Source organism: Pseudoalteromonas aquimarina (genome assembly GCF_049257255.1).
GTDB lineage: Bacteria > Pseudomonadota > Gammaproteobacteria > Enterobacterales > Alteromonadaceae > Pseudoalteromonas.
Genome location: NZ_JBMMUG010000011.1, coordinates 1 through 44252, shown reverse-complemented (window position 1 = coordinate 44252; position 44252 = coordinate 1). Strand labels below are relative to the sequence as shown.

Here is a 44252-nt window from a genome sequence, read left to right as displayed (position 1 = left end):
ACCGTATACTTTTGCAAGTACGTTAGTGATTGCTGCAGTTAGAGTTGTTTTACCGTGGTCAACGTGGCCGATTGTACCTACGTTTACGTGCGGTTTCGAACGTTCAAACTTTTCTTTTGCCATGACGGAACCTATAAAGTTATATAACTAAAATTACATGTAAAGTGTCTACAAAAAGCGCAGACGTATTCAAATAATTGAATAAGTTTATGACAAATTAAAGGAAGTGGAAAATATTTAAGAAAGGTTGTGACTCGGTACTGGTGCTGATAGGCAGATTTGAACTGCCGACCTCACCCTTACCAAGGGTGCGCTCTACCGACTGAGCTATATCAGCACACCAGAAACTGGAGCGGGCAGCGGGAATCGAACCCGCATCATCAGCTTGGAAGGCTGAGGTAATAGCCATTATACGATGCCCGCTTTCGGAACCTGTTCTTAACTACCTCTAACCGTCAAGAGTAAGTGGTGGAGGGGGACGGATTCGAACCATCGAAGGCAATGCCGTCAGATTTACAGTCTGATCCCTTTGGCCGCTCGGGAACCCCTCCACAAATTCTTTTAAAGCTAGACTTTCATATAGTGAAAGTAAAATGGTGCCGACTATCCGAGTCGAACGGATGACCTACTGATTACAAGTCAGTTGCTCTACCAGCTGAGCTAAGTCGGCACATATACTGCTTAAGTACGGGGCGAGATTCTAAGGCAAGGTTTTAGGATATGCAACCATTAATTTTAAAAAAAATGAAAGTATCTGTTCAAACGTCCAAGTTTTAGACAAATCGCTGCAGATTTATGCTGTTATCCTGTGTTTTTTAGTAAGCGACTAACCCTTGCAGCACTAAATCTTCGATAAATTCACTGTTTTCGAGATGCTGTGCAAGTAATTTTCCGTAACCACCGGTACATAAAACTTGGATATTTTCACCAAATAATGCCCTTGCCTGTTGGATTAAACCTAAATTGGCAGCTAAACAACCATAACTGAGAGCCTCTGGTGTATTGCTACCAAGGTTGTTTTCAAACATTACAGTCTCATTGGCAAACACTTTTTCTGCACGCACAACGATTGATTCCATCATCAAATCGATACCCGGTATGATCCAACCCCCTTTATGGGTTTTACCATCAATTAGTACGTCTACCGTCGTTGCTGTTCCTGCGTCAATAATAATAGATGATTGGTTTGGGTATAAATGAGCTGCTGCTAAAACCACTAACCAGCGGTCAATACCAAGGTTTTTAAATTCACTATAAGCACACGTAACACCATTTTGTTGTGCACTGACTTTTGCGAATTTAACTTCGATTCCTTTTTCATTTGCTTTACTCACTAAGCTATCCAGTAATGGATTTGCTCGCACACTGGCGACTAATACTTGCGCGATCCCTTGCCAATTTAACTGTTGTTGTTCAACAAAAGTAATCTTATCGTCATTATATAGTGCGAGTTTTAATGCAGTATTACCTACGTCAACTAATAACTTCATTATTGATTAACCTTACGTACTGAAATTTCGCCGCCATAATATGTTTTCTCAATACCATCTTGGCGTAATACTAACCCACCCTGTTTATCTATACCTACGCATATGCCTTGCCACGTTTTTTGCCCTGTATTTAAAGTGATAAGTTGTTCTGCAAATGCATTTACTTTATTCCACTCAGAATACATTTCACTTAACCCTGTAGCTTGATATTGCGCTAAACGCTGCTCTAAATAATAAGTGAGCGCTGCCGCCAGCTCATTTTTATTTACTTCAAGCCCTAAACGCTTTAAATCCACCCAAGCTTGGTCAATATGCTCACTGGCACTTTCTGGCATTGCGATATTTAATCCAATTCCTATCACTAAGTGACAAGGCCCTTCTGGTTGACCATCAAGCTCAACAAGAACACCCGCTAACTTTTGGTTATTCACCAGAATATCATTTGGCCATTTTAAACTGACTTCGACGTTATATAGCGCCTTAATACAATCAAACACAGCTAACCCAACAGCAACACTCACACCCATTGCCGCTTGCAAACCATCATCGAGCAACCAGTAGTAGCTGTAATAAAGGTTCGCGCCAAAAGGAGATTGCCAAACACGGCCTCGTCTACCGCGACCCGCATTTTGCATTTCAGCTACAACAACAGCACCCGAAGTAAGAACTTGCTTACTTGCAATGCGCTGCATAAGCTCAGTATTTGTTGAATCGATACTGGCAAAGGTTTCAAAATTACCAACTTGCCCAGATAATTTTTGATACTCAGCTTGCAGTTCGGGTTTAGATATCAAAGCAATCTCTTGTTTTAAGCAATAGCCTTTATTATTTACTTTATAAATATCTAACCCGAGTTCACATAGAGATTTAATATGCTTTGCAACTGCAGCCCGACTAATACCCAGTTGTTCACCCAAAAGCTGACCTGAAATAAACTCACCATTTTTCAACGCTTGAAGAATAGCTAATTTGGACCCAGTTATTTGTGACATGTTGGCGCCTCAACTTTGGTTTCACCACTTTTTGCAATTAGCCTTACTTCATGTTCAAGGGCAACACCAAATTTTGCCAACACTGCCTTTTGAATATGTGTAATCATTGCGAGTAAATCTTTGTTAACTGCACCATCGCTATTAATTAAAACCAGCGCCTGTTTTTCACTCACTTCTACACCGCCTATTTTATAGCCTTTCAGATTTGCTTGTTCAATCAACCAGCCAGCCGCTAATTTGATTTGTTTGTCTGAAACGAAATAGCTTGGCATTGACGGATATTTCTCTAACAGTGATTGAGCTAACCCATTTGACACAATTGGGTTCTTAAAAAAGCTACCGCTATTTGGTTGTAGTTTAGGGTCAGGTAATTTACTTGAACGAATAGCAATTACTTCATCCATTACTTGTTGTGCAGTGGGTGCTTGCAAAAACTGTAACGGCCCATAACTTAAATTAGCTTGCCACTCTTTTTGAAGTTCAAATTCGACCGATGTAATTATAAACTTGCCAAGCAGAGCATGTTTAAAAATAGAATCTCGATAAGCAAACTCACACTCTTCATTGGTTAAGACCTGATGCTCACCCGTGACAATATTAAAACCACTGACTTTAGTAATGACATCTTTTACTTCAACGCCATAAGCGCCAATATTCTGTACTGGCGCCGCGCCAACCGTACCAGGAATTAGTGCCAAGTTTTCAAGGCCATACATACCTTGCTTTACACAGAAACTTACAAAGCTATGCCAGTTTTCTCCCGCTGAAGCTTCAATAATATAACTAGCATCTGTTTCATTTACTGAAATACCTTTATTTGCTATTTGAATAATTTGCCCTTGGAAATCATCAACAAATACGGTGTTACTCCCTTCACCTAAAATAATAAAAGGGATGTGCCAATCAACCTGATTTAACTCGTTTAACTGTTCAATACGAATCAAACTAGTGGCAAATGCAGGTAATGCAAAGGTGTGATGCTGCAGTAAAGAAATCAAAATAGGTGCTCAAATTACCTAACTATAAAATTACGCACATATTAACGCATTCTTTTACTCAACGCATAGAAGTGCGTATTATTGACAATAATTGTATACAACCCGTTTTTAGGAATATTAGATGAAGTTATCTGCTATCGCAGCACTCGTAGCAATGAGTTTATCAACCAACTCTCACGCCGCTGTAGATGAACACACTTTCAGTAATTTAGATCAAGTGCTTTCAACACACATTCACCTAGATCTTGAGATTGATTTCGAACAAAAGCAACTTCAAGGTTTTGCTGAGCATACGCTAGACTGGCGCACTAACAATGCTAAAACGCTTATTTTAGACACCCGTGATCTTGTTATTGATAAAGTGCTTTACAAAGACAAAGATGGCAACTGGCGTAAAGCAAGTTGGCAACTTGCAAAAGATGATGGCGTTAGAGGAGCCAAACTTACCATCAACTTTGCTAACCAAGCAGAGAAAGTGCGCGTTTATTACAACAGCTTGCCACAAGCATCAGGTTTGCAATGGCTAACACCAGAACAAACAGCCACAAAAACCCAACCATTTATGTACAGCCAATCGCAAGCCATTCATGCGCGAAGCTGGATCCCAGTGCAAGACACGCCAGCAATGCGTGTAACTTACTCAGCACGTATTCAAACACCAAAAGATGTACGCGCAGTTATGAGTGCAGACAACACGGATGCATTTATTAAAGATGGTGATTACCAATTCACGATGCCACAAGCAATTCCACCATACCTGATTGCAATTGGCGCGGGTAATTTAGAATATAAAGAAATGTCGCATCAAACAGCGATTTTTGCAGAACCTACCATTCTGGATGCATCTGTAGCGGAATTCAATGACACCCAAACCATGATTGAAAAAACCAATGCAATTTATGGTGAGTATGCGTGGGGTCGTTACGACTTATTAATGTTGCCGCCTAGTTTCCCATTTGGTGGTATGGAAAACCCACGCCTTTCATTTATTACACCAACAGTTGTTGCCGGTGATAAAAGCCTCGTAAACCTTATTGCGCATGAACTTGCTCACTCATGGTCTGGCAATCTTGTAACTAACGCGACATGGGAAGACTTATGGTTAAACGAAGGTTTCACGTCATACGTTGAAAACCGTATTATGGAAGAAGTGTTTGGTCGTGATCGCGCAGTAATGGAACAAGCACTTGATACTGCTGCCTTACATGGACAAATGCCTAACCTTGAACAAGGCGATACACGCTTAAACCTAAAGTTAAATGGCCGCGATCCAGATGATGCATTTAGCAAGGTGCCTTACATTAAGGGCATGCTTTTCTTAATTTATCTTGAAGAGAAATTTGGCCGTGAACGTTTTGACGAGTTTGTGCGCTCATACTTTAAAGAATATTCGTTCAAATCACTAACCACAGCTGAATTTGAAACATATCTAGCAGACAATTTACTTAACAAGTACCCAGGTATTGTTTCAGTTGAGAAAGCTAAAGAATGGATCCATCAACCAGGCTTGCCTGAAGATGCCCCAAATCCAACCTCTAATGCCTTTACTAAAGTGGATGCTGCAGCAAAAGCATGGTTAACAACAGGTGAAATATCGGCTTTGCCAACTACCAATTGGACCGTTCATGAATGGTTGCACTTTATTAATAATCTACCGCGTGACTTAGCGCTTGATAAAATGTCACAACTAGATAAGGCATTTGATTTAACGCATTCGACCAATGATGAATTAAGCTTTGCATGGTTTATGTTGGCTGTAGGTAATGGTTATGAGCCTATTTACGGACCACTTGAAGATCACCTTGTAGGTATTGGTCGTCGCAAATTGATTGTACCACTCTACAAAGCACTGATTGCAAATGGTAAAAAAGAATGGGCTAATGAGGTGTATCAAAAAGCAAAACCTGGTTACCACCCACTTGCACAAGGTACTGTTGATAACTTATTTAAATAAGGTTTGTTAACGACTTTATAATAGGCAGTGTTAGCTGCCTTTTTTATTACTTAAAAATGCATTTTTTTCAGCTTCACTTGCCTGAGACCACCAAAATTCAAGCATATTGAGTGCACTAGGTTGTTGGCTAGCAGGTGCAGCTGGTGCAACAGCATTAATTTCTGATATTACTGGCGTGACTACTTCAGGTTGAGTATTACTTGTTGCTGCCACAGCAGCTGGCACTGGTGAAACATTTGTTGCTAGTACAACTTTTGTATTAACAGCATTCAAACGTTTTGGTTTTTCAGTACTTCCCAACTTTTCAAAATCAGCATAGGGTTGTTTGCTGTATTTCTTCGCAGCTGAAATATCATCAGCGCGTTGTATCGACAATTTATAATCACGGTTCGCATCATCAATGTCCACAATTAACCAAAACGGTTTTGATTCGACTGTTTCATGTTCATCATAATCAACTTCATAAATGTCTTTATATTTGAGTTTTATTTTATGAACACCTGCAGGTAAATTGATTTCGCTAACACTCGAGAAAAATGAATGTTCAACCTTCTGCTCATTCACTTGAAGTGGTATCAATTCTTCTACAAATTTAACAGTTGCTGCATAAGACAGCATTGGCAGTAGTAAAGTTATACCCAGTAGTTTTTTCATTGTTATTCCAAAAACCCTTGCAGATAAATTCCATCAATCTAAACTGGCATAATTAACACAAAATTACTACTAGGATGTTAGTATGAGCGAAGAAACGCTATTTACGAAAATCATTAATAGAGAAATCCCAGCTGATATTGTCTACGAAGATGATATTAGTCTTGCCTTTAAAGATATTAATCCTCAAGCGCCATTTCATGTGCTGATTATTCCAAAAAAGCCCATTGCCACTATCAACGATATAAACCTAGAAGACCGTGAAGTTGTTGGCCATTTATATTACGTAGCTAAACAACTTGCAACTGAACATGGCTTTGCCGACGATGGATATCGTGTGGTAATGAATTGTAATGAAAACGCGGGACAAACCGTATTCCATATTCATTTACATATGCTTGCTGGCAAAGTTCTCGGCTGGCCTCCTTACACAGACAAAGCCAAGACCTAGATAAAAGTATTACACATTGTAAAAAAACAATACAAAAGTTTAAATAATATGTTAAGCTTCAACAATCATTTTTGTTGAAGCTTTTTTTGTTGAGTTAGCAATGAACAACACGGCATTTATCATTTTAAACACAAATCCAACTAACAATTCTGGATTAGAAGTACTAAAACCATTATTAACCACACAAGGCCTTAATGTTCTTCACGGTTTTGATGGTAAAGAAGTGCCAAGCAATACCCGTTTATTATTTATTGAATCTAATGGTGATAATGTTTGGCAACGTTTGCAAACCCACATTTCTGAACTAAACACTGACTGTGACATCATCCTTTTCAATATTAGCGATAATACTGAGCTGGCGAACCGTGCGTTATTATCAGGCATTCGTGGTGTGTTTTATGAAACAGACAATGCTGACGTTTTAATGAAAGGTATTCGCTTACTGCTAGATAACCAGTTATGGTTCCGCCGTGATGTAATGTGTAGTGCATTAAACCGCTTGCTACAGTTTAATAAAGAAGCAATTAACCAAATTACTGATGCTGAATTAGAGCCAGTAAAACTCACTAAACGTGAGCGTGCAATCATCAGCCTAATGAGTAAAGGCGCAAAGAATAAAGAGATTGCTGATGAATTAAATATTAGCCCGCATACAGTTAAAACACATTTATACAGTGCGTTTAGAAAAACCAACTGTCGAAATCGCATTGAATTACTTTCTTGGGCGCAATACAACATGCCTAATGAATTAAGGTAACGTTTTAGTTTCCCCTTTTTAGCCGGGTTTTTACCCGGTTTTTTATTGCCTGAAATTTAGGGTTCAGGGTTCAGGGTTCAGGGTTCAGGGTTCAGGGTTCAGGGTTCAGGGTTCAGGGTTCAGGGTTCAGGGTTCAGGGTTCAGGGTTCAGGGTTCAGGGTTCAGGGTTCAGGGTTCAGGGTTCAGCAAATATTTTGTGTGGTGTTACCTGCATTCTCAACATTCAATTTTGTTTAACCTGAACTAGGGGTAAGAAGTTAACTAAAAATTTGTAATATATATTTTGTTTTTTTAAACCTTCTAGCTTGATAGTTTTTCTTAGAGCAAGGCAAATTTGTGCGTCAATAGCGAGCCTATTGCAAACAAATTTAACGCAGCTATAAGTAAAAGTAGCTGCTAGAAAGTAATTTGTTATCCCGAGATCAGGTTATTCAGGCAATAAAAAAGCCGAGCAATTGCTCGGCTTTTTAATTCTTTAAATCTTACTCTGCAGACTGCGCGTCTTCTTGAACTTCTTCAGTCGCTGGGCGATCTAGTAGTTCAATGTAAGCCATTGGCGCGTTGTCACCTGCACGGAAGCCACACTTAAGAATACGAGTGTAACCACCTGGACGATCCGCGAAACGAGGACCAATCTCAGTGAACAATTTACCAACTACTTCTTTATCACGCGTGCGAGCAAACGCTAAACGACGGTTTGCAACGCTATCAGTCTTAGCCAGTGTGATTAAAGGCTCAATTACACGACGTAACTCTTTCGCTTTAGGCAAAGTTGTTTTGATGATTTCGTGCTTCACCAAAGAACCAGCCATGTTGCTGAACATCGCTTTACGATGACTGCTGTTACGGTTTAATTGACGACCACTCTTACGATGGCGCATGACCCTATCCTTCTAACTAAACTTATCGTTGATTATTCAGCTAAGCTTGCTGGCGGCCAGTTTTCTAGGCGCATACCTAGAGATAGACCACGTGATGCAAGCACGTCTTTAATTTCTGTAAGTGACTTCTTACCAAGGTTTGGCGTTTTAAGAAGTTCAACTTCAGTACGCTGAACAAGATCACCGATATATTGAATTTGCTCGGCTTTCAGACAGTTCGCAGAACGTACAGTAAGCTCTAAATCATCAACTGGACGAAGTAGAATCGGATCAAACTCCGGCTTCTCTTCTTTCGCTTCTGGCTCAGCCACATCACGTAAATCTACGAATGCGTCTAATTGCTCAGCTAGAATTGTAGATGCACGACGGATTGCCTCTTCAGGATCAATCGTACCATTTGTTTCCATATCGATAATAAGCTTATCTAAATCTGTACGTTGCTCAACACGTGCTGATTCAACCGAGTACGCAATACGCTCAACCGGGCTAAATGATGCATCTAGCAACAAACGACCGATTGGGCGCTCATCGTCTTCAGAGGAAATACGGCTCGACGCTGGAACGTAGCCACGGCCACGTTGAACGCGAATACGCATGCTGATTTCACTGCTATCAGTTGTCAGGTGACAAATCACGTGATCTGGGTTAGCAATTTCAACACTATCATCGTGTTGAATATCAGCAGCGGTTACAGGGCCAACGCCTGATTTAGTCAGGGTTAGAAATACTTCATCTTTCTCGTGTAAAGAAACTGCTAAGCCTTTAAGGTTTAGTAGAATTTCGATGATGTCTTCTTGAACACCTTCCTTCGCACTGTATTCGTGTAGTACGCCGTCGATCTCTACTTCAGTCACTGCACAACCTGGCATTGAAGAAAGTAAAATACGACGAAGTGCATTACCTAAAGTGTGACCAAAGCCACGCTCTAGTGGTTCTAAAATTACTTTAGAACGCGATGGACTTACAGCGTCGATATCGACTAATTTTGGCTTTAGGAATTCGGTAACAGAACCCTGCATGTGTATCCTCTCTTATCTTTTAACTTTACTTCGAGTAAAGTTCGACGATTAGCTGTTCATTAATTTCTGCAGACAGATCAGAACGCTCAGGTAAACGCTTAAATGTACCTTCTAGCTTCTTAGTGTCTACTTCAACCCAAGTTGGCTTCTCGCGTTGCTCAGCTAGTTCTACAGCTGCAGTAATACGAGCTTGCTTCTTAGCCTTCTCACGAACTTCAACTACATCTTCAGCTGAAACTGTGAATGAAGGAATGTTTACAACTTTACCATTAACAACGATCGCTTTGTGGCTTACTAGCTGACGAGCTTCAGCACGTGTGCTAGCGAAACCCATGCGGTAAACTACGTTGTCTAAACGTTGTTCTAGAAGCTGAAGAAGGTTTTCACCTGTGTTGCCTTTAAGACGAGCAGCTTCTTTGTAGTAGTTACGGAATTGCTTTTCTAGTACACCGTAGATACGACGAACTTTTTGCTTTTCACGTAATTGTAAACCGTAGTCAGATAGGCGACCTTTACGAGCGCCGTGTTGACCTGGTGCTGTTTCAAGCTTACATTTAGAGTCGATTGCTCTAACGCCGCTCTTAAGGAACAGGTCAGTACCTTCACGACGACTTAGCTTGAGCTTAGGGCCCAAATATCTTGCCATGTTATTTCTCCTAACCTATTGTTATACGCGACGTTTCTTCGGTGGACGACAACCATTGTGTGGAATTGGCGTCACGTCAGTAATGTTTGTAATACGGTAACCTAGTGCGTTAAGTGCACGAACTGAAGATTCACGACCTGGACCTGGGCCCTTGATGAATACTTCTAGGTTCTTTAAACCATATTCCTGAGCAGCAGTACCTGCGCGCTCAGCAGCAACCTGTGCAGCGAATGGCGTAGATTTACGTGAACCACGGAAACCTGAACCACCTGCAGTTGCCCAAGATAACGCATTACCTTGACGGTCAGTAATAGTAACAATAGTGTTGTTGAAAGAAGCATGAACATGAGCCATACCATCAGCAACTTGCTTTTTAACCTTCTTACGACGGATTGGTGCTTTAGCCATAACTTACCCCACCTTATTTCTTGATAGGCTTGCGAGGACCCTTACGAGTACGCGCGTTAGTCTTAGTACGCTGGCCACGAAGTGGAAGCGAACGACGGTGACGTAGGCCACGGAAACAACCAAGGTCCATAAGACGCTTGATATTTAGAGTAACTTCACGACGAAGATCACCTTCAACAGTGTACTTACCAACTTCTTCACGTAATTGGTCAAGAACTTCATCATTTAGTTCACCGATTTTTGTGGTCTCGGCGATACCAGTCGCTGCTAAGATAGCCTTAGAGCGAGTCTTACCTACACCATAGATGCTTGTTAAAGCGATAACAGCATGCTTATGGTCAGGAACGTTAATGCCTGCGATACGGGCCACTAACATATCTCCTATAAATGAATCTGATAATCATCATGCTGGAAAGCCCGTATAGGATACCCAACCGATATCAGATTTCTACCAATGAAACAGGCCGAGCTTTCGCTCAGCCTGCATGACTTAATTAGCCTTGCCTTTGCTTATGCTTAGGATCGCTGCAAATTACACGTACAACACCTGCACGCTTAATAACTTTACAGCTACGGCAAATTTTCTTAACGGAAGCACGTACTTTCATAACTTAACTCCGTAGTCAACCCTTAGCGGCCGTAGCCTTTAAGGTTTGCTTTTTTCAGCACAGACTCATACTGATGAGACATCAGATGCGTTTGTACTTGTGCCATAAAGTCCATGATAACAACAACGATAATCAAAATTGATGTACCGCCGAAATAGAATGGCGTTTGCCATGCCATTGTCATGAACTCGGGCACTAGACAAATAAAGGTAATGTACAATGCGCCAGCTAAAGTTAGGCGTGTCATTACTTTATCAATGTATTTAGATGTCTGCTCACCTGGGCGAATGCCTGGGATAAATGCCCCTGATTTTTTCAGGTTGTCTGCTGTTTCACGCGGGTTAAATACCAACGCAGTGTAAAAGAAGCAGAAAAAGATGATCGCAGCTGCTAAAACCATCGCATACAGCGGCTGTCCAGGAGACAATGCTAATGAGATAGTCTGTAATGTATCAGCAACTGGGCCTTCACCTTGACCGAACCAGCTCGCAATTGTACCAGGGAACAGAATAATACTACTAGCAAAGATTGGTGGAATAACCCCTGCCATATTAACTTTAAGTGGTAAATGTGAACTTTGCGCTGCAAACACCTGACGGCCCTGCTGACGTTTAGCGTAGTTTACAACGATACGACGTTGTCCACGCTCAAAGAAAACTACCAAATAAGTTACAGCAAAAACGATTACCGCAATCAATAGTAATACTAGAGCATTCAAATCACCTTGGCGCGCCATTTCGGCAGTCGAACCAATAGCAGACGGCAAGTTAGCTACAATACCCACAAAAATCAGAACTGAAATACCGTTACCGATACCGCGCTCTGTAATTTGCTCACCCAACCACATTAGGAACATTGTACCTGTTACCAAGCTCACTACAGCAGTGAAATAGAATGCGAAGCCAGGGTTAACCACTAAGCCTTGCATCATATTTGGTAAACTAGTTGCAATACCAATTGATTGGAATGTAGCTAGCACAAGCGTTGCATAACGAGTGTGTTGGCTGATTTTCTTACGACCTTGCTCACCTTCTTTCTTCAATTCCATGTAAGTTGGATGCATATGTGTCATCAACTGCATGATAATCGAAGCGGTGATGTAAGGCATAATACCTAACGCCAACACTGATGCACGCTCAAGTGCACCACCACTGAACATGTTAAACATTTCAACAATGGTGCCCTTTTGTTGCTCGAAGAACTGGGCCAATACTGCGGCGTCAATACCAGGGATCGGCACGAACGAGCCTAAACGGTAAATAATGATAGCACCTAATACAAATAGTAATCGGCGCTTCAGCTCCGCTAAGCCGCTTTGTGCACTTTGCATATCTAGACCTGGTTTAGCCATAGTACTTCCTTATTATTCTTCTATCTTGCCTCCGGCAGCTTCAATCGCTTCACGAGCACCTTTAGTCACTTTAAGACCTTTAACGGTAACCGCGCGAGAAACTTCGCCAGATTTAACTACTTTAACGAACTGAATGTTCTTTTTAACAATACCAGCTGCTTGTAGTGTGCTTAGTTCTACCACATCGCCTTCAACTTTAGCGATTTCGAACAGATTTACTTCTGCAGATACTAATGATTTGCGTGAAGTGAAACCGAACTTAGGTAGACGACGTTGCATAGGCATTTGACCGCCTTCAAAACCAACGCGTACTTTACCGCCAGAACGTGACTTTTGACCTTTGTGACCACGACCACCAGTCTTACCTAGACCAGAACCGATACCACGACCAACACGTTTGCCAGCTTTTTTTGCACCTACTGCAGGAGAAAGTGTATTCAATTGCATCGAATTAACCCTCAACCTTAACCATGTAAGACACTTGGTTGATCATACCACGTACACAAGGAGTATCTTCTAACTCCACTGTGTGGTTGATACGACGTAAACCAAGACCACGTAAAGTTGCTTTATGCTTCGGTAAACGACCGATAGAGCTCTTTACTTGAGTTACTTTTACTGTATTTGCCATCGTGTCTTACCCCAGGATGTTATCAACGCTTAAACCACGCTTCGCAGCAACAGCTTCAGGTGACTTCATGTTGTCAAGAGCTTTAATAGTTGCGCGAACTACGTTGATTGGGTTTGTAGAACCATATGCTTTAGAAAGTACGTTATGTACACCTACTACTTCTAGTACTGCACGCATCGCACCACCGGCGATGATACCTGTACCTTCAGCAGCTGGCTGCATGTATACTTTAGAACCAGCGTGACGACCCTTGATAGGGTGCTGTAACGTGTTTCCGTTTAATTCTACGTTTACCATGTTACGACGTGCTTTTTCCATTGCCTTTTGAATAGCAGCAGGAACTTCACGTGCTTTACCGTAACCAAAACCTACTTTACCAGCGCCGTCACCAACTACAGTTAGTGCTGTGAAGCTAAAGATACGACCACCTTTAACTACTTTTGAAACGCGGTTTACTGCAACTAGCTTTTCAGCTAATTCAGGTTGCTTTACTTCTACGTTAGCCATTCTCTGCTCCTAGAATTGTAAACCGGCTTCACGCGCTGCATCAGCAAGCGCCTTAACACGGCCGTGATATTTAAAACCACTGCGATCAAAAGATAATTTAGCGATACCTTTCTCAACTGCACGCTCAGCAACTGCTTTACCAACTGCTTGCGCAGCTGCAACGTTGCTAGTGCCTTCGATTGAACCACTAATCGCTTTTTCTACAGTAGAAGCAGCAGCTACCACAGCACCATCAGCACTTACTACTTGCGCGTAAATGTGACGTGGAGTGCGGTGGATAACTAGACGTGTAACGCCTTGTTCAATAAAGTTTCTACGAGTGCGTTTTGCACGACGTAGACGAGCTGTTTTCTTATCCATCGTTCTACCTTACTTCTTCTTGGCTTCTTTACGACGCACGTGTTCATCAGCATAACGTACACCTTTACCTTTATACGGCTCTGGCTCACGGTATGCGCGAATGTTAGCAGCAACTTGGCCAACTAACTGCTTATCTGCGCCTTTAACCACAATTTCAGTTTGGCTAGGTGTTTCAACAGTGATACCTTCAGGAACTTCAAAGTTCACTGGGTGTGAGAAACCAAGAGTTAGGTCTAATACTTTACCCTTAGCTGCTGCACGGTAACCAACACCAACTAGCTGAAGTTTTTTCTCGTAACCTTCGCCTGCACCAACAACCATGTTGTTGATTAGCGCACGAGCAGTACCTGCTTGTGCCCAGCCGTCTACAAAACCTTCACGAGGAAGAGTTTTGATTACGTTTTCTTCAAGCGTTACTTCAACAGCATCGTTGATAGTGCGAGTTAACTCACCGCTCTTACCTTTAACTTTGATGTCCTGACCAGCTAGTGTAACTTCTACACCGGCAGGAACATTAATAGGTGCCTTTGCTACGCGAGACATAGTTCCCCTCCGATTAAGCTACAAAGCCGATGATTTCACCACCGATACCAGCACCACGTGCAGCACGGTCAGTCATCAAGCCTTTAGAAGTTGAAACGATAGCAATACCTAAACCGCCCATTACCTTTGGTAAATCGTCACGTTTCTTATAGATACGTAGACCAGGACGGCTAACGCGCTGTAGAGATTCGATTACAGCTTTGCCTTCGAAATATTTTAATTCTACAGAAAGCTCAGGTTTAACGTCGCCAGCTACTGCGTAGTCTGCGATGTAACCTTCTTCTTTAAGTAGTTTTGCAACAGCAACTTTTAGCTTTGAAGAAGGCATAGATACTGAAACCTTCTTAGCCTGTTGGCCGTTACGAACACGTGTAAACATATCCGCGATTGGATCTTGCAAGCTCATTGTCTTACTCCCGTGATTCTATTACCAAGAAGCCTTTTTAAGGCCAGGAACTTCACCGCGCATAGCAGCTTCGCGTAATTTGATACGGCTTAAGCCGAACTTACGAAGGTAACCATGTGGGCGGCCCGTGATGTTACAACGATTACGTTGACGTGCAGGGCTTGAATCACGCGGAAGGCTTTGAAGCTTTAATACCGCGTCCCAACGATCATCTTCAGACGCATTTACGTCAGAGATGATAGCTTTTAGTGCTGCGCGCTTTTCAGCGTACTGAGCAACTAGTTTAGTGCGCTTTGCTTCGCGCGCTTTCATTGAATTCTTTGCCATAACCCTACCCTTATTTCTTGAATGGGAAGTTAAACGCTGTTAACAACGCACGGCCTTCCTCATCTGTTTTCGCAGAAGTAGTGATTGTGATATCCATACCGCGAACGCGGTCTACTTTATCATAATCAATTTCTGGGAAGATGATTTGCTCACGTACGCCCATAGAATAGTTACCGCGACCGTCAAAAGACTTTGCGCTAACGCCGCGGAAGTCACGAATACGTGGCATCGCGATAGAGACTAAACGCTCTAGGAAATCCCACATACGCTCACCGCGTAGGGTTACTTTACAACCGATCGGATAGCCTTCACGAATCTTAAAGCCAGCAACTGATTTGCGTGCTTTAGTGATAAGTGGCTTCTGACCAGAGATAGCTTCTAGGTCGCTTACCGCGTTCTCTAGAATCTTTTTGTCCGCTAGGGCTTCGCCCACACCCATGTTAAGGGTGATTTTCTCAATTCGAGGGACTTGCATGACAGAGCTATAGTTGAACTCTTTAACTAGTTCAGCTACTACTTTGTCTTTATATACTTCATGCAGTTTCGCCATCGTATACTCCGACTATTAGATAGTTTTACCGGTAGATTTGAAGATACGTACTTTCTTACCATCTTCAATCTTGAAACCTACACGATCCGCTTTACCAGTTTCCTGGTTAAAGATCGCTACGTTTGATACGTCGATTGACGCTTCTTTCTCAACAATACCGCCTGGCTGGTTCAACTGAGGAACTGGCTTTTGGTGCTTTTTGATTAAGTTAACGCCTTCAACAAATACTCGACCAGATTCAGTTACAACTGAAAGCACTTTACCACGCTTACCTTTGTCTTTACCTGCAAGTACGATTACTTCGTCATCACGACGGATTTTTGCTGCCATGATCGACTCCTTATAGTACTTCTGGGGCTAGTGAAACGATCTTCATGAACTTTTCAGTACGAAGTTCACGAGTCACAGGACCAAAGATACGAGTACCAATTGGCTGTAGGTTATCATTTAAGATAACAGCCGCATTGCTATCGAAACGGATTAAAGAGCCGTCTGGACGACGAACGCCTTTTTTAGTACGCACAACTACTGCGTTTTTAACATCACCTTTCTTCACTTTACCGCGAGGAATAGCTTCTTTAACAGAAACTTTGATGATATCGCCAATCGCTGCGTAGCGACGGTGCGAACCGCCAAGGACTTTAATACACTGCACTTTGCGAGCGCCGCTGTTATCTGCAACGTCCAGCTGAGTTTGCATTTGGATCATTTTATATGCTCCGGTGTAGTTAAAATTTGCCGTAAATTCATACAAATTCACGACCTAAACGTTTATTTGTTCACCATTAAGCGTGTCATCGACAGCTCAAGGGCGGGCAATTGTACCAGCAAACATGGATAAGTGGTAGGTTATTTTTTAATTAATTTAGAGCTTAAACCAATGATAAAAAAAGCCTTGCAATAACAAGGAGTTCAAAAAACGTACAACGCTATTTCTGTTTACTGGAATACGAAATGGGGTTCAGAATTTCAAATATCAAGAGTGAAGGCTTTGCAAACTAAAATTATTTGCAAAGCCTTTAGAAAGCGGATTAATTAAAGAGGTTTTTCAATTTATCTTTAATTTTATCCTTTGCTTTATCTTTTGCCGCATCTCCTATGTCAGGTTTAACCTGCACATCGTGCAATGGGCCTTTTAAGCGAATTGGAATTTTAAAGCCGGTGCTTTTATCTTGTGTACCTTGACCTTCTATTGAATCAACAATACCTGTCACTAAGCGATAATTGATTTTAGCTGCTGGTAAATCAATATCACCATTACCGCTAACGCGAATAAGTGGACTTTTAAGCGATAAGTCATTTTGTTTACTTACACCATCAACAAATTGGAAGTTACCTGTAAGTGCAGAGAAGTCGGTTTTTTCTGCATTATCAAACCCCTTTTCTAGCCCTTTCGCATCAAGACCACCACCATTGATGAGTTGTTCAGCACTGCGTACCATTGCTGCAATATTAGCACCTTTAACTGCACCATCCTTAAAACCGAAACCGATACTGCCATGCAGAGCATTTACAAACTCTTTTTGAGATTGGCCTTGGGTATTGAGTGCGATAGTAAGCTCCCCTTTACCCATCAACTTGTCAAAGCCAACAGCATCGGTAAGTAAAGGCTCTGCCTGAATACCTTCAAACGAGAAAGAGGTATTCATTTTATAAGGCGCACGTTTAGCAACCAAAACCACCTGCCCTGTTCCATTACCTTCATAAGCTTTAAATTTATTTAGCCCAAGCTGTGCTGTGCCATTTTTCAATTTTAAAGCCAACTCAGTTTGACCAAGTTTAATTTCTTTAAACTGAAAGCCTGTGGCAACAATACCAATGTCAGCATTAACACTGTTAAGTGCAGATAAATCAATGGCAGTTTCATCCCATACGATAGGTTGTGGTTTAGACTCTGCGGTTTCTGTTCCCGTGTCTTTCGGCACATCAATTGATTCAGGTAAGTAAGGGTTTACATTCAGCATCCCTAAATCAAGTTTGGCTGTAATATTTGGAATATCCGTTAATGTAATATTGGCATTACCTTTTATTGCCAACTCGTCAAGTGTCGCTGTGAGTTCTTTTAAGTTAAATTGCTGACCTGCGAAATGCATTTTGGCCGACACTGCAAATTGATTAAAGGCGTTTTCTTTTGCATCTAATGACTGGTTTTGCCATTTAAGTAGGTCTTTCACTGAATCACCAGAGAGCTCAAGCTGACCACTAAAATCAGTCATTTTTTTTGTAACCAAACCATCAAAATTTAACTTTGCCAAACGTGAATCTAACGCGGTTTTTAATGTAAAATCTTGCCCTAATAGGAGCTTTTCTGGAGTGGCAAGCATCACATCTAATTCAAATTTTTCCGCTAAATAAGTAACTGCACCTTTTAATTCCAGATCTTTTTTAAGCGAAGGTAATTGAATCGCTAGGTCTAAATCCGTTACTTTTTGAGATGTGTTGTTTTGATGATCGATGTAGGTAAAGCTACCACCATACACAGCGACTTCACCTAACTGAATATCAAGCCCTTCAGGTAATCCTTGCGAGCCACCTTGCTTGGAAGGCGTTGCAGATTCGTCCTGAACACCTGTTGCCTTAACCAGCTGCCAATTCACATCACCATTTGGCATTTTTTCAAGAAGGATATTGGGGTTTTTAATAACAAACTTTTCAAGCTTTATATCGCCAGATAAAACCGAAAGATAAGGAATGTGTATTGCGAGTTGCTCCATCGCTGCCATATTTGGCTGTGAGCCCTGCTTAAAGTTTGAAAACGCTACATCATTAAGCTCAAGTGTTAATTTTGGAAATACAGAAAGGCTTTTCTCACCTTTAATTTCAAGGGTGCGCCCTGTTGTTTGTTCAACAGATTGTGTTACTTGTTTAAAAATATAATCGACTGGAATAATAAATGGCAGTGCCACTATTAATGCAACAATACCCAGTAATAGAAATCCGATAACTTTTGCGAACGTTTTCATTGTTTGTCCCTTATTTCACATCTATCGCTACTATAGCTAAGGCCCATTGAAGTTAAAACCTAGCTTGCTAAAAATAATAAGGTTTCTTCAACTAGCACGTTTAACCCTTGAACCATTCTTGGCTCCCACGGCAAGGCAAAGGTGATCCGGAAATAGTTTTCAAAGTCATTATTTGCTAAAAACATCTTTCCCGGTGCAATCGCAACATTGCGTTTGATTAAGCGCTGAAATAGAAGTTCAGAACTTTTTCCTTTAGGCAATTTCAACCAAATACATGGACCACCTTTAACAACCGCTACATTTAAATAGGGATAAAGTGGTTTTAACACCGCATTTGTTAAACAGTACTGCTGCCACATTTGTTTGCGCAACCTTGCCAAAAGTTTACGATATTCCAATGACGTTATCATTTCACACAACATCATTTGGCTAATCATGTCGGGTTTCTCAACTGTAATATGTTTGGCAAACGCACACATATCGACACATTGATGACATACCATGTAACCGAGTGAAAAACTAAAGCTTACGGTATCGGAAAAATCACCAATACTAATTACGGGTGTTTTATGGTGACTTTTTAACAGGTGCAAAATCGATTTTGGACGCTGCCCAGAAAAATAAAGCTCGCCCCTATCGTATTCGATTAAAATCACATTGCGCGATTGCGCCCAAGCTATTAATGCTTGTTTATTTTCATCACTTAGTAATCGACCTGTTGGGTCATTAAAGTTCGGATTAAAAATATACGCATTAAATGGCTCAGAGAGAAATGCTTCATCTAATAAAGCTATCTCTTTTGAATAGTCGACTTGCATTGGCACTGCCACTGTTTCGATTTGCAACTGTTGCAAATTAGCATTAATAAAAAATGAGCTAGGCGCTTCAACTGCAACTTTTTTATGTAGTAAGCCTAGAGAAACCAGAGCTAAATTTAACGCATCGCTGCGACCATGCGTAATTAAGATATTCTCGCCACAGAGTAGTTCGGTATTAAACTCCAAATGCTTAGCCAAAGCATAACGCAGATCTGGTAACCCCAACTCAAAATTGTCCTGCTGCAACCGAAAAGGTCTTTTTGAAGATGCTTTTCGATAAAACTTATTAATAATCGCTTCATTATCCAGCACCGTTGAGGGGCCTGTACACGACAACGGCAAAATAGATTCATCATTAAATGAATATTGAACCGACTCAGCAAGCGATAGTGCATTTAAGTCACGTTTGTTAATCACCTTGTCACCAAAACCAAACAGTAAATCACTATTTTGTTTTGTAACGAAATACCCCGATTTTGCTTTCGCTGTTACTAATCCAGCCAATTCTAATTCAGTTAACACCTTGGTCGCTGTGCTAATCGACACATTATGCTTTTTGCTCAAAGCTCTTACGGATGGCAGCTTGTCCCCACTAACGAACTCACCCGAAGAAATCAGCTGATGATAATAATCGGTCAGTTGGCGATATTTAAAATGTAGCATCTGTACCCTAATAAAATTCAGAAACTGTATCTGTTATGCATTTGTGGCAAAAACTAAGATTTAAAGCAATACAGTATAGGAATAAAAATGAACATATTAATCGAAACACCACGACTACTAATGCGGCAATTCACAATCGAAGATGCTGAACAAGTATTCAAATTTAGCAGTAATGAAGAAGTCACTCTTTATACTGGAGACGCAGGTTGGGTAAACACCCTAAGCGATGCCGAAAATATTATTCGCAATATTTGGCTAAAAGAATATAGCCAGGTTGGTTATGCACGCTTTGCCTTGATCCTAAAAGAAAACAACCAAGTTATTGGATTTTGTGGCTTAAAATACGAACCCGAGTTAAATGCACCTGATATCGGCTACCGCATGTTGCCAGAATATTGGGGCAAAGGCTTGGGCATGGAAGCAAGTCACGCAGCACTTGAGTATGCATTTAACCAACTTGGCCTTTCTTATATTGTTGGCGAAGTAGATGTTGCTAATACCGCTTCACATAAAATACTTACAAACCTTGGTCTTGTAGAGCAGAAACGCTATGAAAAATGGGGTCATCACCTTATTCATCTAAGTATTGATAACTTCCCTGAAATCAAAACTGACAAGATCACCTTAGTTCAACAAACACAAGCGCAAGCCGAGGCTGTTTACCAGTTATTTTCAAATCCAAAAGTGTGTGAGTTTTACGATTTACCCGTTATGAGCGACTTAGCAGAAGCCAAAACACTTATTGAACAAGATGAACTAATACGTAGACAAGGTAACGGGCATCGCTGGCTAATAAAATGCAACACGCGCCAGCAATTTGTTGGTAGCTGCGGTTACAAATATGATTTTTGCACACGCACAGCGAAAATTAGCGTCGAAATCCACCCCGATTTCTGGCAACAAGGTTTCGCATCGTGTGCCATAACCACCATGACAAAATGGATGTTTTCCCATGTTGCCTCATTAAATCGAATTGAAGCTGAGGTATTACCAGAAAACACAGCGTCAACTAAACTATTTAATAAACTTGGCTTTCATTTAGATGGTGTGATGCGTGAAAAAGGCGTTTGGAAAAATAAAACTCATAACCTTCAAGTTTTTAGTAAACTCATTAATAGATTTACTAGCTAAAGTAACTTGATAATATTAAACTTTTAGCGCCTCCAAGAACACCTCTGGAGGCACTATTATAAATTAACCGCAGACGGCACCTTTAAATTTTTCTTCATGCGGCGTAAGGTATTGTGTTTCAACTTCAAGAATTTGATATTCAGGACTGAAAGGCGACATGTCGTTGTAAAGTATCTCAACACTATTACTCAGTACTTTCTTAAATATGTGTTGTGTACTATTTTTAAACCCTGCACCCGCAGCTCCATTCGAACCAAACTGCAACATGTAACCTGAGTTAGTAGTTCTTTGAGCAGCATGAATTGTTCCAAGATTATGACCGTTTCTATATCCCCAAGTATAAGCTAGTATTTGAACTTTATGTTGTTTTATCAGCCCATAGCTAGGAACAGGATAGCCTGTTGAATCAAAACCTAAAATTGGCACACCATCAAGCTCATGGTTATGACTTAAGTCGACTTCACTACACAAACCTATTGAAGTATCTCTAAAAATCGGAGAGTTTGGTTCGACCACTTTCATTGGTTTTTTAATATTTTTGTTCCACTCATCAGCATCATTATAACCGCCATATACAAAACTTCCGCCAAGGATCGTATAAGCTGGCTTACCAACGTACTGTAAGTTAATTGTTTCCTTACCTGGTTCTTCAAATTCAGTTTTGGCTTTATATGTAATAAGACTACCTAATTCACTATAACGGGAATGCCACCAAAGTATATTCCCGCCAGCAACAATTGCATGCCTTCCACTGTCTAAATATGCTTCTAGATTATTAACGGCATTCAAGGTCCAATATTCATTGTGACCTGGAACAATTAAGACTTTGCTAGAATCAATGAAATGTGATGTCTCGAGCTCCTTATCAGTTATGTAGCCTATACTTTTGTATTTTTTTTCTAAGTCATCCCGAGACCATACTAAGAAATCTTCCATAAGCATAAGAACATCCTTAATCCAACTATCTGAATTACGAATTGGTCTGGAAAAGCTTAGTTCAGGTTCTCTTTTATGGATTAATCCAGCGTTATCTTTACAATTATATGAACTTCTTCCCCCTGCACAAGAATAAGCATTCATTGTATTGGTCGGAATGACTATAGTAATTTCCGCTGATTGTTCAGGAAGTACAGTGAACATAAAATCTCGATTTCCATTTAAGAAATATACACCAGACTTCATATTTGAGGGCACTTGATAAGTTACAGAAACTTCGTATCCAAACCCATTTTTCCATGGTTCTGAATTATGAATCGTTTGCGGAGACACAATAGCATCAAATCGATCTATCTCTTTATCCATTATATCTAATATTGTGATATAACCCTCTTTCATTTCATTGCTGTTCAAATGCCAAGATATTTTCTGACCAGGCAGAACACTGTAACCATACCCGCCATTCACAGATGGATATCCATCAATTAAATAACCTTTTAGGGATATATCTTCAGAGGTTTCAGTTGAGATTTGTTTACTATCTTTATCACCACATGCGGTAAGTAAAACAATCGAAAGTATAAATAATAGAGCTTTCATAATAGTCCGTTATATTAAAAAAGCCCAGATTCTACAGAATCACAAAAACACACGCAAGCAATTGATAATTGAACACTTTTTAGCAACAATGGACACCTAACAGATACAAAAAGCTTATTGAGCAAGATGAGCTAATACGCAGACAAAGTAACGGGCATCGCTGGCTAATAAAGTGCAACACGCGCCAGCAAATTATTGGCAGCTGCGGTTACAAATATGATTTTTGTACACGCACAGCAAAAATCAGCATCGAGATCCACCCCAATTTCTGGCAACAAGGTTTCGCATCGTGTGCCATTACCAACATGACAAAATGGATGTTTTCCCATATTGCCTCATTAAATCGAATTGAAGCTGAAGTATTACCAGAAAACACAGCGTCAACTAAACTATTTACTAAACTTGGCTTTCATTTAGATGGTGTGATGCGTGAAAAAGGCGTTTGGAAAAATAAAACTCATAACCTTCAAGTTTTTAGTTTACTCAGGCGTGAAATTTAAGAAGTCAATATTGCATCAAAATTAGATCTCAGTATGATCCACAGCCCGCTCTGCGTAACGCTTTGCAGGATATTGTTAATATTATATTGGGGTCACTTACTAATTATGAAAAAATTGCTTACGTCGCCATCGAAAATGCCACTTTCTGAAGTGGAAGCAAACATCTACCAAAACATTTTAAAACTTATTCCAGATGTTAGCCTTAACTTAATGGCCGTAAAAGTAAGTAACCATCCTGAAGACTTTGCTGGTTGGTGTTATGAGTTAATTGATGTAGTAAGCAAACGCATTAATTTTGATCTACTTGAACCAAACCAGCTGCCAATTTTAAAGAAAATCCAGCAACAACTAGAAGCTGGTATTAGCATAAGCCAAATCAAAACGCTACGTATCACACCTTGGCCTGTAGTGTTTAACTCAATTCAACAAAATAAAGAGCGTATTGTTCTGGATGAACAGCTTGAGTTACTAAACTACATAGCAAGCATTCGTGAAACCTCGCTGGTTGATATGATCGAAGAAGATAAACTGGCATTTGCAGGTAAACACACCACAAAACACGATCCAAGCGTCTATAAATTTGATGTTGAATGGTTTGCGTCAACCAAAACAGCAAAAGCACTGCACAATGTGATTGCCACCAGCTGTACTGACTTGAATGAAGCGCTTAATCATATTCCGCTTGAAGGTGACATCACTTTTGAAAACTACCTAGACTTTGTTCGCGGTTACATCACTGCATTTGCAGCAGTAGATAATGAAAAAGCCACACTTGCACCAGCAACACGTTTGCTAGCTATGCGTCGACCTGATTTTTTCACACCAGTAACCGCTGCTAGCCTTGATATTTTATGCCAAGCATTTGGTTTAGTAAGATTAAACAACCAAGATTTTGACCGTTACTGGCACGACATCGTTATGGCAATTCATAAGCAACCTTGGTTTATCGCCGCAACACCTGAAGCTGAAGAAGAGCAACTTCTTTGGCAATACAAAGCATTAGTACCGTGTTGGTTTGCTTATTATGGTGATGATGCGAAAGAAAACTCAAACTTTTACAAAGCTCTTCATAAACCAAAACGCGCAAGCTCGGATAAATCAACGGGTCGCAAGCGCGGCAAAGAATCAGCAGAAGCATTAGTTGACCGTGCGTTAGCGGCAGAAGATATGCCACAACATATTAAAAATATGCGTGATTCAATTGTTAAAGAAGTAGCTGCTGGTCGTGGCGTTGATGAAACCATCGCACTGATGCGTACCATTTTCGGTTAATCGCAAAACAAGGTGCGCAGTTTTTGTGCACCTTGTGATTTTAACGCACCGTGTTAGTGCATTTTTTTCACATCCTCATCTTGCCAAATTTATAATTTCCTACTAGTACTTTGATATTCTTAAACTTTTCAGTTTAGGCACAAACTTTGTTAATGGATAGTTAACTCAGCGCTACAATATTAGGAATTATTATGAAAAAACAATTACTCACAACTCTCACAGCTACGAGTATCGCCTTTTTCTCAGCAACAAGTTATGCAGAAGTAACAGCAAATGCAGCTGTATCTTCAAACTACTTATGGCGTGGTGTAACGCAAACTAGCGATAACGCACAAGTGTCTGGTGGTATTGATTACAGCCATGAATCTGGGTTTTATGCGGGTACATGGGCATCAAATGTTGATTTTGGTGGTGATAAGCCAGGTTACGAACTCGATTTTTACGCGGGTTTTGCCGGAGAAATGGGTGAATTTGGTTACGATGTGGGTTATGTATATTACGCATACCCAGATGCGGTTGACTCAATCGACTTTGGTGAGCTTTATGGTGCCCTAAGCTGGAATTGGCTAGAAGGTAAAGTAAGTTACCTTAGCAATGCACAGTCTGGCGCAAGCTCAGAAGAAGACTTACTCTACGTAGAGCTAAACGCAACCTTCGAAGTACTTAACGAAACCGAGCTAACATTCCATATTGGTAATTCAATGGGCGACACTGTAACAGAGTGGTTTGGCGAAGATGACAGCTACATTGACTACGGTGCCAGCATTGCAAAAGGCGGCTTCACTTTTGGTGTGGCACAAACAGATTTAGATGCAGATGACGACTTAAAAGTCTATGTTGGCTTTGCCATGGACTTTGAACTCTAAAATTACTCCAACTTGCTACAACTAAGGGTGCTTGACGGCACCTTTATTTCGTTTGTTAAATGTATGCTGACTACTAATAACCAGCACACAATGTCCAAGGCTAAGTTTATGGCACACTGTGACCTGTTGATGCTTGCCAAACGCGATACCATTGCTCTCGACTCAAACGTACTTTGCTCGCCGCAACTGCCGATTGAATACGAGCTAACTTTCCAGTACCTAAGATTACACTCGGTTGACATGGTAACGTTAACAACCACGCGTAAGCTGCTTGGTCTTCACTATCTAACCCAGTTTCTTCGGCAACACTTTGCAGTGCAGATCTAACTCGCTGCGCTTGTTCTGTTTCGGCAAATAAACCGCCACCAGCAAGAGGCGACCATAACATAGGTGATATTTGATGCTGTTGGCATAAGTTAAGCGTACCATCTTCAAGTGCCTCCATGTGTAACGGCGACATTTCAATTTGATTGGTTACTAACTTAAAGTCCAAACGCGACTGCAATAACTCAAACTGTGAAACAGTGAAATTAGATACACCGAAGTTAAGCACTTTGCCTTGTGCTTTTAGCTCACAAAAGGCGTCTGCAACTTCATCCGCATGCATTAAATAATCTGGACGGTGAATCAATAACACATCAAGGCGATCGGTTTTGAAATTACGCAGTGATTGTTCTGCCGAGGCAATAATGTTTGCTTTGCTTGAGTCATAGTGTGCGGTTTTGCCAGCAAAGCCATTTTCAGGCCACGCAGGTTTAATACCACACTTAGTAATGATCTTAAGTTGATCTCTTAAATGAGGTGTTAATGCCTCACCAAAGAGTTTCTCACACTGGTATTGACCATAGATATCCGCATGGTCAACCGTATCTATGCCAAGCGCTAACAGTTGCTCAATGAATTGCGCTAAAGAAGACCCGCGCTGTTGCCACTCATCTAAACGCCAAAAGCCAGCTACAAACGACGGTAATTTAAATTCTTGCATATGATTCCCCTGATTTAGATAAGCTTATTGTAAAGTGTGGCCAAACTTAGCGCATTGCTTCGCATACGTTTTCAGGAAAAAATAATGTTTTTGCATGAAATAAAAACCGCTTTCTAAGCGATTGTGCAATTTGCTAACGTTTCGCCATTAAGAGATACACTCAACTTGTCTTGAATATTAAGCTTACCTACGCCTTCAGGCGTGCCCGTTAAAACAATGTCGCCAGGCTGTAATGAGAAATACCTAACAATTTCAGACAGCAGCTGTTCAATTTTAAATATCATCAAATTAGTATCACCTGCTTGGCGAAGTTCATCATTAATCGAGAGCGAAAATTCACTGTGCGTTAAAGCATTTTCCGCTAGCGGTACAAAGCGCGACACTAGACAGCTTTTGTCGTAGGCTTTTGCGCGCTCCCACGGGTGCCCTTTCGCTTTCAGTTTAGCTTGCTCATCACGTAACGTAAGATCAAGCCCAACACCTAAACCAGCAATACAAGACTTATAATCTGCAATATTGCCCTTATTGAGCGGTTTACCAATTAACAACATTAGCTCCGCTTCATAATGGTGCTCACCTAAGCTATGGTCTAACGCCACTTCCCCTTCTGCATTTACAATACTACTCGCTGGTTTTAAAAAGAGTAACGGCTCTGTAGGTACGTCATTACCGAGTTCTGCTGCATGGGCAACATAATTGCGACCCACACAAACTGCTTTGCCTATAGGGAGTTCAATAACCTCACCGTTATTCCATAAATACATCATTTAAAATTACCTTTTTATAGTGCTTGCTGCTGCGCCTTAAGTTCAGCTAAATAACTTGCTTGCCGCTTTTTATGCCAAGTGAGCATACTAGCTGCTAGGCTCACTGCCTTTTCTTGTAACTCAATGGCTTTGTCAATTTCTTTACTTTCCGCATAAGCCTTGGCTAAGTGGTGATAAGCATATGCATCTTGCGGATAAAGCGCTAATGCTTGGTTAAACACCTTTTTAGCCAATTCAGGCGATGTTTCTAACAAGTGAAACCCTAAAGCATTAATTGACGATTTTGGTGAGACTTCAAAACCGAACTTTTCAGTTGATAGACGCTTATAATGCGCAACAATAGCATCCACACCTTGCTTAGCTATTTTTGATTCAGGTGCCAAGCCGTTATGAATCTCATCAAAGATCTGTTCTATGCCATACGCAGTAGATAATACCGGTAACGACATAAAGTAATGCTCTTTATAATTTTGATATTGCCATTGTAATGATGCGGGTGCGTTTGCACTAATTTCTTATTTTAATTGTGAATATCTATGCTGCTGATGATCTTCTTTTATTGTTTCGCCATGGGTAAACAGTAAATAACGTGGTTTATCATTTAGCTTGGCTAATTTCTTACCATAGCCCTTTAAAATATTGACTTGCTCTGGGGTGAGCTCTGGGCTAATCACAATATGTGCATTAAACAAGTTTGGTTTATTCACTAAGCTTGAAAGCACCACAGAACCATTCACCCTAAAGCCACTAAAAATACGAAAGCCGTTAGTACGGTATTGTTTATCAATTTCTGGCACTAATTGGGCTTCAAAAAAATCGAGTAAAGGCGTTGTTTTGCCTGTAGCGTCAAATAACCGTCCTACTGGGTTACCGTATTCAGGTGTCACAATAATGGTTTCTAACCAAGGCCATTCACCATTATGACTCATCCAATCATGCATACCCGTTAAATAACTTTTGGCATTAGGGTGAAAGTCAAACATCAGCACATAGCGTTTATTTGGTTTTTGCGAATAGCTTTTTGGCAACTGCACATTAAATTCCAGTGGCTGCTCAAACCGCTGGTCTGCAATTGTAAGAATAACTTGCTCTGCTTTAACTAACGTACTTAGCGATGCCAGACCAAGCATCAGATAACATATTAAAAAGCGCATAATCTCCCGTTATTTTCAAAGTAGAAGTTAATCCAAACTACGGGATAACGTTATTCAAGTAAACAAAAAAGCCTTATCAGCAAAACTGATAAGGCTTGGTAAGTACATATGAAATATAAGTATTAAAGCTTCTTAATATTATCCCCGCTATCGCGGTCTATGAGCTTCACAAATGGGTCAACACCGGCGAACTTAGGTAATTCTTTTACTTTCAGTTCGATAATGTTTTCACCTGATTTGATATCATGTTTTTGTAAGTAAAGAACCGTGTTATCCGCTGATAAATCCTCTGGGTCTGCACTGAATAAACCAATATCGACTTTATCACTAAACTCCACCTCAGTTTCTTTACCTTTGCTGTCAGCACGGTTTAGCTTGGCATCAATGGTGAGAGTTACTGTGTATAACCCATTTTCATCTGGCTGATCTGCAACCGCAACTTCCGTGGTTTTTAAATCGTATAAGCTGATGTGTTCAAACAAGTTACTTACAAATTGCTTTTCGCTGTCAGTTGCGTCTTGTGAAATGTATGCCATTAAATCAAGCGTTGTTGGGTAAGGCGTGCTCTGATACTTAAATTCCGCTAAGAAATCTGCCAAAGCTTTATTTAAGCGAGTTTCGCCTAGGCGATCTTTTAGCGACATCATTACCACAGAGCCTTTACGATAGTGAATGTACTGCTGGTTTTCACTGCGCATAAACGGCATTTCTTCAAGTGCTTCGGTAGTACGGCCACGTAAGTAACGGTCTAGCTCGTATTTTAAGAACTTACGGATTTTCTCTGCGCCATATTTCTTCTCCATTACCATTAACGCACTGTATTGCGATAATGCTTCAGAGATAATTGCGCTGCCTTGTACATTTGCCGCACCCACTTGATGCCCCCACCATTGGTGAGCCACTTCGTGTGCTGTAACATAGTAAACAGGGTCAATGTTTTCAGGGTCGCGTAAGTCAGTAATAAAACCAATTTCTTCTGAATACGGCACCGTATTGGCAAAGCTCTGTGCAAATGAGCGGTAACCTGGGAACTCAATAATGCGCATTTGTTTATGCTGATAAGGGCCAAACGCTTCAGTGAAGTAATCAATCGAGTCTTTCACCGATTCAATCATACGATCCACATTCATACCATGCGTTTTATGATAGTAGACCTCGATATCAATCCCGTTATAGTTTTCCTTTTTCGCTTCTAAGCGCGCAGACATAATTGAGTAGAAGTTCACCATTGGCGCATCCATTTGGTAATGGAAAATACGGCGGCCGTTCTCTACTCGCTCTTCGGTTAAATAACCCGGTGCAATTGCAAACTGATCTTCCGACGTTGAAATAGTCGCCTCGAAGTCAATAAAGCCTGTACCTTTACCAAAGAAGCTTTCATTGTAATAACGATCGTCTTCTAATTTATTGGCACGCTCTAATGGCTCTAAACCATGTTTGCGACGCTTATGACGGTCAACAATTTGGTAGCCTTCGTAGTAGCCAAATTGAGGTAATAAATCACCGTTGTTAATAAAGGTACCGTTATTCAGTAACGTAAAGTCCTCATTGCCCGCTCTAAAGCCTTTATGTTCACGCACTACACTTAATTTACCGCTGCGCGTTTCACCTGGCTCAAGTGGCTTATCAAAAGTAAACCATGCAAGGCTGTAGGTTTTATCTAATTCACCTAATGTGCCACCAGCTAACTCTACTGAGTACTGTTCGGTATATCGCGGTTTATGCACCATAAACTTCTCAATAGCCGTATCGCCCACATTGGTAAATTCAATATTGGCGGTCGCTTCGATTTTACGAGCTTCAGGGAAAATATCCGCGTTGATATTTACCTTAGTAATTACCGGAATATTGTCTTCTTTGTGCTGAACATAGGTTTTTTCGTAATTAGCTTGTTCAAGCTCAAAATCATCCTGCTCTTGATACACATGCAATACGCGGGTGTTCTGATAAATATAACTACCACTGGCAATAAAGATAATTAAACCTGCAGCAACCGTCGCTTTACCATAAGTACCTAAATAGTATGGCACCAGCTTGATACGCGCTTTTAATGGTTGCTCAGGGCCACGATGCCAAAGTGCATAGCTAAGTGCACCTAAAACTAAACTTGCACCTAACCAATACAACATAAACCAGTTATGTGCCGTTAAGAAGTGACCATATTGGTTAATGTCTGAATATGGCACACTTGGTGCTTCAGCAAATTGCCACATTGGGTGACTAAAGCCAAAATTAGAAAGTACCAATGTTCCAATGATGTACACCATAAACAAAAGCATACCAACATATTTGTTAGGGCTAATTACTTGAAGGAAGAATGCCATCACCACTGTCATCATCAATGGCACAAGGTTGATATAACCTAAGCGGAATGCATATTGAGATAACTCAAAGTTGGTGTAACCTTTAAGCGCTTGGTTAGCGACTGTTACCACTGTTCCAAAGCTATAAAGCAGTACAAAAACAAGTGCTATTGCAATGAACTTAGATAACCAAAAGGTAATGTTGTTTACAGGCATACTATCAATAATATCGCCCATACCTGAGTTACGTTCGCGCCAAACAACTTCTGCGCTGTAGTAAGCTAAAATCACCAGCATTAATAAACCCGTAGAGCCAGCAACTAATTGCACCATGGTTTGAGTAAGTGGCCAATTAGGTGTACCAAACATACCCTGCGGGTCGAAAAGTGGCGCCATTAACATAAAGCAGGTAATTAAGCCTAAAATCAAAAATGGCGCACTAAAAATCACTTGTTTAACTTCAAAAAGTGTACGTGTTTTAAGGTGAGCAAGGGTATTAATACCTAGGCTATTTTTAATATTAATACGGTTTGTAAGTGCTGATGTGAAACTGTCATTCACGGCTGATTTTTCAGCTTTTTTTGCTTTTACTTTAGTCAGAGTTAAACCACGTTTAAAGCCACCAAACAACGCCAAAATAGCAATCGCTGCTGCCAGCCAAATTGCACGGTTTTGCAGTAGTACACCGCTTAACTCAATTGCAGAATTATTCTTCTCATGCATGGTCCAGTAACGGGTTACTTCAGCAAAAGCACTGTAGCCAAACGGATCAATTAATGCGGCTAACTCGCGATATGCAGGTTCACTGGCAAATTGCACCGCCACGTTATAACCAATAAAGAGTGCCACAGCACTTAAATACACACCCATCATTGAGCGGAAGCGAATAGCAATCGCGTAAAATATACACGCGAGCACTAATAATGTTGGTACTGATAAGTAGAAGAATGCAGTGAAATAATGGCTTAATACCGTAGGCCCTAAGCGTTCAACATCAACCCATCCTGCAGCAGCCCCTAGAGTCGTACCAAGAAAGATGCCCAACGGCACAAACGCAAATACAGTTAATACCACAGCAAATGAGCCGAAAAAACGCCCTAGCTGATAACTAACAGGGTTTATTGGCTTGGAATATAAAATCTCCGCCATTTTAGAGCTTTCATTACGGGTTGCCGTGCTTGCAACAAAGTTCACCACCAAAAAGATGGCAAAAAAGCCCAATATTAGTAGTGTTTGTGCGATAGAGAATGGGCCGTTATAAACCACATTACCGCCACCGCCAATTTGCACATTTTCAGAAACCGTCGCAAAAAACGTCAACAAAAAGAAAATACTACTCGTAACAATAAACGAAGGTTGTCGAGTAAAGTAGCGCCACTCGAAGGCGAGCATTTTTAAAAACATATCTCCTCCTTACGCCGCACTTCGGTGTTGTAGTAGCGTTGAGAAATAAACATCTTCTAAGTTAGCCGGCGCTGCATCAAAACCTTCTGGCTGATTTTCGGCCATTACATGTACAATTGTTTTACCTGCAAATAAGCGCTTCGAAATAAGTGGCATAGACGATTCAATTTCTTGTGCTTCATCAAGCGATACCGATTTTTTCCAAATCTGGCCATTTAGCTGATCGGTAAGCGCAATTGGGTTACCTTCTAGTAAAATTTGACCCGATGCTAACACTGCCATATTCGGGCAAAGCTCAGATACATCTTCAACTATGTGTGTTGATAAAATGATGGCTTTTTCTTCACCTAGGCTTACTAATAAGTTATGAAAGCGGTTGCGCTCTTCAGGATCAAGGCCCGCTGTTGGCTCATCCACAATAATTAAATCAGGGTCGCCGAGTAGTGCTTGTGCAATACCAAAACGCTGGCGCATACCACCAGAAAAACCGCTTACTGCTTTTTTGCGATGCTGGAATAAATTAGTGTGTGCCAGTAAACCTTCAACAGCTTCCTTACGTTCAGCATTATTTTCGATGCCCTTTAAAATCGCCATATGATCAAGTAATTCATAGGCGCTAATACGTGGGTACACACCAAAATCTTGTGGTAGATAACCTAGGCGTTTACGTAAACTTTGCGGATCGTTGAAGACATCAATACCATCAAAGGTAATTTGACCGGCATCTGCTGTTTGAAGTGTTGCGATAGTGCGCATGAGTGATGATTTACCTGCGCCATTCGGCCCTAATAAACCAAACATACCTTTTGGCACTTCGAGATTTACATTATTCAGTGCTTTTACACCGTTGTCGTACGTTTTTGATAACCCTGTTATTGATAACATTTGCGTTCTCTTTTTTGTTTATTGCCAATATTTCATCGGTCAGTCTAAGGAAAGTAAATGCAACATAACCATCTAAAAATGATTAAAGGTTAAAATCGGTGATTAACGGTTTATTAACAAAAATACTGATGTTCAAACTAATCAGCTGCTTTGCTGATAATAATGGTAGTATTTTTTAAAAGGGAAATCGGATACAACTTACTGTTGCAGCTCTGTCCATAATTAACAAAAAAGCCGCCAATCAAAATGATCAGCGGCTTTGCACATAATAGTGGGCGTATTATGTATAAGGGGTAAACTTATGCTACTTGCTGCGTGCCATCAGCATGGCGAATTAAATAATCAAATGCGCCTAAACTTGCTGTTGCTCCACTGCCCATAGCAATAATAATTTGTTTAAATGGTGTGGTTGTCGCATCACCTGCAGCGTATACACCGGGCATTGATGTAGCGCCTTTATCATCAATAACAATCTCTCCAAATGGGGTTAATTCGATACTGCCTTTTAAGAATTCAGTGTTTGGAATTAAACCAATTTGTACAAAAATACCTGCAAGCGAAAGGCTATGCTCGTCGCCAGACACACGATCCGTATAATTTAGGCCAGTTACTCGCGTACCATCACCGATAACTTCGGTAGTTTGCGCATTTTTAATAATCTCAATATTACCTAGGCTGTTGGCCTTTTTGATCAGCACTTCATCAGCACGTAACGTGTCGGCAAACTCCAATACGGTGACATGTTCAACAATATTAGCTAAATCGATAGCTGCCTCTATGCCTGAGTTACCACCGCCAATCACTGCCACTTTTTTGCCTTTAAATAGCGGGCCATCACAGTGCGGACAATATGCAACACCTTTACCACGATATTCTTGCTCGCCTGGAACATTCATTTCACGCCAGCGTGCACCTGTTGCCAAAATCACACTTTTACTCGAAAGTGTCGCACCGCTTTCTAGTGCAACCTCTACGTTGCCAGACTTATTCAAGGTAACGGCTATTTGCTGAGTAATAATATCAACATCATAGTCTTTAACATGCTCTTCAAGCTGCGCCACCAGCTTAGGCCCTTCAGTTTTTTGCACCGAAATAAAGTTTTCAATACCAACAGTATCTGCCACTTGGCCACCAAAGCGCTCAGCCACAATACCCGTTTTTAAGCCCTTACGCGCCGCGTAAATTGCCGCGGAAGCACCTGCTGGCCCGCCACCGACAACAAGTACATCAAATTCATCTTTTTGTGACAGTAACTCTGCTGTTTTTTCTGCTGCGCCATCATCTAGCTTATTGATAATGTCACTGAGTGTAAGTGCACCTTGGCTAAATAGCTCACCATTTAAATACACGCTTGGTACTGCCAAAATGTTGCGCTCTGACACTTCATCTTGGAACAGTGCGCCATCGATCATCGTAACCGTAACATTCGAATTTAAAGCAGCTATTGTATTAAGTGCTTGCACTACTCCCGGACATGTTTGGCAACTCAGCGAAATATACACTTCGAAATTAAGCGTACTTTGCAGCCCTTTAATTTGCTCCACCTCAAGCTCACTAGCTTTGGTAGCAACACCACCCGAGTGTAACAACGCCAAAATTAAGCTAGTAAATTCATGGCCCATAGGCACACCTGCAAAGTTAATTTCGGTGCCTTTTTTAGCTGAACGAATAGAAAGCATTGGCTTGCGCTTTAATGTATTGTCTTGTTTCAATACAAAATGCTCACTTAATGCAACAAGATCATTTGCAAGTGCATTTAGTTCCTGTGATTTCGTACTGTCATCTAAGGCAATAACCAGCTCTACAGGGTCGACAATACTACTAAAATGGCTCTGTAATTGTGTTTTGATATTGTTATCTAAAATACTGTTCATGATGATCATTCCTTAAATGACATTAATCGTTAAAACTTAGTTACTGCCTGCACAGAGCAGGCAGTAAAAGTAAGACAAGTTAGATTTTGCCAACAAGGTCTAATGAAGGTGCTAATGTTTCAGCGCCTGGCTGCCATTTTGCAGGACACACTTCACCATCATGTGATGCTACATATTGCGCAGCTTGAATTTTACGAACCAGCTCAGCTGCATCACGGCCAATACCTAAATCGTGAGTTTCAATAACTTTAATCTCACCTTCAGGGTTAATTACAAATGTACCGCGAAGTGCAAGGCCTTCTTCTTCAATCATTACACCGAAATTACGTGTAATACGGCCAGTAGGGTCACCAATCATTGGGAACTGGATTTTCTTAATTGTATCTGACGTATCGTGCCACGCTTTGTGTGTAAAGTGTGTGTCAGTTGATACTGAGTAAACTTCTACACCCATCTCTTGTAGTTTGCTGTAATGATCCGCTAAGTCGCCAAGTTCTGTAGGGCAAACAAATGTAAAGTCAGCTGGGTAAAAGAATACAACCGCCCATTTACCTAAAACGTCTTTTTCAGAAACTTCAACAAACTCACCATTGTGGTATGCCATTGCGTTGAAAGGTTGGATAGTTGTATTGATTAACGATGTGCTCATAATATTTCTCTCTCTATAATGTAATTAGTCATCGAAAAAATTAATTAATGCTTTCCGATTGGCTTGATATATAGATTAAGAAAATTACTTAAAAAGATAAAACAGATTAATTTGATAACAGCAATCGATTTTAAAGAACGATAAAAAGTGATCCTTTTAATTTCTCAACTTAAGGTCAGCTTGCTCACGATTATCACACTTTATTTTTTGCTCTCCATAAAAGTAAATATTGTTTACCAAGGTATAAGAACCCGATAGCAGACCTGACACAGGGAGAATAATTGGTGATAGAACGATGCCAGAGACGCTATAAAAGCTATTAGTTTCTTTCGCAACATCAACAACTTTTAGTATTTTTTTATCGCTAGAAAGCTCACAGCGCACTTTGGCAATACGGGTTGCTTCTTTATCTGTTACCGGAAAGACAACACAGGCAGAGAGTAAAAATATTAAAGGAATTAGAGTCAAAATACGCACAGCCAAGCTCCTTGGTTAATCGCATAATTTACTATAACTCAAGGTTTATCGATTAACTGTAAAATACTGTTTAGTCTTTAATTTTTATTGGCCGTAAAGCTAAACACTGCTAATTAGAATTTTCTGACTCAGAATTACCATCAATATTATTCAAATAAGCTTCCGCCATATTAGCCTGATGATTAAGTTGGTTTTTACCTACATAAAACTGGCGAGCAGTATCATTATGTTTAATTAAAAACGCTTCACCCAATGAAATACTATCATCCATCAGATTTGAAACCGCTTTATAAGCAGCAATTGCCTTCGCTGTTTCTATAATGGTTTGATCGATAGAGGGTGATGCTCCAATTTCAGGCTGAGTGCTTTCTTTCTCATAAAGAGCTTGCGCACTGGTAGATATGGTGACATTCGCACTTTGTGCAGTTAATGACGTTTCAACCTGCTGAAAAGCAACATTATTCTTATGATTATTAGCTTGATAAGAAACATCGTTTTGACGGGAATACATTGATACTTGCATGATTCACTCACTTTCTTAATTTCGTTAATACAAGCTTAATGTGTTCAGTATTAACCCATACTTAACTTGCGTGTTTTTTATTCATTAGGTGAATCAAGCTTGATTACCCAAAGCACTCGGGATATAACAAAAAATAAAAAGGGGCAAACTATGCAAGATCATCAATCTGTACCACTAACAGATTTTATCGAATACTCTCAGGATGAGATGTTACAAAAGGCACAAACGTTTTTAAACACAAGTAAACGCCGTCATTCTATTCGTTCTTTTTCAGATAAACCCGTGCCAAAAGAAATAATCGAAACCTGTATTAAGGCTGCGGCAACAGCACCAAGTGGTGCAAATCACCAACCATGGCATTTTGTTGCAATTAATAGTTTGGATGTGAAAAAGAAAATCCGAGAAGCAGCCGAAGATTTAGAGCGCTCTTTCTACCAAGGTCGTGCAGGTGAAGAGTGGCTCGATGCACTAAAACCACTTGGCACTGACGACCAAAAGCCCTACTTAGAACACGCGCCTTGGTTAATTGCTATTTTTAGTCAAAAGAAAGGCGGTATCCATGCTGAAGACAAGAACACCAATTACTATGTGCATGAAAGTGTAGGTATTGCCACTGGCTTTTTAATTCAAGCTCTTCATCATAGCGGCCTAGTTACACTCACCCACACGCCAAAACCAATGAGTTTTTTAACCGACATTTGTGGTCGCGATAAAGATAATGAGCGCCCTTATATGCTAATTATCGCAGGTTACCCCGCCGAAAACGCAACGGTGCCTGAACACGCCTTAGTTAAAAAAGACATTACTGAAGTTTCGAGCTTTTTATAATGAAAATACAACCAGGTAAATATCAACATTTCAAAGGTAACTTTTACCAAGTAATTGATACCGTTACCCATAGTGAAACACAAGAGACATTAGTGCTCTATAAACCGCTTTATGGTGAACAAGCCCTTTGGGTAAGGCCAATAGAGATGTTTTTAGAAGAAATAGAGCGCGACGGAAAAGTGTTTAAACGCTTTACCTTAGTGGAATAAAGAGAAAATAAAAAACGCTGCAATTGCAGCGTTTTTTGTTAGTTGGTAAATAAATCGAAAATATTACCTAACGTACTTGTTTTACCGCGATAAAACTCAGTGTAAGTACAGTTCTTACATACTACCGCTGTAAACTTTCTGTTTTGCATATCAAAGATTTTTGACCAGCCACTGCCTGTAGTAGCAATTTCATCTGTGTCATAGCGTTCGCACTGACACTTAGGGCAAGACCAATTCGCCATACACCCTCCTATTTTTTATTTCTTTTTAGCGTCCATTGACCATAGAATACTTTGGTCAGCACCCATTACTGTCGTTGGCATTTGGCCATTCCACTGCTGTGCACGCACATAATCAACAAGTGTCGCATTTGCTTTGATGGCTTCTGCTTTCTTTTGAATAGCTTCTGCTTCTGCTAAACCTTTAAGTTTAATTGCTTCTGCTTGTGCTTCAGCTTCAACTCTAATTGAGTAAGCTTGACCATCCGCTTTTGCTTTTGCAGCATCACGTTGTGCCATTGCAGTATTTACTTCACGCTGCGCTTCTAGCTTTTGACGCTCTAAACGGTGCATTTCTGCTGCCGCTAAGTTTTTCTCAGTTTGTTTTGTTTCAATTGATTGAATGTACTTTTGCGGTAACACTAAATTCTCTAATTGAGCCGAATCTAGTTTTACTGGGTACTCTTTCATTTCTTCAATTAATAACTCTTCAATTTGTGCAATTACTTGCGAACGGTTTTGAATCAACTCTTCAGCCTTATAACGGGCAAGTGCATCTTTCGCCGCAGAGCGTAATTTAGGATCAAGAATACGGCTTTCAAACTGTGTTAAGCCACCATAGCTTTTGAACAAATCAAATGCTTGCTCGCGCATCACAGTCCAGTTAATAGATACTTCAGCAGTAACTGGCATTTGCTCATGAGTTGATGCATTTAGCTTTTCAACATTCTTGCGTGTACGAATTTCAAGTACTTCAACATCATCTACAAATGGTATTTTAGTGTGAAGACCTGGGTTTACTTGTTCTTTCGCTTCACCAAAACGTTTAATAATACCAACGTGACCTTCATCTACTGTGTACATCGCAGAATAAATCAAAGATACACCCACTAAACCAACAATCGCTCCAACAATTGGGCCCTTTTTCTTTGGTACCGCCATAGTTAGATCTGGTAAATCATTCTTTTCATTCAACATACTTGTTACTCCCATGTATTAAGTGACACAAACAGTAACAAATTATTGGCTATTTTGGAGAATTAAATGACAAAAGGCCTAACCCCAACACAAAAGGAGTTAGGCACATTTAAAAGGCTAAAACCGCGATTTCGATGATATTAGTTACTTTTAGAAGTGTTTTTTAAACTTAAATAAAATAGTTTTGTCACTCTCTCTTCTGGTAACCAATTTGAGTAAGTAAGCGCTAAACTAGTAAGCGGTTTAAGTGCCAACACCTGATCTAAACTTTTATTATCTGCCATGGCATTTGTCATAAGTTCTCTCGCTTGCTTTAAAAGGACTAAGTAAGCCTCTAAACCAGCTTTATTGGTGACCGGTCCATGCCCCGGAATAATTTTAGTATTATCATCCACTTTTGAAAGCACATCAGTTACCGCATTGATAACACCGTCTAACGAGCCCCCACTATCGACATCAACAAACGGTAGGCTTTTTAAGTTAAAGAAAATATCACCCAAATGCACTGCGTTTGCCTGTTCATAGAAAATAACAGCATCACCATCAGTATGAGCATTGTGATAATGCCATAACTGTGCATGCTCGTTGTTGAAGTGCAGTGTCATATCTTTACTAAAGCTAATCACTGGAAGGTATTTAGAACCTTCACCATGCTTTTCTTTCAATCGGTTATAAACATTGTGATGTGCAATAACATGGCTACCAGCATTAGCAAAATTTTCATTCCCACCAGTGTGATCACCATGATGATGAGTATTAATCACAAATTCAGGAGATCCTGCTTTAAGCTTACTGATCTGCGCTTTGATATCGTCACTCAATTTAGCAAACTGATCATCGACGATATAAATACCATCTTCGCCAGTACTAATGGCGATATTACCGCCCTGCCCATACAGAACATGCAAATTATCAGATAGTTTCTCTAACTTAAAATCAACATCAGCATATGCCGTTCCGGTAGATAAAACTCCAATATAAAGCAGTATTGATGTGGTTAACTTTTTCATAGCGACCCTTGTTTGTTTTTGTTCTTTTACGAGTTCTAGCAACTTATGGTTTAAAAAAACAGCAAAATATTACTTGACGAAATTGATTACACCTGTAATTCTTTATCAAGTTTTAAATTACAGGTGTAATCAATATGGATATCAGTAATTCTGAATTTGAAGTACTTCAAGCATTATGGCGTGTTCACCCTGCCGATGCACAAACAGTAGTTGATGAACTTAACAAAGAGAAAAGCTGGCATGAAAAAACAGTTAAGACTCTTCTTGGTCGTATGGTGAAAAAAGGGGCGATCGAGTTTGAAAAAAATGGCCGAAGCTATATTTATTCACCCGTACTTGAAGTAGAAGCCTACCAAGTACAAGAAAGCCAAAGCTTAATTGAACGCTTATTTAACGGCCGCATTGCCCCGCTTGTAACTGGATTCGCTAAAAATAAAAATCTCAGCAAACAAGACATTGATGAGTTGAAAAACCTTATCGACAAGTGGGAACAAAAAAATGACTAACTGGTTATTAGAGCAATTATGGCCCACCAGTTTAGCCATCATTTGCACATTACTTTGTAGCAAGCTGCTGCGAAATCATCTAAGCGCTCGGTTTCAATACACACTTTGGTTGCTTGTACCTTTGGTATTGCTATTGAACAATCTGCCAGTTTCAAGTGCCATGTCGTTTGAAACCGAATTGCACCGATACGTTGTGTCAGTTACATCCCAGTCTAAATCTCTGGATGTGTACGGTTTACTTAGCATGATTTGGTTAACAGGCTTTTGCTTAATGAGTTTTTTAGTGTTTTATGAACACCTCTCAATTAGTAAAAAGTTCAATTTTGGTAAGCAGTTTAGCCATAAGGTGAATAATCGATTACCTGTTTATTTCAGTGATGCAGTGAATAGCCCTGTGCTGTTTGGCCTGATACATCAACGATTATTTATTCCACTTGATTTTCATAAGCGTTACGACAGCGAGCAAGCAAAACTTATTTTTCAACATGAATGGGTACATTTTGCGCGCAAAGACAATTGGAGTAACGCCCTCGCAATTACCTTATTACTTATTTTTTGGTTCAACCCTCTGTGTTGGATTGGTTACAGCCAATACAGAAAACAACAAGAAGTCGCATGTGACGCAGCCGTACTCGCCCATGCAAATAGAACACAGCGTATTGCCTATTGTCGCGCATTACTAGCTTGTGTTTCAGATACTAAAAACACGCTTTCTAGCTACAGTTATTACACGGAGAAAAGCACTATGAAACAACGTTTAAATACAATTCAAAAAATGCCTAAAGGGAATATTTTAGTAAATCTTTTGCTATGCCTTGTTCTTTTTGCAGGTCTATCAAGCATTGCGTTTGCTAAATATGGTGAAGGCCATCAAAAACACAATAAAGCTGATGCGCAACCTATTGTGCGTATTGAACCTATTTACCCTAAAGAAGCAGCTGACCAAGGTATTGAAGGCTCTGTTGTATTAGGCTTTACCTTAACAGCAGATGGTCAAACAGATAATGTAAAAGTTATTTCGGCTGAACCAAAAGGGGTATTTGACCGCGAAGCAAAACGCGCATTAAAACAGTGGAAATACACACCAACTAAAAATACAAATAAACAACACTTAGTACAATTAGACTTTGCTTTATCAGAAGAATACAAATCAAAGGATTTAGTTGAGCGTATTAAAGTAAATTCGCACTAATTAGCTTTTTGTAACTATTAACTAAATTAAAGGGCATCATAGCGATGCCCTTTTGTTTTTATTTCGGGTGAAACTCAATACGGTGTAATATTTCCCCGGGCAACAGCGGCGTTTTTGCCTGTTTAATATAATCAGCATATCCAGCACGGTAATAAGGTGATAATGGGTGCCCACTTTGCCCACCTGGCAAAGTTAAAATAGCTGAGTCTTCTGCTCCAGGTTGAACAAATAAACGTTGCGATGCACCAAAGCCTTTTCCTTGTACTGCGGGCATAAAACTGTCACCAAATGCTGGCGCTTTCGGCATATCGAGTAATTTACTTAGTAGTGGTATTTGCTTACTAAATGGGTGTTGAATATTAAGTTCATTCACTTTGCCCCAATTTAACTCGAGTAACGAGCCGTTTTCACTACCGGTGTGTTTTACCAAGAGGTCTTGTTTCATTTCTTTATAAGTAGTTGTCAGTAAATCAGGCCATGATGCAGCTGTCGGTGGTAACCAGTCATCTGTAAAGCTATTAATTAGTTGCCACGCAGCAGGCTCGAGGTCTCGTTTAATTGGCGATAATGAAAGCCCTTCAGTTTGCAATTGAGCCTCTACAGGCGAGAAGAGTTTATCTATAACTGCTGAGCGGTATTTTCTTACCAAGGTATAGCCAACAGAATCTGCACATGCACATTCCCCCCAATTTTCGACAAGTTTTACATCTTGTTGGTATGTGTCTGGTGATAACTTCAGAGTTTTAAGTAGTAACTCCTGCCATGGTTTCAAAAACAGCGCTTTATTATCGAGCTGAATATCATAGAAGTCTTGCTCATTAAATTGCTCTTTTTCAAAAAGGCGTTGTTTAATTTGCTCTGCACGAGCGCCTAACGCATAACCGCCATTACCATAGCGTTTATCTTGCTCAACACTCACGACTCGACTATTCGCTGTCCATAAACGGCCATGCTCAGGGTTAAGCACAAACGGGACATCTTGTGCATCTTGGTTCCAAGCTACATCAAAGCGGTCTGGGGTTATTGCAATCACACTGGGGAGTGTGCGTGCAGGTATTGCACCTGTCGCCTGCCAAGCTGCATTACCTTGAACATCCGTCACTAACATGTTTTGTACAGGTATACCTATGGTTTTCGCGATAGTAAGGGCATCTTCAACATTAGTGGCTTGCTCTAAATTAAGTAACTCCATATCAACAGCGTAATCTTGGTGAGCGACCCATTTAAGCGCATACTTTTTACCACCAATATGTTTAACAGGACCAAACTCGCTGACTTCTAATGCATAATCATAAACTTGTTCTGGTGTTACGATCTTTTCAATAACCGTATTTGTTTTATAGCTACTATCTAACTCAACCCAGTCAACCGTATCAATATAGGCATTGGTGAACCCCCAAGCTACTTTACCATTAGTTCCAACAACAACTGCTGGAGCACCTGGGAGACTCACACCGGTAATTTGATGCTCTTCATCGTTATCACTGTAGTTTAGTTGTGTACGGTACCAAATAATCGGCACAGCTAATCCCAAATGCATATCATCAGCAAGTAATGCTTTTCCTGATGCTGTTAAATTCCCCGTAACAGCCCAATTATTACTGCCAATATCAAGAGGTTCATCAATTTTGTGCGAGGTAAAACTCAACAGTTCACTTTTTATATTCGGGATGTCAGTTTCAATTAAATCAAATTCCGACCCATCGAGCGCGGCTTGAAATTCACTTGGCTGAGTTAAAAATCGAACCATCTCAGCGCCAAATTTCTCATTAATATAGGTAAGAGATAAGTCTCGATTAAAACTATTTTCTTGAAGGTCGAGATACATACTAAAGATCACTAATAAGCTATCTTCAGGTAACCAAAGATTTCGCTTAGCGCCAGTGAGTAAATATTCAAAACTCGAATAAGGCATATGACTTACAGCCAAATTCACACCTTCAGCATAGCTGTTTAGAATATCTTGATGTGCGTTTGGTAATTGTTTTAGGATTTGTTGGCTACGTTTTCTGAATTGATGAAAACGCATTTTTTTATCTAGGTTTAACGCACCTTTACCAAAAAGTTCTGACAACTCTCCGGCAGAGTTTCGTCGTAATAAATCCATTTGGAAGAAGCGATCTTGCCCATGAGCATAACCCAAAGCAAAGGCTGCATCTTCGCGAGATTTAGCTTTAATAACAGCATGCCCTAGAGAGTCTCGTTCTAATGCAACTTCGTTGTCAATAAAAGTGATCGAAGTTTTCCCAGACAGCTCAGGCAAACTAAGTGTAAGCACACCATAAACTGCAGCGGTTGCAATTAAAGCTAATATTAGAAGGAATATTGATAGCTTTTTTATAATTTTTATCATTTAGCTGATCATCCAAATTATTTTTATTTGTGTCTATCATAGTAATACTGAGTATAAGTTGCACCTACCCAATCACTTTTATTCTATTTCAAAATTATTTTGTACAAAAAAGAGTCAAAACAGTTGTATTAAACAAGAAAATATTACTATACTGAATCCGTATACTGATTTTCATCTTTCCATTGTCTGATCTGCAAAAAGCTGGTTTTCTCCTCCAGCTTTTTTCTTGCGTAAAATATCATTAGCATTCAAAGAATAAACCCTCTTAATGACTAATTTATTAAACTTACGATTTCATTTTTAACAACTTCATAAGCGAAATAGTTTAAATTTGAGGATTTAGGATTCAGGATTTAGGATTTAGGATTCAGGATTCAGGATTCAGGATTCAGGATTCAGGATTCAGGATTCAGGATTCAGGATTCAGGATTCAGGATTCAGGATTCAGGATTCAGGATTCAGGATTCAGGATTCAGCAGTATTCTGAAGTATGGCTGCTTATTTCTACAATTGTTAGGCGTTAAAACGCAAAAAACCCGCTCATTGAGCGGGCTTTCTACTTAATTAGGAGCTTGGCGATGTTCTACTTTCACATGGGCGAACCCACACTATCATCGACGCTGTTTCGTTTCACTTCTGAGTTCGGCATGGAGTCAGG

The 44252-nt window shown here is 40.3% G+C and carries 50 protein-coding genes, 4 tRNA genes and 1 rRNA gene; 11 read left to right on the top strand and 44 right to left on the bottom strand.

Features of this window, described 5'->3' with window-relative positions:
• From AAEU29_RS20325 to murB, 8 genes are all read right to left on the bottom strand, one after another.
• Window positions 1–123 (bottom strand): GTP-binding protein (locus AAEU29_RS20325; protein ID WP_249297365.1); only part of this gene is annotated, 123 nt, incomplete at its 3' end.
• Window positions 124–261: 138 nt separating this feature from the next.
• A tRNA-Thr gene (locus tag AAEU29_RS20320) sits at window positions 262–337 on the bottom strand.
• A gap of 11 nt (window positions 338–348) precedes the next feature.
• A tRNA-Gly gene (locus AAEU29_RS20315) sits at window positions 349–423 on the bottom strand.
• A 43-nt stretch (window positions 424–466) separates the two neighbouring features.
• Window positions 467–551 (bottom strand) — tRNA-Tyr (locus AAEU29_RS20310).
• A 43-nt stretch (window positions 552–594) separates the two neighbouring features.
• Window positions 595–670: transfer RNA gene (locus AAEU29_RS20305), tRNA-Thr, on the bottom strand.
• Between the two features lie 145 nt (window positions 671–815).
• Window positions 816–1490 (bottom strand): type III pantothenate kinase, encoded by a 675-nt coding sequence (locus AAEU29_RS20300; protein ID WP_421975002.1) that lies wholly within the window; start codon window positions 1488–1490, stop codon window positions 816–818.
• Window positions 1490–2482: a bifunctional biotin--[acetyl-CoA-carboxylase] ligase/biotin operon repressor BirA gene (gene birA / locus AAEU29_RS20295; protein WP_421975001.1), complete on the bottom strand. Its 993-nt coding sequence runs from the start codon at window positions 2480–2482 to the stop codon at window positions 1490–1492. Before birA ends, AAEU29_RS20300 begins: the two co-directional genes overlap by 1 nt.
• Window positions 2470–3480, bottom strand: a complete 1011-nt coding sequence (gene murB, locus AAEU29_RS20290) for a UDP-N-acetylmuramate dehydrogenase (protein WP_421975000.1) — start codon at window positions 3478–3480, stop codon at window positions 2470–2472. Before murB ends, birA begins: the two co-directional genes overlap by 13 nt.
• A gap of 121 nt (window positions 3481–3601) precedes the next feature.
• Here murB and AAEU29_RS20285 point away from each other — a divergent pair, with 121 nt between their 5' ends.
• Entirely contained in the window at window positions 3602–5434 is a 1833-nt protein-coding gene (locus AAEU29_RS20285) for a M1 family metallopeptidase (RefSeq protein WP_421974999.1), read from the top strand.
• Between the two features lie 30 nt (window positions 5435–5464).
• Here AAEU29_RS20285 and AAEU29_RS20280 read toward each other — a convergent pair whose 3' ends face one another.
• Window positions 5465–6088, bottom strand: coding sequence for a DUF2057 family protein (locus AAEU29_RS20280; protein ID WP_421974998.1), 624 nt, complete (start codon window positions 6086–6088; stop codon window positions 5465–5467).
• An 82-nt stretch (window positions 6089–6170) separates the two neighbouring features.
• Between AAEU29_RS20280 and AAEU29_RS20275 the strand changes: the two genes are divergently transcribed.
• Together AAEU29_RS20275 and AAEU29_RS20270 are read left to right on the top strand one after the other, a co-directional pair.
• Complete coding sequence (locus AAEU29_RS20275; protein WP_421974997.1) at window positions 6171–6536, top strand: histidine triad nucleotide-binding protein; 366 nt, start codon at window positions 6171–6173, stop codon at window positions 6534–6536.
• A 100-nt stretch (window positions 6537–6636) separates the two neighbouring features.
• Entirely contained in the window at window positions 6637–7293 is a 657-nt protein-coding gene (locus tag AAEU29_RS20270) for a helix-turn-helix transcriptional regulator (protein WP_421974996.1), read from the top strand.
• Between the two features lie 482 nt (window positions 7294–7775).
• On the opposite strand, the gene rplQ is transcribed toward AAEU29_RS20270, so the two are convergent.
• The 19 genes from rplQ to AAEU29_RS20175 form a co-directional block, all read right to left on the bottom strand.
• On the bottom strand, window positions 7776–8174 hold the full coding sequence (gene rplQ / locus AAEU29_RS20265; RefSeq protein ID WP_010378290.1) for a 50S ribosomal protein L17: 399 nt from the start codon (window positions 8172–8174) through the stop codon (window positions 7776–7778).
• Window positions 8175–8206: 32 nt separating this feature from the next.
• Window positions 8207–9193 (bottom strand): DNA-directed RNA polymerase subunit alpha, encoded by a 987-nt coding sequence (locus AAEU29_RS20260; RefSeq protein WP_421974995.1) that lies wholly within the window; start codon window positions 9191–9193, stop codon window positions 8207–8209.
• A 25-nt stretch (window positions 9194–9218) separates the two neighbouring features.
• Complete coding sequence (gene rpsD / locus AAEU29_RS20255) at window positions 9219–9839, bottom strand: 30S ribosomal protein S4 (RefSeq protein ID WP_421974994.1); 621 nt, start codon at window positions 9837–9839, stop codon at window positions 9219–9221.
• Window positions 9840–9860: 21 nt separating this feature from the next.
• Window positions 9861–10247 (bottom strand): 30S ribosomal protein S11, encoded by a 387-nt coding sequence (gene rpsK, locus AAEU29_RS20250; protein WP_010562279.1) that lies wholly within the window; start codon window positions 10245–10247, stop codon window positions 9861–9863.
• Between the two features lie 13 nt (window positions 10248–10260).
• Entirely contained in the window at window positions 10261–10617 is a 357-nt protein-coding gene (gene rpsM, locus AAEU29_RS20245; protein ID WP_054981001.1) for a 30S ribosomal protein S13, read from the bottom strand.
• 124 nt (window positions 10618–10741) lie between these two features.
• A complete protein-coding gene (gene rpmJ / locus AAEU29_RS20240) occupies window positions 10742–10855 on the bottom strand; it encodes a 50S ribosomal protein L36 (protein WP_010562277.1) in 114 nt (37 codons plus the stop codon).
• Between the two features lie 22 nt (window positions 10856–10877).
• A complete protein-coding gene (secY, locus tag AAEU29_RS20235; protein WP_421974993.1) occupies window positions 10878–12206 on the bottom strand; it encodes a preprotein translocase subunit SecY in 1329 nt (442 codons plus the stop codon).
• A 12-nt stretch (window positions 12207–12218) separates the two neighbouring features.
• Window positions 12219–12653: a 50S ribosomal protein L15 gene (rplO, locus tag AAEU29_RS20230; protein ID WP_274761968.1), complete on the bottom strand. Its 435-nt coding sequence runs from the start codon at window positions 12651–12653 to the stop codon at window positions 12219–12221.
• A gap of 4 nt (window positions 12654–12657) precedes the next feature.
• Window positions 12658–12837 (bottom strand): 50S ribosomal protein L30, encoded by a 180-nt coding sequence (rpmD, locus tag AAEU29_RS20225; RefSeq protein ID WP_010562274.1) that lies wholly within the window; start codon window positions 12835–12837, stop codon window positions 12658–12660.
• 6 nt (window positions 12838–12843) lie between these two features.
• Window positions 12844–13344: a 30S ribosomal protein S5 gene (gene rpsE / locus AAEU29_RS20220; RefSeq protein WP_038638924.1), complete on the bottom strand. Its 501-nt coding sequence runs from the start codon at window positions 13342–13344 to the stop codon at window positions 12844–12846.
• A gap of 9 nt (window positions 13345–13353) precedes the next feature.
• Window positions 13354–13704, bottom strand: a complete 351-nt coding sequence (rplR, locus tag AAEU29_RS20215) for a 50S ribosomal protein L18 (RefSeq protein ID WP_421974992.1) — start codon at window positions 13702–13704, stop codon at window positions 13354–13356.
• A 9-nt stretch (window positions 13705–13713) separates the two neighbouring features.
• Window positions 13714–14247 (bottom strand): 50S ribosomal protein L6, encoded by a 534-nt coding sequence (gene rplF / locus AAEU29_RS20210; protein WP_100912393.1) that lies wholly within the window; start codon window positions 14245–14247, stop codon window positions 13714–13716.
• A 13-nt stretch (window positions 14248–14260) separates the two neighbouring features.
• The gene (gene rpsH / locus AAEU29_RS20205) at window positions 14261–14653 is read right to left on the bottom strand and encodes a 30S ribosomal protein S8 (protein ID WP_274761965.1); all 393 of its coding nucleotides are present in this window, start codon (window positions 14651–14653) and stop codon (window positions 14261–14263) included.
• Window positions 14654–14674: 21 nt separating this feature from the next.
• Window positions 14675–14980, bottom strand: a complete 306-nt coding sequence (gene rpsN / locus AAEU29_RS20200; protein ID WP_010562269.1) for a 30S ribosomal protein S14 — start codon at window positions 14978–14980, stop codon at window positions 14675–14677.
• Window positions 14981–14990: 10 nt separating this feature from the next.
• Complete coding sequence (gene rplE / locus AAEU29_RS20195; RefSeq protein ID WP_421974991.1) at window positions 14991–15530, bottom strand: 50S ribosomal protein L5; 540 nt, start codon at window positions 15528–15530, stop codon at window positions 14991–14993.
• 15 nt (window positions 15531–15545) lie between these two features.
• Window positions 15546–15860, bottom strand: a complete 315-nt coding sequence (rplX, locus tag AAEU29_RS20190; protein ID WP_421974990.1) for a 50S ribosomal protein L24 — start codon at window positions 15858–15860, stop codon at window positions 15546–15548.
• 10 nt (window positions 15861–15870) lie between these two features.
• Entirely contained in the window at window positions 15871–16239 is a 369-nt protein-coding gene (gene rplN / locus AAEU29_RS20185; RefSeq protein WP_421974989.1) for a 50S ribosomal protein L14, read from the bottom strand.
• A 322-nt stretch (window positions 16240–16561) separates the two neighbouring features.
• Window positions 16562–18493 carry an AsmA family protein gene (locus AAEU29_RS20180; protein WP_421974988.1) on the bottom strand — a complete coding sequence of 644 codons (1932 nt, stop codon included), beginning with the start codon at window positions 18491–18493 and terminating at the stop codon, window positions 16562–16564.
• 59 nt (window positions 18494–18552) lie between these two features.
• Window positions 18553–19974 (bottom strand): aminotransferase-like domain-containing protein, encoded by a 1422-nt coding sequence (locus AAEU29_RS20175; RefSeq protein ID WP_421974987.1) that lies wholly within the window; start codon window positions 19972–19974, stop codon window positions 18553–18555.
• 87 nt (window positions 19975–20061) lie between these two features.
• On the opposite strand from AAEU29_RS20175, the gene AAEU29_RS20170 reads away from it, so the two are divergent.
• Window positions 20062–21105: a GNAT family N-acetyltransferase gene (locus AAEU29_RS20170; protein WP_421974986.1), complete on the top strand. Its 1044-nt coding sequence runs from the start codon at window positions 20062–20064 to the stop codon at window positions 21103–21105.
• Between the two features lie 63 nt (window positions 21106–21168).
• Here the strand turns inward: AAEU29_RS20170 and AAEU29_RS20165 are convergent, their stop codons facing one another.
• On the bottom strand, window positions 21169–22641 hold the full coding sequence (locus AAEU29_RS20165; protein WP_421974985.1) for a N,N-dimethylformamidase beta subunit family domain-containing protein: 1473 nt from the start codon (window positions 22639–22641) through the stop codon (window positions 21169–21171).
• 116 nt (window positions 22642–22757) lie between these two features.
• On the opposite strand from AAEU29_RS20165, the gene AAEU29_RS20160 reads away from it, so the two are divergent.
• The 3 genes from AAEU29_RS20160 (at window position 22758) to AAEU29_RS20150 (ending at window position 25279) form a co-directional block, all read left to right on the top strand.
• Window positions 22758–23141 carry a GNAT family N-acetyltransferase gene (locus AAEU29_RS20160; RefSeq protein WP_421975004.1) on the top strand — a complete coding sequence of 128 codons (384 nt, stop codon included), beginning with the start codon at window positions 22758–22760 and terminating at the stop codon, window positions 23139–23141.
• A gap of 105 nt (window positions 23142–23246) precedes the next feature.
• The gene (locus AAEU29_RS20155; RefSeq protein ID WP_421974984.1) at window positions 23247–24413 is read left to right on the top strand and encodes a hypothetical protein; all 1167 of its coding nucleotides are present in this window, start codon (window positions 23247–23249) and stop codon (window positions 24411–24413) included.
• 191 nt (window positions 24414–24604) lie between these two features.
• Window positions 24605–25279 carry a TorF family putative porin gene (locus AAEU29_RS20150; protein WP_421974983.1) on the top strand — a complete coding sequence of 225 codons (675 nt, stop codon included), beginning with the start codon at window positions 24605–24607 and terminating at the stop codon, window positions 25277–25279.
• A gap of 106 nt (window positions 25280–25385) precedes the next feature.
• Here the strand turns inward: AAEU29_RS20150 and AAEU29_RS20145 are convergent, their stop codons facing one another.
• The 10 genes from AAEU29_RS20145 to AAEU29_RS20100 all read right to left on the bottom strand — a co-directional run bounded on the left by AAEU29_RS20145 (window position 25386) and on the right by AAEU29_RS20100 (window position 36300).
• Window positions 25386–26264, bottom strand: coding sequence for an aldo/keto reductase (locus tag AAEU29_RS20145; RefSeq protein ID WP_421974982.1), 879 nt, complete (start codon window positions 26262–26264; stop codon window positions 25386–25388).
• A 113-nt stretch (window positions 26265–26377) separates the two neighbouring features.
• A complete protein-coding gene (locus AAEU29_RS20140) occupies window positions 26378–27031 on the bottom strand; it encodes a fumarylacetoacetate hydrolase family protein (protein ID WP_421974981.1) in 654 nt (217 codons plus the stop codon).
• 14 nt (window positions 27032–27045) lie between these two features.
• On the bottom strand, window positions 27046–27480 hold the full coding sequence (locus AAEU29_RS20135; protein ID WP_421974980.1) for a tetratricopeptide repeat protein: 435 nt from the start codon (window positions 27478–27480) through the stop codon (window positions 27046–27048).
• Between the two features lie 66 nt (window positions 27481–27546).
• Window positions 27547–28185: an alpha/beta hydrolase-fold protein gene (locus tag AAEU29_RS20130; RefSeq protein ID WP_421974979.1), complete on the bottom strand. Its 639-nt coding sequence runs from the start codon at window positions 28183–28185 to the stop codon at window positions 27547–27549.
• 122 nt (window positions 28186–28307) lie between these two features.
• The gene (locus AAEU29_RS20125; protein WP_421974978.1) at window positions 28308–31892 is read right to left on the bottom strand and encodes an ABC transporter permease/M1 family aminopeptidase; all 3585 of its coding nucleotides are present in this window, start codon (window positions 31890–31892) and stop codon (window positions 28308–28310) included.
• Between the two features lie 9 nt (window positions 31893–31901).
• Window positions 31902–32777 carry an ABC transporter ATP-binding protein gene (locus AAEU29_RS20120; protein WP_421974977.1) on the bottom strand — a complete coding sequence of 292 codons (876 nt, stop codon included), beginning with the start codon at window positions 32775–32777 and terminating at the stop codon, window positions 31902–31904.
• 299 nt (window positions 32778–33076) lie between these two features.
• Window positions 33077–34642 (bottom strand): alkyl hydroperoxide reductase subunit F, encoded by a 1566-nt coding sequence (gene ahpF / locus AAEU29_RS20115; protein ID WP_421975003.1) that lies wholly within the window; start codon window positions 34640–34642, stop codon window positions 33077–33079.
• An 88-nt stretch (window positions 34643–34730) separates the two neighbouring features.
• Entirely contained in the window at window positions 34731–35300 is a 570-nt protein-coding gene (ahpC, locus tag AAEU29_RS20110; RefSeq protein WP_010562252.1) for an alkyl hydroperoxide reductase subunit C, read from the bottom strand.
• Between the two features lie 156 nt (window positions 35301–35456).
• On the bottom strand, window positions 35457–35777 hold the full coding sequence (locus AAEU29_RS20105) for a hypothetical protein (protein WP_421974976.1): 321 nt from the start codon (window positions 35775–35777) through the stop codon (window positions 35457–35459).
• Between the two features lie 109 nt (window positions 35778–35886).
• Window positions 35887–36300, bottom strand: a complete 414-nt coding sequence (locus AAEU29_RS20100) for a hypothetical protein (protein WP_421974975.1) — start codon at window positions 36298–36300, stop codon at window positions 35887–35889.
• Window positions 36301–36450: 150 nt separating this feature from the next.
• Here AAEU29_RS20100 and AAEU29_RS20095 point away from each other — a divergent pair, with 150 nt between their 5' ends.
• Together AAEU29_RS20095 and AAEU29_RS20090 are read left to right on the top strand one after the other, a co-directional pair.
• On the top strand, window positions 36451–37128 hold the full coding sequence (locus tag AAEU29_RS20095) for a nitroreductase family protein (protein WP_421974974.1): 678 nt from the start codon (window positions 36451–36453) through the stop codon (window positions 37126–37128).
• Window positions 37128–37337, top strand: a complete 210-nt coding sequence (locus tag AAEU29_RS20090; RefSeq protein WP_372771010.1) for a DUF1653 domain-containing protein — start codon at window positions 37128–37130, stop codon at window positions 37335–37337. Before AAEU29_RS20095 ends, AAEU29_RS20090 begins: the two co-directional genes overlap by 1 nt.
• Window positions 37338–37375: 38 nt before the next feature.
• On the opposite strand, the gene AAEU29_RS20085 is transcribed toward AAEU29_RS20090, so the two are convergent.
• From AAEU29_RS20085 to AAEU29_RS20075, 3 genes are all read right to left on the bottom strand, one after another.
• On the bottom strand, window positions 37376–37579 hold the full coding sequence (locus tag AAEU29_RS20085) for a zinc ribbon domain-containing protein (protein WP_372771009.1): 204 nt from the start codon (window positions 37577–37579) through the stop codon (window positions 37376–37378).
• A gap of 15 nt (window positions 37580–37594) precedes the next feature.
• Window positions 37595–38533: an SPFH domain-containing protein gene (locus AAEU29_RS20080; protein ID WP_421974973.1), complete on the bottom strand. Its 939-nt coding sequence runs from the start codon at window positions 38531–38533 to the stop codon at window positions 37595–37597.
• Window positions 38534–38673: 140 nt separating this feature from the next.
• A complete protein-coding gene (locus AAEU29_RS20075) occupies window positions 38674–39543 on the bottom strand; it encodes an MBL fold metallo-hydrolase (RefSeq protein WP_421974972.1) in 870 nt (289 codons plus the stop codon).
• A 134-nt stretch (window positions 39544–39677) separates the two neighbouring features.
• Between AAEU29_RS20075 and AAEU29_RS20070 the strand changes: the two genes are divergently transcribed.
• Entirely contained in the window at window positions 39678–40049 is a 372-nt protein-coding gene (locus tag AAEU29_RS20070; RefSeq protein WP_421974971.1) for a BlaI/MecI/CopY family transcriptional regulator, read from the top strand.
• Window positions 40042–41241 carry a M56 family metallopeptidase gene (locus tag AAEU29_RS20065; RefSeq protein ID WP_421974970.1) on the top strand — a complete coding sequence of 400 codons (1200 nt, stop codon included), beginning with the start codon at window positions 40042–40044 and terminating at the stop codon, window positions 41239–41241. Before AAEU29_RS20070 ends, AAEU29_RS20065 begins: the two co-directional genes overlap by 8 nt.
• Window positions 41242–41299: 58 nt before the next feature.
• Here AAEU29_RS20065 and AAEU29_RS20060 read toward each other — a convergent pair whose 3' ends face one another.
• Together AAEU29_RS20060 and rrf are read right to left on the bottom strand one after the other, a co-directional pair.
• Entirely contained in the window at window positions 41300–43594 is a 2295-nt protein-coding gene (locus AAEU29_RS20060; protein WP_421974969.1) for a penicillin acylase family protein, read from the bottom strand.
• 570 nt (window positions 43595–44164) lie between these two features.
• A 5S ribosomal RNA gene (gene rrf / locus AAEU29_RS20055) occupies window positions 44165–44252 on the bottom strand; the annotation flags it as partial.

What these genes read in the sequence shown, in the direction of transcription:
- AAEU29_RS20300 (WP_421975002.1), bottom strand. Translation starts at nt 1,490, where the DNA reads ATGAAGTTATTAGTTGACGTAGGTAATACTGCATTAAAACTCGCACTA.
- birA (WP_421975001.1), bottom strand. Translation starts at nt 2,482, where the DNA reads ATGTCACAAATAACTGGGTCCAAATTAGCTATTCTTCAAGCGTTGAAA.
- AAEU29_RS20285 (WP_421974999.1), top strand. Translation starts at nt 3,602, where the DNA reads ATGAAGTTATCTGCTATCGCAGCACTCGTAGCAATGAGTTTATCAACC.
- AAEU29_RS20280 (WP_421974998.1), bottom strand. Translation starts at nt 6,088, where the DNA reads ATGAAAAAACTACTGGGTATAACTTTACTACTGCCAATGCTGTCTTAT.
- AAEU29_RS20275 (WP_421974997.1), top strand. Translation starts at nt 6,171, where the DNA reads ATGAGCGAAGAAACGCTATTTACGAAAATCATTAATAGAGAAATCCCA.
- AAEU29_RS20270 (WP_421974996.1), top strand. Translation starts at nt 6,637, where the DNA reads ATGAACAACACGGCATTTATCATTTTAAACACAAATCCAACTAACAAT.
- rplQ (WP_010378290.1), bottom strand. Translation starts at nt 8,174, where the DNA reads ATGCGCCATCGTAAGAGTGGTCGTCAATTAAACCGTAACAGCAGTCAT.
- AAEU29_RS20260 (WP_421974995.1), bottom strand. Translation starts at nt 9,193, where the DNA reads ATGCAGGGTTCTGTTACCGAATTCCTAAAGCCAAAATTAGTCGATATC.
- rpsD (WP_421974994.1), bottom strand. Translation starts at nt 9,839, where the DNA reads ATGGCAAGATATTTGGGCCCTAAGCTCAAGCTAAGTCGTCGTGAAGGT.
- rpsK (WP_010562279.1), bottom strand. Translation starts at nt 10,247, where the DNA reads ATGGCTAAAGCACCAATCCGTCGTAAGAAGGTTAAAAAGCAAGTTGCT.
- rpmJ (WP_010562277.1), bottom strand. Translation starts at nt 10,855, where the DNA reads ATGAAAGTACGTGCTTCCGTTAAGAAAATTTGCCGTAGCTGTAAAGTT.
- secY (WP_421974993.1), bottom strand. Translation starts at nt 12,206, where the DNA reads ATGGCTAAACCAGGTCTAGATATGCAAAGTGCACAAAGCGGCTTAGCG.
- rplO (WP_274761968.1), bottom strand. Translation starts at nt 12,653, where the DNA reads ATGCAATTGAATACACTTTCTCCTGCAGTAGGTGCAAAAAAAGCTGGC.
- rpmD (WP_010562274.1), bottom strand. Translation starts at nt 12,837, where the DNA reads ATGGCAAATACAGTAAAAGTAACTCAAGTAAAGAGCTCTATCGGTCGT.
- rpsE (WP_038638924.1), bottom strand. Translation starts at nt 13,344, where the DNA reads ATGGCTAACGTAGAAGTAAAGCAACCTGAATTAGCTGAAAAGCTAGTT.
- rplR (WP_421974992.1), bottom strand. Translation starts at nt 13,704, where the DNA reads ATGGATAAGAAAACAGCTCGTCTACGTCGTGCAAAACGCACTCGTAGA.
- rplF (WP_100912393.1), bottom strand. Translation starts at nt 14,247, where the DNA reads ATGTCTCGCGTAGCAAAGGCACCTATTAATGTTCCTGCCGGTGTAGAA.
- rpsH (WP_274761965.1), bottom strand. Translation starts at nt 14,653, where the DNA reads ATGAGCTTGCAAGATCCAATCGCGGATATGTTTACACGTGTTCGTAAC.
- rpsN (WP_010562269.1), bottom strand. Translation starts at nt 14,980, where the DNA reads ATGGCAAAGAATTCAATGAAAGCGCGCGAAGCAAAGCGCACTAAACTA.
- rplE (WP_421974991.1), bottom strand. Translation starts at nt 15,530, where the DNA reads ATGGCGAAACTGCATGAAGTATATAAAGACAAAGTAGTAGCTGAACTA.
- rplX (WP_421974990.1), bottom strand. Translation starts at nt 15,860, where the DNA reads ATGGCAGCAAAAATCCGTCGTGATGACGAAGTAATCGTACTTGCAGGT.
- rplN (WP_421974989.1), bottom strand. Translation starts at nt 16,239, where the DNA reads ATGATCCAAATGCAAACTCAGCTGGACGTTGCAGATAACAGCGGCGCT.
- AAEU29_RS20180 (WP_421974988.1), bottom strand. Translation starts at nt 18,493, where the DNA reads ATGAAAACGTTCGCAAAAGTTATCGGATTTCTATTACTGGGTATTGTT.
- AAEU29_RS20175 (WP_421974987.1), bottom strand. Translation starts at nt 19,974, where the DNA reads ATGCTACATTTTAAATATCGCCAACTGACCGATTATTATCATCAGCTG.
- AAEU29_RS20170 (WP_421974986.1), top strand. Translation starts at nt 20,062, where the DNA reads ATGAACATATTAATCGAAACACCACGACTACTAATGCGGCAATTCACA.
- AAEU29_RS20165 (WP_421974985.1), bottom strand. Translation starts at nt 22,641, where the DNA reads ATGAAAGCTCTATTATTTATACTTTCGATTGTTTTACTTACCGCATGT.
- AAEU29_RS20155 (WP_421974984.1), top strand. Translation starts at nt 23,247, where the DNA reads ATGAAAAAATTGCTTACGTCGCCATCGAAAATGCCACTTTCTGAAGTG.
- AAEU29_RS20150 (WP_421974983.1), top strand. Translation starts at nt 24,605, where the DNA reads ATGAAAAAACAATTACTCACAACTCTCACAGCTACGAGTATCGCCTTT.
- AAEU29_RS20145 (WP_421974982.1), bottom strand. Translation starts at nt 26,264, where the DNA reads ATGCAAGAATTTAAATTACCGTCGTTTGTAGCTGGCTTTTGGCGTTTA.
- AAEU29_RS20140 (WP_421974981.1), bottom strand. Translation starts at nt 27,031, where the DNA reads ATGATGTATTTATGGAATAACGGTGAGGTTATTGAACTCCCTATAGGC.
- AAEU29_RS20135 (WP_421974980.1), bottom strand. Translation starts at nt 27,480, where the DNA reads ATGTCGTTACCGGTATTATCTACTGCGTATGGCATAGAACAGATCTTT.
- AAEU29_RS20130 (WP_421974979.1), bottom strand. Translation starts at nt 28,185, where the DNA reads ATGCGCTTTTTAATATGTTATCTGATGCTTGGTCTGGCATCGCTAAGT.
- AAEU29_RS20125 (WP_421974978.1), bottom strand. Translation starts at nt 31,892, where the DNA reads ATGTTTTTAAAAATGCTCGCCTTCGAGTGGCGCTACTTTACTCGACAA.
- AAEU29_RS20120 (WP_421974977.1), bottom strand. Translation starts at nt 32,777, where the DNA reads ATGTTATCAATAACAGGGTTATCAAAAACGTACGACAACGGTGTAAAA.
- ahpC (WP_010562252.1), bottom strand. Translation starts at nt 35,300, where the DNA reads ATGAGCACATCGTTAATCAATACAACTATCCAACCTTTCAACGCAATG.
- AAEU29_RS20100 (WP_421974975.1), bottom strand. Translation starts at nt 36,300, where the DNA reads ATGCAAGTATCAATGTATTCCCGTCAAAACGATGTTTCTTATCAAGCT.
- AAEU29_RS20095 (WP_421974974.1), top strand. Translation starts at nt 36,451, where the DNA reads ATGCAAGATCATCAATCTGTACCACTAACAGATTTTATCGAATACTCT.
- AAEU29_RS20090 (WP_372771010.1), top strand. Translation starts at nt 37,128, where the DNA reads ATGAAAATACAACCAGGTAAATATCAACATTTCAAAGGTAACTTTTAC.
- AAEU29_RS20085 (WP_372771009.1), bottom strand. Translation starts at nt 37,579, where the DNA reads ATGGCGAATTGGTCTTGCCCTAAGTGTCAGTGCGAACGCTATGACACA.
- AAEU29_RS20080 (WP_421974973.1), bottom strand. Translation starts at nt 38,533, where the DNA reads ATGTTGAATGAAAAGAATGATTTACCAGATCTAACTATGGCGGTACCA.
- AAEU29_RS20075 (WP_421974972.1), bottom strand. Translation starts at nt 39,543, where the DNA reads ATGAAAAAGTTAACCACATCAATACTGCTTTATATTGGAGTTTTATCT.
- AAEU29_RS20070 (WP_421974971.1), top strand. Translation starts at nt 39,678, where the DNA reads ATGGATATCAGTAATTCTGAATTTGAAGTACTTCAAGCATTATGGCGT.
- AAEU29_RS20065 (WP_421974970.1), top strand. Translation starts at nt 40,042, where the DNA reads ATGACTAACTGGTTATTAGAGCAATTATGGCCCACCAGTTTAGCCATC.
- AAEU29_RS20060 (WP_421974969.1), bottom strand. Translation starts at nt 43,594, where the DNA reads ATGATAAAAATTATAAAAAAGCTATCAATATTCCTTCTAATATTAGCT.